We start from the raw sequence: 57,671 nt of genomic DNA, 5'->3' as shown, positions 1-57,671 counted from the left end.
ACGCCACTTGGGCGAGGAATTATACAATAAAGTCTATGGCGGCAAAAATGAATAATCCGCAGGATATCGCTGTTCTGGAGAAATTACTCAATGTTCTTGACAATATGAACATTGCTTATGTTATCGGCGGCTCTATGGCAAGCTCGACTTACGGCACTGCGAGGTTCACACAGGATGCCGATATTACAGTTGAGCCTTTTGGACCGATTTGCGACAAATTTATTGAGGCACTGAAAAATGATTTTTATGTCAGTAAGGAAGCAATGAATCAGGCCTTGCAGAGCAAGATCAGCTTTAATATCATACATTTGGCAACTGCCTTTAAAATAGATATTTTTGTTCGGCCGGAGAAGGAATTTTACAGGCAGATGTTTTCTCGCAGCAGAAAATTGAAATTAGGCAATATCGCCAAGGAAGTATCGTTTGTATCGCCAGAGGATATAATCCTGCTCAAGTTGGACTGGTATAGGCAATCGGGCTGTAATTCTGAACGTCAGTGGACAGATGTTTTAGGCGTTTTATCCATTCAGAAAAATTCCCTCGATTTCGATTACTTAAAGAATTGGGCAAAAAAGCTGGGCTTAAACGACCTGCTCCAAAAAGCAATTATGGAATCATAAATCTTTTGCCAAAGCTGCGGCACCGATAATGCCGGCGTCTTCGCCAATCGTCGCAAAGCAAATTTCAACTGTATCCTCTTTTTTGATTTTCCAGATGTGTTTATTAAAATAAAATTTAATCCTCTCCAGCAGCGGCTCCCCTGCCGCAATCATCCCACCGGCAAAAACGATTCTCTCCGGCTCGCTGCAGTGCAGGGCATTGACACAAAGCACGCCTAAAACTTCAGCAGTTTCTTCGGTTATTCGTTTAGCGAGTTTATCGCCTTTGGCGGAATATTCAAAGACATCCTTGCATGTGATTTTGCCGGTTTTTTTCAGTACATCTTTAAGACTTGATTCTTCGCCCGCCTTTATTGCCTCAGATGCTCTTAAAGCTGTATGCGAAGCGGACGCGTAAGCCTCCGCGCAGCCTTTTTGGCCGCAGTTACATTGTCTGCCATTAATATTAACTATAGTATGCCCCAACTCTGCGGCATTGTCTCCGCTGCCGTGGAGCAGTTTGCCGTCGGATATAATTCCGCTGCCTATACCAGTTCCGAGAGTGAAGAAAACCATATTTTTTATGTTTTTCCCGGCACCTGCGACGAATTCGCCCAGGCAGGCGACATTGGCGTCATTATCAAAAATAACCGGTTTGCCGAGCTTATCGCTTAACATTTTGCTTATCGGCACATTCGTAAATTTAGGCAGGTTAGCGCAGCGGATAATAATACCCTGTGTATATTTTGCAGGGCCGGGAGCGCCGATACCGATAGCCTTGATTGCTTCCAAAGGAGTATTTTTTTTGCCTGCTGTTTCTTTTATTGCCGCAACCATTCTGTCAATCACGACATCCGGTCCCATATCGGCATCGGTCGGTATGGATATTTTCCATAACATTTTCATATCATTGGAAAAGCATCCCATCTTGACGTTTGTGCCGCCGAAATCTATACCTATGTAGTCAGTCATATTTGTTATTTTTTATAACCTTCCGGATTTTTACTGTGCCATAACCATGCAGTTTCGACTATTTTTTCAAGCTGCGGATATTTTAACTTCCAGCCAAGCTCTTTTACGGCTTTTGCGGCGTTAGCAGTCAAAACAGGCGGGTCGCCGGCCCTGCGTGCGACTTCCGTAACTTTGAAATCTTTACCGGTAACTTTTTTAACCGTCTCGATGACCTCTCTGACGGAATATCCTTTGCCGTTGCCGAGATTGTAAACCAGCTCGGAATTTTTATCGAGCTTTTCAAGTGCGAGAAGATGAGCCGAACATAAATCCTCGATATGGATATAATCTCTTACGCAGGTTCCGTCCGGCGTAGGATAATCCGTGCCGAAAACTTTTATATCCGCTCTTTTGCCCATCGCCGCGGCAATTATCAGCGGGATAAGATGAGACTCCGGTTTATGGTCTTCGCCGATAGTGCCGTTTCCGCCTGCGCCGCAGGCGTTGAAATATCTCAGCGCCGCGTAATTCAATCTTCCCGTCAGGCTCTGGAAATGGCACATCCGTTCGACCGCCCATTTGCTTTCGCCGTAAGGATTGATAGGCTCTTTCGGCAGGTCTTCGGTGATTGGAACGGTTTTCGGCATTCCATAAGTCGCTGCTGTGCTGCTGAATACAAATTTCTGTACGCCGGCATTCTCCATTGCAGCCAAAAGCGCGCGCGTGTTGCTGAAATTATTTCGATAATATTCGAGCGGCTTTTCGCACGATTCGCCGACTTCGATAAACGCGGCAAAGTGCATCACCGCTTCGATTTTTTTCTCTTTAAGAACTTTTACGAGAAGGTCAAAATCGGCCAGGTCGCCTTCAATCAGTTCCTGCCCTTTTACAGCATCCCTGTGTCCCTTGCTTAGATTATCAAAGACAATCGGCTTATGCCCCTGTAACGCGAGCGTAGCCGTCATATTACTGCCGATATATCCTGCTCCTCCGCAAACCAGAACGTTCATTACTTTTTACCTTTCGTTGCAGCTTTTGAAATTTCCTTATCAATTTTATTCAGGATGACAGCTTCGAGCCGGTTATCTCTGCCGATATCAACCCAGTCCATATTTTTTTCCTGTTTGGCATTAAGAGACAGGCTTTGCCTTGTTCCGCTGCTTCTTGAGAACATACTGTATGCCCTTGCGGTGCTGTCGATTTCCTTTTCGGGGATTGAAAGTCTTTCAACTTTAACAGTACAGCCGATACAGACCTGTGCCTGCTTGCCATTAAAATCAAGCTCAACAGTCCGCTGAATGCTGTGAAGATTGGATACAGCATTGTTGTAGCCACCGACATTGTCCCTGCGCCAAAGCTCGAAAAATTGTCCACCTGTCAGCGGTTTTGTCGTCATTACAGCGAGGTTGGCATCGGCCTTATCTATAACAAAATTCATACCGATGAGAACACGCTCGGCCGCCTTCATAGCCGAATCCGTATTGATGCCGGACAAACATTTGGGCTCAGGTGCTATCGTCTGTTTTTCGGTACAGCCGCAAAATAAACAAATTACCGTAAATAGCGTCCAGATAATAACTTGCTTTACCATTGTCAATCCCTTTAAATATATAAGTTAGAAGATTATAAACTGTAAATTGCAGACTCTCAAGATGAATTTTTAACATAAACCACAGGCTTGTCCCGGGCGAGTCGTGGTAAGTATGACAAATTAAGTCGTGTAAAAATTACGGCAGGATATAATTTTAAACTTTATTTCCGCCATAAGACGAATAGTATAGCATATTCGCCCCTGCCTGGGCACCGTGGTTTGATCGGATGGCAGTGAGGTCTAACAAATGAGCATAAAAATCATGGGATAATTTATGTCGCAAAAAGAGGATTTTAGAATCGCCGGCACAACCGGGTTTACATTAGTTGAACTGCTTGTGGTTATGTCCATCATCTCAATGCTGATGTCGATACTGATGCCTTCCCTTACCCGGACAAGAGAGTCAGGCAGACGCGTTGTTTGCGCTTCAAATCTTAGACAACTGACACTTGCGTGGAATTTGTACGCTATGGACAATCGCGACAGGCTTTGTTCGCCCGATACAGGATGCCTGACAGCTTCATGCTGGGTTGTTGATGGTCCGGCTTTGCCCGATAATTGGATAGGCGGCACAGAGACAGCTATTAAAGACGGAGTTCTGTGGCATTATACGCAGTCTGTAAAACTTTATGAATGCCAAAGTTCCTGGAACTATCCAACAGCAAACCGCCGTCCGGGACGTTTGCGGGATTATGCGATACCCGCAACTATGGGCTACCCATATAAACGATGGATGGATGACGTAAATATTATCAGCACTTTTTCAAATCTTTCTGGAATTACAAGGCCATCAGAAAAAATGGTGTTTACTGATGCAGACGGCGGACTTCGAGGTGCCAGAGACGATTATTGGCTGTGTGGCCTTTTTTGGCCTTTGACGGAGAGCCCAACAGGTCTCCAGTGGAAATTCTACAGAAACGGCGACGGCGTACCATGTAATATTATTACGGCAAGACATAACAGCGGAAGCAATCTTTCTTTTGCCGATGGTCATTGCAGCTACTGGAGATATAAAGACCAGCGAACTGTTAAATTAGCTGATGACGAAACAACCCGACAGAACGAGATAGACGCATCGGCTGATAATCCTGATTTAGAATATATGATTGAACTATTAAAAGGTAAAAAGGGTTTTAACGAAGGCTATTAAGGAGCGACAATATGCCAAACTGGAAATACATCTGGTATGATATTGAAGAACGCCTCGAAAAACTGGGCATCAGAAAATGGATTAATAATAATCCGAAGATAATCATTGGCATAAGTATTGTCTCTGCTGTTATCTTTTTACTGATTGTGATAACACTGTTAATACCTTCCAGTCCGCCGATTATGCAATCTCATAAAGCATGGTTCTACGACCTGAATACGAATGAACTTTTTATAAGAAATGACGACAGGATTCCGCCTATCGATGCACCTTCCGGCAAACTTCCTGACGGCGAGCCGGCAGGCGTCAAGGCATACGTATTCACCTACTTCAGCGACCCGAATGATTCTGAGCTTTTTATCGGCTTTTTAGAAAAATACACGCCGCAAGGCAAAGAAATAATCTCACTTTTAAAAAATTCAAAAGACAATGTAACCAAAGAAATGATTCGACAGTTAAATAATAATAGATTTGTTCGCAGACTTGAGGATGACTCATGGTTTTTAGCCGATAGTAATGAGGGCCAGGCTATTTTAGAACAGGCTTCCCGCGCAAATGAAAAAGGAAAAATTCCTGATTATTATCCGCCAAAGTGATGCAGTTGTTTGATATATTCATTTCTCGGTCGCCCCAAAATTATTAAGGTAAAAGATATATTTTTGACGAAAAAACTAAAGGCAATGAAACGATATCTTGAAATTAAGCGAAAAAGCCGTTTTTTATCGGGCTATTGAGGCAAAATGTCGACACAGGTACAAAATTTGAACGCTAAACTGGAAACAGAATTGCTCGGCAAGGTAGTTCTGGCTTTTCTGAATTACCTGACCGTCGAAGCGGGCCTGAGCGATAACACCATCCTCGGCTACGGGCGGGATTTGAAAGATTTTACCGCTTTTTGCCTCTCAAAAGGTGTCGAACAGCCTGACAAAATTACCACCACTATATTTTACGATTACGCAAAAACTCTTGGCCGGCAGAGCAAAGCAGAGGCATCGATAAACCGTTCGGTAGTCGCGATAAAAATGTTTATGCGTTTTTGCAAAATGATGGGACACGTCAAAGACGATTTAACAATTTTTCTTGAAAGCCCAAAACTATGGCAGAAACTTCCTGTCATCTGCAGTAAAAACCAGGTTACAAAACTGATGGACTGTCCCGATGAAAAAGAGCCTTATTATCACCGGGACCGTGCCCTGCTCGAAGTGCTTTACGCTACCGGCACAAGAGCCAGCGAAGTGGCCGGGCTTAAGGTCAGTGATGCTAATTTAAAAATCGGCTATATAAGATGCCTTGGCAAAGGCCATAAAGAAAGAGTCGTTCCTCTTAATAAAGCCGCGACAGCCGCGATTGAGCAATATCTTGAGCAATTAAGACCTAAACTAATAAAGCCTGTCAGCGGCGATTTTCTTTTTCTATCGCGAACAGGCAAAGCCTTAAGCAGGATTGAAATCTGGCGGATTGTAAAAAAATATGCCTGCCGGGCGGGCCTGTCGAGACAGATGACGACGCATACTTTACGTCATTGTTTCGCCACCCACCTGCTGAGCGGCGGAGCTGATTTGCGAAGCGTTCAGGAGATGCTCGGCCATGTCGATATAGCCACAACGCAGATTTATACGCACGTTGACCAGGAAAGGTTGCGGAGCATCCACAAAAAATTCCATCCGAGAGGATAAATGTTCACCGGCACCGCGAGAATTTGCATACATCTTCAGGGAGTAATGACCCTGAAGGACAAAAGAAGAATTGTAAAAAGTCTTATCGAAAGACTGAAAAGCCGGTTTAATGTTTCAGCCGCTGAGATTGACAGGCTCGACAACAGGCAAATGGCCATTATAGGTTTGGCCGTGGTGTCAAACGACAGGACTTTTACCGTCAGTCAGCTTGATACGATTTTGAATTTTATATATAACGACGGCAGATTTTATGTCGGCGACGTCAGGAAAGACGTTTCTGCTTTTGAAGAATTCCAATAGAAAACCACAGAATCACCTGAAAAATTCCAAACGCAGCCATAATCCCGCAGCCGAACCAGTAAGGAAAATGCCTGCCGAAACTGTCGCTAATCATTCCGCCCAGCAGCGAACCTGCGGCAAAGCCGGTGCCGAGAATTATCTCATGAATCGCCATTCTGCCTGCACGATTTTTGCCGCCTGAAACGCCGTAATATTGGTGAGAGCTGTAAGTTATGCCGTAAGTGATTCCGGTCATACCCGCCGCCAGAAGCTGTACGACAATATTGTGTGAAAAAATAATCGTCATCATACAAATCACTATTAAAAACTGCGATGCGACAAACATTCCCTTTTTATAATGCCACCAGTAACTTCTGCCCATCATATAAAAAACAACAACGTTAAAAAGGCACATCAGCGATATTGCCCAGCCGTAAACTGATTCGGTAAATCCGAGTTCAAATTTATAATATATGCCGAGCTGGCTTCTGAATATGCCTGCACATATAAAATTGGCGAACATCGCTACTCGCGATATCCAGAGAAATTGACTTTTCTCATTTTGATTTATATCGTTTATAAAAACCGGTAAATCCTCTGATTTCTTTATTGGAATTTCGCTGATGCAGGTAGTAGTGGAAACGGCCATTATACATAATATCGTAACGATAACTGCCGCGGTTACAGGAAGGATATAATTTATTTCCATCAGGTACCCGCCGACAATCGGCAGGAGCATATTTGCCGAGCCCCATGTCACATTGTAAAATCCCAGCCGTTTTGTGAGTTCCGCCCCTTCGTGTCCTGTCGAAATCCATCCCATCAGCACAGGCCAGTAAAACGCCGTCACAATGCCAATCATCGACATAAGAAAAACCAATTGCATTACAGGCGTTACGGCCAAAGGGGTATCTTTGCCCAGCCAGATGACCCCTAAAATTCCGCATACAATCACGGCCTGACCGGCTGCGCTAACCCACAACACTCTTCTCGGCTTAAATTTTTCAACGATAAAATAAGCCATTATGCAGAAAATTACATAAACGCCCATCTGCCCCATAAAACAAAGTCCGACTTCGGTATCGCTGCCGCCCAGTGACTTGGCGACAAAAGGCATAACAATCTGAACCAGTTGAAGGCAGGAACTCATAAAAAATGCCGCAAGGCATAATCGCAGAAAATTTTTATCTTTAAATAATTGATGCATGGAATTTATCTTCGCAGAAAACTAATCAGCTTTTTTTCAGGGAACATATATCGAAGCGTCAGGGTTAAACGGATTTGTCCGCATCGCAAGACTGAACAGATACGGATAATTCTTTTTCAGATGTTTTGTATATTCGATCCATTCGAAAATAATCGCCTTATACACCCTTTTCATATCGCCGAGCAGATGTTTTTTATCGTTTTCCGGCAAATCCTTCAGGCTCTGCCTGTGAACCAGCTCTTCGGTAAGGTGAAAAACCGCCCAGAGCATATTGCTGAACCTGTCATGTTCGAGCAGATTCTGATTTTCGAGCAGCCGCATTAAAAAACTTCTTTTGCCAAGCAGATATGTCCTGAACTCTTCGAGGTCCGCCCGGTCAATCTGCATATTATATTCGTGTTTTCGCAGATGGCTGACCGCCGAGGCGAATTTTTCACTCGTCCAGTCGTCTTTTATCACAAGCTGGCCGCGTATCTGTTCGGCGTCAGGGTCAAGCTCGAAAAACTTTTCGGCAAGTTTCGTGCCAGTATCGCTGAAAAAGGCGCCTATAACCATATTCAGTTTCGCCATCTTGTTTTTCTTTTCACGAATACTGAGCAGATTATGAATTATCAGGGTAACAAGCAGCACCTCCACCGGTATAAAAGCTATATCGCCCAGAAGATATATATAAATATGATGCGCATCGCGGAAAATAAGAAAATGAATATAGTACAAAATCGCCGAAAGCGCGACTAATGATATTCCCAAAACTATCTGCCATCTGTATTTTTTCATAATTTTACTCCGCCAGCCAGCTTTTACCGATTGTCGTATCGACTTTCATCGGTACGTTCAGTTTTATCGCACCTGTCATTTCCCTGCCGAAAATTTTCGCGAGATTTTCCGCTTCTTTGCCGTCCGCCTCGAAAACAAGCTCGTCGTGAATCTGCAGAATCATTTTCGCAGGCAGTTTTTCTTTTTCAATCCTTTTTTGAATTCGTATCATCGCTATTTTTATCAAATCTGCGGCAGAACCCTGAATCAGCGTATTTATAACCAGCCTTTCAGCCTGCGACCTCACATTGCCGTTTTTGCTTTCGAGGCCGGTAATGTTTCTCCTTCTGCCGCAGATGGTTTCAGCATAGCCGATTGTTTTTGCCGTCTCTATAGCTTCTTTTTTAAACTGCTGTATAGAATTATATTTGGTGAAATAGTCGTCAATGAATTTTTTAGCCTCCGCGACATTCATACCCGTTGTTTTACTCAGGCCGAAGGCGCCCTGGCCGTAAATAAGGCCGAAATTAACCGCCTTGCATCTCGACCGCATATCAGATGTTACTTCTTTAATATCGACATTATAAATCTGCGAAGCGACGAAGCTGTGAATGTCCTTATCCTCTTCAAATGCCTTTATCATGGCTTTATCATCTGAAAAATGCGCCAGCACACGAAGTTCAATTTGTGAATAATCGAGGCTGATAATTTTATCGTCCTTTTTCTCCGGCACAAACGCTGCGCGAATCTTTTTGCCTATTTCAGTTCTGATGGGAATATTTTGCAGATTCGGGTCGGATGAGCTCAATCGGCCGGTCGCGGTTATTGTCTGGTTGAAGCTTGCGTGCAGCCTGCCGGTTCGGCTGCTTATGAGCGAACCAAGTTTGTCGGTATAGGTGTTTTTAAGTTTGCTCAGTTGCCGATGCTGGAGTATCTGTTCGATAATCGGATGCTCGCCGGCCAATTCATCGAGAACATCGGCATCGGTGCTTGGGCCGGTTTTGCCGCTGCGGAGAGATTGCAGACCCAGCCGATTAAAAAGTATTTCGGCAAGCTGTTTCGGCGAATCGACATTGAACTTCCCGCCGGCAAGGCTGTAAATTTTCTTTGTCGTCTCGTCAAGCAGGTTGTCTATCTCAACCGACAGTTTTTTAAGAATCGGCACATCGAGTTTTACGCCGTTAAGTTCCATTTTTGTCAGAACATCGACAAGAGGCATTTCCATCTCTTCGAAGAGTTTTTTCAGTTTCGGCTCTTTTTCAAGTTTTTCGCTTAGATACTGGTAAAGCTGGAATGTTTCATCCGCGTCTTCGCCGGAATAATCGCAGGCAAGTGCCGTATCTACAATATCAAAACTTATTTGATTTTTGCCTTTGCCTATCAGGTCGGAAGTCGGAATTTTACGATAAGACAAAAAATCCATCGCCATATTATCGAGCGAATGGCTCCTTTCGGCATCGAGTACATAAGAAGCTATCATCGTATCGAAAACAAGACCCTTAACTGGCATACCGGCATTTGCCAGGACTATCATATCGTATTTTGCGTTCTGACAGACTTTTTTGGCCTCCTCATCAGCGAAAATATCTGCCAATTTTTCTCTGACAGCCTGCAGCCCCATAAATTTTGCACCCATCGGTCCCTTCACCGCAAGATAATACGCGTTATGCAGCTCCCAGCAGAAACTTATTCCCACAAGTTCGGCACGATGAGCCGATATCGAGGTAGTTTCGGTATCGAGTACAAAAAGTTTTTGTTTTTTAAGATCCAAAACAAAGCCGTCAAGTTTTTCAGGCGTATCTATTAATGTATATTTATGCTCTACGGTTTTTATCGTATCGAAACCGTCCGGGCTGGAAACTTTTACCGGCGGCTTTTCTTTATCCACTTTCACTTTTTGCTCGCCGGCGGACAGACCCATTTGGCTTAAAAGCCTGTTAAAGCCGAGTTCTGTAAAAACAGCGGCAAGTTTTCCCTTGTCGAATTCCTTAACTGCAAAAGTCTTTTCGTCAAGTTTTACCGGCATTTCGCAATTAATCGTAACAAGTTTTTTGCTCAGGTATGCGATGTCTTTCGAATTCCGCAGGTTGTCGCCCCGTTTGCCCTTAATTTCATCGGCGTGTTCGTACAGATTTTCGAGCGAACCATATTGTTTTATCCATTCAAGGGCGGTCTTCGGCCCGACATCCGGAACGCCCGGCACATTATCCGCCGCATCGCCCTGCAGAGCCAGAATGTCGATAAACTGCCTCGGCTCAAGGCCGGTTTCCTGTGTAAATGATTTCGCGTCGGTTACAGCATCTGTTTTGATATCGTATATACGAACGCCGATTTCAAGAAGCTGGAGCATATCCTTGTCTTTGGAGCAGATATAAGTATCGATACCGGCCTTTACCGCCTTTGCGGCAAGTGTACCGATTATATCGTCAGCCTCGAAGGTGCTTTCGCGGATGATGGGAATATTCATCGCTTCGAGTATCTGTTCGATTCGATTTATCTGCACCGGCATTTCGTCCGGCATAGGCGGCCTGTGCGCCTTGTATTCCCGATAGATTTCCCTCCGGAAGCTCGGCTCTTTGGAATCCATCGCGACGACGAGCATATCCGGCTTTTTACTTTCCAGAAGTCTCAAAATCATATTGGTAAAAATATAGGTCGCCTTGGTGGGTTCGCCGGTCGAGCTGACCAGTTGCTGGCTCATTGGCGCGTAAAACGCCGCATAGATATGAGCGTGGCCGTCGATTATATAGAGTGTTTTTGGTTTTTCAGACATTTAAAAGACTATATTTCCTTTTCAGCGGTTATGTCAAATGAATTATGGAATTGTTATTATTGTTTGCGTTCACATACTGCAAGCCAGGTATCAGTCGAAGGTCTATAATCGCGAGCCTGCACCTGCCACCGGTAAATAGACTGCTCATTAGGCAGCAATACTGTTACGCCGACAACATCGTAATATTCGCCGCTATACGACTCGAACCATTTTAAAATAGTCGTTATGGAATCCTTCTTGACAAGCCAGGACGCCTGAATATTGACAAAGACAAGGAATTTCGGTTTTGCTGATTCAATTTCTTTCATCATTTCCTTCTGCATTGAAGCGGCATAATCATGCGGTTCCATTAAAGGATATGTATAAATATATCGGGTTGCGGATTTACGGCGGGAGTAAAAATAAATCTGGGGCTCAGACCCGATAACGGCAATAGTATCGTTTGAGTCGGAATTGGCGGTAATGAATTCAGCAATTTTCTGCGATTCCAGGAATGGATTGGCTTTGTAAATCAATCGGCATACTTTAGCTGAATTACCGTCAAACAAATACATTCGCTGTTCAAATAACGCATATCCGATTAAGATAAACCCGGCAATAACAGCAATCAGACCATATAGCGGCCTGGGCAGACGACCTTTTATCCAAACACAAAATCCCAGGAACCCCAGGCTTGACAGGATTACTGTCACAGGTAAAAGAAAAATGAAATAATGAGAACGAAAATAGAAACCCGGGCAAATGGAAAGGAATGAAAAAAACAGTAAACCAGATATAAAAGGAATAAATTTACGCAGGCTGCTGTTATAAAAAATCCGAAACAACCCCGACAGGGCAAAAATCCATATGGGTATTGAAAATTTGAAAACATCTGAAAAATAATGAAAGAAAATCCCCGGAGCGAATTGCAATGGGGTTACACTTGCGTATTTACCGGCATAAATGAATGTCCAAAACAGGAACTTGTCAAAGACGCCCGCTCGCCAAAAAATAAAACAAGTTACAACAAAAGGTATTACTGCTCCGGCAGCAAAAACAATCTGACCGGCAATCAGGTTTTTCCATCGAAAAGGTTCGCAGTGGAAATCGGAATACAGCAAATAAAAAGCAGCGAAGATGCCGAAAAAAATCGCATGCTGTTTGATAATAAATGCCAGGCCGAACAGCAGCGCCGTGAAAAATAAAACCCATAATCGCCGTCGTTCGATAAATTGAAGCAACAGGATAAAACCTGTCAGAACAGGCAGCAGTACAAAATGCTCGGCATTGGCGGATAATCCAAGAACCGGTCTGGCCAGGGACACAACTGCATAAGAACAAGCCGCTATAAAAGCGGAGATATCATCGAATAACCGTCTTGTCAGTAAAAAGATTAAAATAATTGCCGCTATGTTGGCTATCAGCAGGCCGAAATGGATTGCCGAAGCCGACTGGCCGAAAACCAGAAAAATAAGTGCATAAACGGCGTAAATGCCGGGCAGTTTCATACTATAAGCTGAAATAAAAGGAGGCACACCTTTAAGCATCATTTGTGCGATATAGGCATACTCCCCTTCGTCGCGTTCCAAAGGGATACTTAAAAGCCGAATACGGATAGCAGCGATAAATAATACTATTACCAATAAGCCGACAGCTATAAGCCTATGATTATTGATAATATTTTTCATTGTTAACCTCTTTATTCAGCGTTTGTTTCGATAAAAGACTCGCCTGCTCTATATAAAACCAGCCGGCTTTCAATTTCCTTTTTAAATATGTCCTGCCGAGGCGATTTACATAGCTTCAGAGCATTCATAGAAGTTTCTATGGCCATACTAAAGTTGCCTGCAGAGGCATAAGCGGCCGCCAGAGTATCCAATATGCCGGGATTTTCGTAATTAGTAAGTTCGCAGGCTCGCCGCGCAAGCCCGACCGCCCTGACAGGATTACGAATCGCAGCGTCTTTATTGACAGACAGAATCCATGCCAAATCATTCATCGGTTCGAACCAGTAAGGTTTAAGCCGAATCGCCTTTTCGAAGTGTATGACAGCATCAGTGATTTTACCTCTTTGGGACAAAACCTGCCCGAGATGATAGTGCGGCAATGCGGCATCAGGGTCAAGCCGCAGCGACTCGGCAAAATGTACCGCAGCCTCGTCCAGGTTTCCCTGCAGGAGCAGAGCATGACCCATATTGTCGTGGGTAGCGGCAAAATCAGGTTTTATCTGGAGAGCCTTGGCAAAATATTCGATGGCCTCTTCTGATTTGCCCTGCTGACTGAGTATAACTCCAATAACATTAAGAGCCTCCGGCCCTTCCGGCTTTATCTCAAGAGATTTCCGACTTTCCATGATGGCGTCATCGAACATCTTCTGATTGAGAAAGTATTCGGCCATGCAGGAATGCGCCAAATAATTATTTTTGGTTACTTTTATTGCATGCTGACAAAGTACTGCGGTATTTTTCCAGTATTGCTGCTGAAAATACGCGCACACGGCCAATACGGATAAAATTATTAGTGATGAAATCCAAAGTACAATTTTTCGATGCGGCAATTTCCCCAGCAATTCAGGCAGACCGAATGCGATAATAATAAATAAACCTGTCAGAGGAATATAGCTGTAGCGGTCCGCCATCGCCTGGCCGCCGACCTGTACCAGCCCGATAACAGGAAAAAGCGTTCCAAGATACCATAACCAGCCTGTAACTATATAACGATGTTTTCCGGCGAATCTGATTATAAGAACTGTTACGGCCAGCAGGAGAACAGCCGATGTTGCGACATAAAAAAAAGATATCTTCAGGCCGGGATATGGATAAAAAAATGTCAGTCCGCAGGGCCAAATCATTTTCCCAATGTACCTGACATAGGAAATAAAGGCATTGGCGATGCGAAGATTAAAAGGCAGCCGGTCAACTGTAATTATTTTTTGAACAAAGACAGTAATAACACTCGATACCGCCGACAATACAAACAACGGTATTTTTTCCAAAATCAGGTTATAGACTGACCGTTTCCCGAAACGCTCCAAAGGCCAGTAATCAAGCAGCAGCAAAACGAACGGCAAAGTAACAAGCATCGGTTTGGACAGCAGCCCAAAAATAAAAAATACAATCGTTAATAAATAATAATGTTTAGCCCCCACACCTGTGGTGGGGGTTTGTTTAGCCGTTGCCGGTATGGCAACGCAGTGGCAATATCTAACATACGCCCACATTGTCAGCAGCCAAAACAAGGTACTGAGAAGATCCTTGCGTTCCGATATCCACGCCACAGATTCAACGTGCATCGGATGCAATACGAACAGTGCCGCGACGAAGGCGCTCTGCCAAAGCGTGCCGGTCATTGCACTGAAAACAGCAAATAACAAAAGGGTATTTGCAATATGCAGGAATAAATTAGTCAAATGCTGCCGGCCGGGGTCAACTCCGTAAAGCTGGCAGTCAAGTATATGACTAAGCCACGTCAGCGGGTGCCAGTTGCCTGCGTATCCAAAGTTCGTAAACGCCCATTTAATACCTTCCCGCGTAAATCCGTACCGGACATGGGGATTTTCTCCTACGTATTTATAATCGTCAAAGTTGACAAAATCGTATTGGCACATCTGCCAATAAACCGCCAGCGTGACCAATGTCATTGCCAGGCAGATGCAGACAAACCAATATTTGCTCGATGTTTTATCCATTGCTTTATCTATGGCCGGCAGTCTGTTTTTCTATATCTTCCAGTCCTTTTCGCGCCGTCACAGCGTCAGGCGCAAGACGCAGTGCTTCCTTAAAATGCCTGGCAGCCTCGGCGAGATTGCCCTGCCGAACTAATGCGTGTGCAAAATTTATATTCGCGCTCACATATAAATCTCTAAGTATCGGATAATCGTTCCGCGAAGTATCGACGCCTCTCGGTTCGTTCAAATCATCAGGCAAAGGAGGAAGCAATCGCCGATATAATTTCACAGCTTCGTTTACATCGCCTTTATCAAGATATGTTTTGGCCAAACCGTGATATACCGTAGCGTTTTCCGGGTCGATACGAAGAGTCTCCTTGAACTGTACGATAGCCTCTTCGAATTCCTTCTGCCTGGCAAGAGCCTTACCCAGAAAATGATGCGCCCACCAGTTATTCTCGACCGCTTTTATGGCGTGTGTATATAACGTCACATTATCATGCCAGTATATATTTTGAATATAAGTCTTAACGCAAAGAGCCGAAAGCAGAATACCTGCTGAAACTAACAGAATCATTTTTCGGTATCGCAATCTCGCGAAAATATCGCCAACGCCCCATGCGATTATAATAAAAAGCCCGATATAAGGAATATATGTATATCTGTCGGCACGGCTCTGCATTCCAACCTGAAATATCCCGATAACAGGCACAAGAGTGCCCAAAAACCACAGCCACCCCATCGCAATATAAGGCCGCTTACGCAATTTCCACAAAGCAGCCAATGTTATAATCACCAGAACGAATATCGCCCCTGTAATCTGCCACAAAGGAATATTGCCCTTCGGATGCGGATAGAATACCGCAAGGTTGACCGGCCAAATCATTTTCCAGATATACATGACATACGATACAAGAGCATTTTCAATCCGCCATTCCAGTGGATAATTCGAAACCGATTTTACTATTCCCATTTTCGACTGAACGTCGAGCGTAACAATACTCAATACCGCAGAAAGAATAAAAAATGGAATCTTCTCTAAAATCAATTTGCCTGTCCGCACTTTCCCAAACCGTTCCAGCGGCCAATAATCCAGCAATAACAATACAAACGGAAGTGTTACAAGCATCGGCTTGGACATCAGACCAAAAATAAAAAATACAATCGTTAATAAATAATAACGGTTAGCCCCCGGACCTGTGCCGGGGGTTAGGTTTGCAGCGCGGCAATAACGTACATACGCCCACATCGTAAGTAGCCAGAAAAAAGTGCTCAGCACATCTTTACGCTCCGATGCCCACGCCACAGACTCGACATGAAGCGGATGCAGCGCAAACAAAGCCGCGACAAACGCACTCGCCCATACCCTTTTTGTCATCTGGCTCAAAACATAAAACAGCAGCAGCGTATTGGCTATGTGAAACAGCAGATTGGTAAAATGATGACCTGCCGGATTCGTCCCGTAAAGCTCGCAATCCAGCATATGAGATAGCGACGTTACGGGATGATAATTATTGGCATGAATATTCTGAAATGCCCAGACGATATTTTCCATCGTCAGGCCGGAAGTTATATGACTATTCTCATAAATATATACGTCGTCGTCGAAACTTACGAACCCGTTATGAAGTATCGGCTCGAAGGCGGCAAAAGTTATCACCGCCAGTAATATATAAATCAAATGAATTTGATATTTGTTTGCGGTTTTATCCATCTGTTTTACGAAGCACCTTTATCTTATCGAATATCGCCCTGCCGATAGTTTTATCAGAAAAACAGTTTAACACTGCCGGCGCCGAAAATCAAAGCCCAAATGCCTCTACGACTTCGCCGGCTTATTTTCCCGCCTCAGCCAAAACGCCAGTACCGCCGTGGCAATACACGCCGCAGCGCTCATCCACAACGGAACATCGTAACTGCTGACTGTTACCTTCCATTGCAGAACCAGCCTTATCAAATGCGCGATAGAAACAACTAACAAAAATATCGATACGACATTCACCGATGGTTTCATAATTTTTCTCCTTAAAAATACTATTGTCCGGCAAATTCTCTTTTTTAACAACTATTAAAAATCGCAAGGCTTTTTGTTAATCCCGAAGCACGTTGCGGCAAGGTTCCTGCATTGCTGCGATAAAATTAATTGGTGCGGGGCCAATTTTTTGCTTGATTTTCATTAAAAATATGGTAAAATACCCATATTGTTTGATAAGCAAACAACAAAGAGAAGGCTTTTTACTTAAAACATTAAAATTAAATGTCTTACGGCCGATGCTCACCGCAGACCGTAAAAAACGAACAATTAAATCTTTTTAACCCCACAATTTTTCCCCATTATATTTATGTCATCGCAAAGCGCAATTGATTTTTTGACTTTTACTATCGCAGGCCAAACTGTGAAAGTTGACCCTGATATTTATTATCAGATATTCAATGTCAGCCCTGCCCGCGGTCGCAAAAAATACGTTGGCGATATCATTGGTTTGCGTATCTCAGGTGAAAACTACCCCCTTCTTCGCATCGGAAAAAATCCGACAAGACTCGTCCCGGTTTCACGTTTTATTATGAATCCGCCGGCCGGAATGGTCGTTGACCACATTAATAACGACAGGTACGACAATCGAAGAGAGAACCTGCGAATTGCCACTTACAGGCAAAACGCACTAAATAAGAAAATTGTCGGCAATACAGGTTTTTTTGGCGTAAATGTTCGCGTTAAGAATGGCAGAAGCTTCTGCAGAGCGGAATTTAAACTTGGCGATGGAGTTTCATTTAATTTCGAGGCTGCTGATTGTCCCGAGCATTGGATTTTGACCGCTTACGCCCACGACAAATTTGTTTTGCAGTCCGGCGACGAGGAATACGCGCCGCTGAATTTTGATAGTTTTAAATACGAACCCTTTCGCACGTTTCTATTAGAAACAGATTTAAACAAATTCAAAATTGTTTAGCCCCCATCGGAGCGAAGCGTCGGAACGAAGTGTAGACCCCCGAGTTATTTCCAAAGTTTTTTCCTCGAAAAAACTTTGGAAGGGGCTGGGGGGCCGTCGTTCCGCCATAGGCGGAATAAGTAATTTATTTCATTGTTTCATTATGCCGAAGAATATATGTAATTCTGTTTTTTAATTCCTGTTCATTGAAACAGAATCTTTTGTCAAATCCTTTTGACCATATTTTCCCTTCAAGGCCTGTCTGATACAGGGCCTTTCTTGCTGCCGTTTTGTATATCGCCACTGTTGCTTCTATTGATTTTTGATTTTTCTCGACAAGCAGGTGTATATGGTTTGAATATACGATTAATGCGAATATTTTTTGATTGATTCTTTTCGCTTCCTGAATGATTGCTTCTTTAACGATTTCTTTCTGTTTGGCATTAAACTTGACAGGTTGTTTTTTAAGATTTGATTTATTTATTTCTTCAAGCGTTTCGTTTTTGTCCAAAATCTGGCCATCTTTAGCATATCCTCTTTCGTCTCCCTGCAGCCAGGTGCCATAAGTCGTCCATGTAAGCATATATCCTATCATTTGTTCTATTATTAAAAAACCGCGCAACAAATGTAAAATGAAATAAAACGAACCCCCACTAAAAGTGAGAGGGCTAAACAATGAAAAACAATCCGGAATTTCCGTAATAATTAGGAACAGCCACCTATTTTTATGAGGTATTATAAGTTAAAAAAGCGTTCCTTAAGTTCCTCACAAGCACCATCCAACCCAGGAAATAGAGATCCTGCCGTAATGCCCATAAAACTAAGTTCTCGCATCACCTTTGTTCTCTCTGTGACAGGCAAATCAATAACTTTTAAATAACTTTTCCCTTTTTCTTTCTCTATTAATTGAATATACGATTCTATGTCATCTATATTGGTAATCGTGGACACTGATTGCTGAGGTATCATTCTTTCATTCTCAATCGCAATAAACTCACATGTAGACAAGTGTAGAGCCGCTGTATTCAGACTAAGAATTTGGTTTAAATCTGCGGCCCATTGCTTATAATCAAAAACTAATATTCTTACTTTTTCATCATCCCTAGCCAAGCTTGCTTTGTTCTTATCAATGCTTCGATAGGCAAAAAAAGCTGCAACGTAAGGTGAGCACGTCCAATCCAACAAAGGTGTAGGATATCCATGATGTTGTAACAAATTGTAAAAAGCTCCATTTTCATCTGGCACAGACAAATTGAATAGATGTTTTGTCCTCGCGCTTAGATTTTTGTATAACGCTGAAATATCCTCTGTTACAAATCTAGCTAAATTTGCCCTCTCTGTCCTATGAAACGCTGTTCGCAACCTCCACGGTTTATTCTGACCTCTGAATAACAATCTCCTTCCCTCTAATGTTGAAACGAATTCTTTAAAGCCAATCCAATCTGTATTGATTGGGTTGTATTCTGATGGTTTATCTGCATTAGTTTTAGGCAATTTGCTAAAACCGCCTGTTCCTATATCTGTTGTCCACTCTAAGGTTAAACTTTCACTATCCCAACATCCTTTGACATCAGCATATTTTGGAAGAATTGTATCATCTGCATATAATTTCTTACAATTTTCCCAACTATCTACCCCCCCTGTTAATCTATTAATCGGCATAATAACTTGCGTTCGAAACTTAAAATCATTATCTCGATTATTAGTTTTAAAAACAGCAGCAAGGCTGGGCAAGCTATATATAGAATCACCTATATATGCGACCCCTTCATAATAATCTCCTCTGTCATCACAATTTACAATTATTGAGCCACTATTAGTGCCTCCATGCTTCCCTATCCATTGACCATTCATTTAACATATTCCTTTAGATAATAAAAATGACGCACTTTTTGTTTTTTAATTTTCCTCTGCTTTCTGTTTTTCCCGTATTCTGTCTCCTGTGTTCTGATTTCTGTATTCTTCCCCAAATTATACCCCCGCTTTCTAAATCTGCAATCTATAATTCCCCCATAAAAAAACTCCATGCATCTATGCTCGTATGCAGTATACTGCATACGAGCATAGTGAGAAAAATAAGAACTTCAAAGCAGTTGATATTGTTGCTTTAAGGCGAAAGCCGCACAGTGGCAAAAATTCAAAGCGATATGCCGACGTCAAGCTTGCTTGTAAGTAAGGCATAAGCTTTGAATTTACAGTCCCGACACATCGGGACGCCTTAAAGCAATATCTGACAGCGTAAATCCCGCGTTCCGCCGCTGCGGAATCCGTGTCATCCGTGCAATCCGTGGTTACGTTCCTTCGTGTCCCTTCCGTTCTTCGTGGTGAAAAACAGTGTAATCAGCGTCTAAATTTATTTGTGCCTTTGTGTATTAGTGGCTAATTAAGCATCCCTTGACTTTTGCCGAAATAACTGGTATAAGGATTTTCAAATGACTAATGTTTCAAAACAATCTGTTTATAGCTTTCTTGCCCTGAGCTTGCCGAATGGGTCAAACAGCCCAATCTTCCGCATCGCTATTATTATCGCCATTATCATAGGTGCTGCGCCCTGAAAGGCTCTTTTAAACTACTATTTAAAAGCCTTCCGGGGTCAAAAAATCCGGAAGGCTTTTTTGTTATATAAACTGATTATCAACCTGTTGACGAAGTTTTATTGCTTTAAGGCTAAGCCCCTTAGGGGCCGAAAATCAAACGCCAACCCCGGCTAAAGCTTGCTTTAAAGAGGGGTTTGTTTGATTTTGATAGTCCCGATAGGGACGCCTTAAAGCAATAGCGTCTCTGTCGAAGCGGAGCGGAGACCCCCGCGATTAGATTCGTCGAGAATCTGCGGGGGTGTTCTCTGTGTTCTCTGTGGTGAAATACAGTGTTAATTCGTGTCTTGGTGACTTTGTGGCTATTTTCCATAACCACTTGACAGGCAATAAAATAGAAACTATTATGTTTTGCTTTATCAGGGACTTAAAATAATGACTGAAGACAAGAAAAACTACAGTAAGACGTTAAATCTGCCTAAGACGAACTTTGCGATGAAGGCCAATCTGACCCAGCGCGAGCCGGCCCAGCGAAAAGCATGGGACAAGATGGAAATCTACAAAAAGATTCTCGATTCAAAGGCCGATTCGCCTCAATATACTCTCCACGATGGACCCCCTTACGCCAACGGCGATATTCACATGGGCCACGTTATAAACAAGGTCTTAAAAGACATCGTTATCAAATACAAAACGATGTCCGGCTTCAAGGCTCCTTACGTGCCCGGCTGGGACTGTCACGGCCTGCCTATCGAGGCGAAGGTTTTTACCGAGCTTGGCGAAAAAGCCAAAACGATGAGCAAGCTCGAAATCAGAAAGCTCTGCAAGCAATACGCGAGCAAATATGTAAAACTGCAATCGAAGCAGTTTAAGGACCTCGGCATATTCGGCGATTTTGAAAATCCGTATCTGACTCTCAAGCCGCAATACGAAGCGGGCATCTGCGAAGTCTTTGCCGAGCTTGTGGGCAAAGGCCTCGTCTATAAACAGCTCAAGCCGATTCATTGGAGTGTCGGCTGTCAGACGGCGCTTGCCGATGCAGAGCTGGAGTATGAGGATATTACCTCGCCGAGCATCTTTGTTAATTTCCCTGCGACGAAAGATTCTATAGATAAATTGAAATCTCTCGGCCTTGCCGGAGGAGATGGCGGCGATGTTTGTTTTATGATATGGACGACTACGCCGTGGACATTGGCCGCTAATCTTGCGATTGCTGCCAATCCTGACCTTGACTATAAGGCGGTTAGTTATTTTCAGAATGGCAGGAAATTTACGTCGATTATTGCGCAGGCTCGGCTTGAGGCGGTTGTCGCGGTCGGTAAACTTGAAAATTACACTGCCAGCGAGAAGACGGTAAAGGGCAGTGATTTGGTTGGTTTGAGGTATCAGCATCCTTTTGTCGAGAAGAACCCGACAGATAAGGACGCTTATCTTGTAATCAGCGCCAATTTCGTAACGACAGAGGACGGTACAGGTCTTGTTCATACCGCTCCCGGCCATGGTGTTGAAGATTATGTCGCCGGCCAACAGAATAAACTGGCGGTTTATTCGCCGGTTATGGATGACGGCTGTTATGATGATACGGTTCCGGCCTGGCTCTGTGGAAAGAATGTCTTAAAGGTTGACAAGGAAGTAAATGAGTGCCTGAAAACCAAAGGCCTGCTTTTCTCCGAGGGCCAAATCACCCATTCATATCCGCACTGCTGGCGCAGCAGAATGCCAGTCATTTTTCGGGCTACGGATCAATGGTTTATTTCGGTGGATAGGCCGATGCCGGATGGGAAAAATCTGAGGCAGCTGGCACTGGAGAGAATTCCAAAAGTAAAATGGATACCGAGCTGGGGCGAAAAACGGATTACCGGAATGCTCGAATCCAGGCCTGATTGGTGTATTTCACGGCAAAGATGCTGGGGAATGCCGATACCGGTATTTTATAATTCAGAGGGAAAAACTCTTTTAACAAAAGAATCCGTACTGGCAGTTTCTGCACATATCCGACAAAAAGGCTCCGATAGCTGGTTCATAGATTCGCCAAAGGAAATACTCGGCGAAGACTTTAAACTGCCGGCAGGCTTTGGCTTCGAGGACCTGCAAAAAGAAGAAAATATCTTCGACGTCTGGTTCGAATCAGGCTGTTCGTGGTTCAGTGTAGCAAAACAGGCGGGCTGGCCGGTGCCGGTCGATTTATATCTGGAAGGCTCAGACCAACACAGAGGCTGGTTCCAGCTTTCACTCCTGCCTGCCCTGGGCGTGACAGGTATGGAACCTTTCAAAACGGTACTGACGCACGGATTTACTGTCGATGCGGAAGGCAGGAAACAATCCAAGTCGCTGGGCAACTACGTCAACGCTCAGGAAGAAATCACAAAATACGGCTCAGATATTCTCAGGCTCTGGGTCTCAAGTGTAAATTATCAGGAAGATATGCGATGCAGCGATACGCTTATCGCAAGACTGCAGGACGCATACCGGAAAATCAGAAATACCATACGCTATCTGCTGGGCAATATCTCCGATTTCGACCCCGCGACAAACAGCGTTTCTTACGATAAAATGTTCGAGATTGACCGATGGGCCGTGCAGCAGTTACAAAAACTTATCGGCGAAGTTACATCGGCTTATGAAAATTTCCTGTTCCATAAAGTCTATACGCTCGTTTACAATTTCTGCTCAATCGAAATGAGCAGTATTTATATGGATTTGCTTAAAGACAGACTTTACTGCGACGGGAAAGATTCACCTTCACGCCGAAGCGCTCAAACAGCGATGTATTCCATACTCGACGCCCTCGCGAGACTGCTTGCTCCGGTTCTGGCTCATACGGCTGAAGAGATATATGAGTCTATAGGCGTGAAAAGCGAAAAGGCAGAAAGCGTTCATCTTTTGAGTATGCCGAAAGTCGATAAGTCAATCGACTGGCAGAAAGAAGAACATAAATGGGAAAAACTGATGTCTCTGCGCGATGAAGTATTAAAAGAACTTGAGGGACTTCGCCAGAAACAGGCCATCGCAAGTAACCAGGAATCGTCTGTAATAATATCCACAGACGACGGCGAGTTAATCGGTATAGTCGAACAGTTCGGCGTTAAAAACTTTGCGGCCCTTTGCATCGTCAGCGAGATAAAACTTAATAAAGAAAAGAGTGAAAAGCCCATTAGTGCCGAGAAGAGCCCGCATCAAAAATGCGCAAGATGCTGGAACTATTGGCCAAGCGTTGGCAAAGACGCGGAACAGCCGGAGCTGTGCAGTCGCTGTGGCGAGGTCGTGAAGCAAATATAGCCACAAAGGCACTAAGGCACGAATTTAAACCACTAATAAACACGAATACGCACGAATCATTTTAGCCACCCGCCTTCGCTTCCTCCTTCGTTAACCCTACGTCGCACTACATGCTATGCAGGGCAAGGGACGGAAGGACGAGAAAGTTCGGCTGGGCAGGTAGAGCTCAGGCTTTAAAGCAATAATATCAACTTCTTTGAAGTTCTTATTTTTTCCCACTATACTCGTATGCAGTATACTGCATACGAGTATAGACACTTAAGATTTTTGCATTGGGAGTTTTAGAGAGTGGGGAATTGGTCAAGGAAATCACGCCCCCCGCATTCGCGAGGGTAAACTCCAAGTTGGGGGTAAATAAGATTGCTTCGTCGTTTCACTCCTCGCAACGAACCCTGCCATCGTGATGGCAGGGCTAACCAATTATGAATTACCCCGCGCTAACGCTTGGGGCTCTGATACGTTGTGAATGATTATTGGTGGAATATTTTTATAATAGAGGTATAATTTAACAGTATGGACGACAAGATAATAAAAATTGCGAGGTATGACGATTATCTGCAGGCGGAAATCGCAAAGATAGCTCTCGAATCGGAAGAGATTAAATGCTTTCTCGGCGGCGATAATTTTGTCGCCACTTACGGCTTATATTCACCCGCGGTAGGCGGAGTGGAGCTGTGCATAAAAGAATCCGATAAAGAAAAGGCAATGGAAATTCTTGCGAATATACACAAGCCGGAAATATCAAACGAAGACAAGGAATACGATATAATCTGCCCGATATGCAAAAGTACCAATGTCAGTTATGAACATTATTCCCGCTGGGCGTTTTTACTGTCGTTCCTGGTGCTTTTCCGGGTGCCGTTAAGTTTTCCTGTTAAAAAATATACCTGCAAAAACTGCGGGCATAAATGGAAACAGGAAAAAAAGTTTTGAATTTTTAGTTTTTAATTTTTAATTGAGCCCCGATGCATCGGGATATACGCTTCGCTTCGAGGCGGACTAATCGGCGTTGCCGCTTAATAATGTCTGTATCTTCGATGGGGGCTTTTTGCGCGATGACTCATGATAAGTTTATAGCAGATTATATAAGAGATAACAGCGGTCATACCACCGACAAGGAAACAGCCAATCCATAATTCCGGTCCAATTTTTTTAAGAAGAACCCAAAATTGCAACCAGTACGCTTTTGTGTAAAAACCAGAAATCATATTCATCGGAGCAAAGAGCTGATTAAAAGATGTCGAAACCTGCTGACCGCCCGACTGCCTGTAATTAGGGAAAATGCCGCATACGGCCCTGCCGACGAGATAGGCGGGATAATAGATAATCGCAAAAGTAAAGACATTGGAAACCCAGACACTCGTGATGGCCACGAATTTATTGGCGCGGAAAAGGATTGCCAAAGCGATAACTATCAGAATATGCAATCCGAGCAGAGGCGTCCATGCGACAAACAAACCAAGGGCAAGACCGAGAGCGATTTTGGCGGGCGAATCGTCTATGTGCAAAATCTTATACTCAAGATAACGCAGCATCGGATGTTTTCTTTTTTTTGCCACAGAGATATTTTTATTTTTAGCCACAGAGTTCACAGAGGACACAGAGATATAAATATTTAATGGACATTAATATGATTACCCCAATTGTCCGCAGATTAGTTCGAAAACAGTTTCGACCGTTACATTTTTTATATCGTGAGCCGGATTGGTACTTTCGACATCACTGCCTCTTTTGTCGGGGTCAATCGCGGCGACGGTTTGCGGCCGGCCGTAAGGGCCGACTCTGGCTGGATTGGTAAAGCCGAAAATCAAAACCATAGGCACGCCCAATGCCGCGGCTATATGCGCAGGGCCGGTATCATTGCTGACAACTATTTTGGCACCGGCCAGAAGAGCAATAAGCCGGCTTATATTCGTTTTGCCGGCAAGATTGACCACAGAAACATCTGTCAGTTCCTGAAGTTTTTCGGCGGTTTGGCGTTCGGCCTCAACGCCAACGGCGGCAATGCCACACTGATATTTTTTATGAACATTATCGGCAAGAGCGGCGAAGTTCTCTATCGGCCATTTTTTCGTTTCAACCGTAGCTCCGGGCACAAATATAACATAATTATCTTTATTGACCCGATGCTCGGCCATGATTTTTTGTATTTCAGCTATTGCCTGCGGCTGGGGTTTTAAGTCAAAATGAACTTTGCTTTTTTTCACGCCCACACTGAAGACCATATCGAGAAAATAATCGACAACGTGAGGCGAACTTTGTGGCTGTGCTATTCGGCTGGTATAAAACAGACCGGTGATTTCCTGCGTCGGGGTCATACCGATTCTTTTTTTACAGCCGCTGAACCACGCGAAAATCGCGCTTCTGAACCTGCCCTGAAAATCGAAAACAATATCGTATTTTTCTTTTCTTAACTGCCTTATCAGCCTGACAAGTTCGGCAAAAGCGGCCGGTTTGTACCACCATTTGCCTAATTTTTTGCGGTCGAAAATTACAGTTTTATGGACACACGGATGATTTTCAAGGATTGACGAATATTCCGGCCTGACAAACCAATGTATCTGCGCATCAGGGAAATTTTCGGCCAGGCAGCAGGCCGCGGGCATCGCCATAACAATATCGCCCAGCGCGCTTGGTTTTATTATGAGTATTTTTTTAATCTGTTCAGTCATTTAATTTTGCCACAGAGTTCACAGAGGACACAGAGATATATAAGAATCTTAAGTTTATATGAATCTGAAATTATCGTTAAAAGCCTTGCGGCGACAGTTATTTTTGCCACTTTACGGAAAAGTTCTCTTGTCTCTGTATCATCTATACCCATCGTATTACAGTAAATCAAAAAGCCCCTGTACAAGTCAGCAAAATTGACCGCTTTGAAACGAATCAGGCTCTCGGCAAGTTTAGAAATGGTTTTTATATGATTTTCTCGGCGGCCGGCGGAGTCCTGTTTTATGCCGTCAAGGTCGATAAGCTTAACCCTGTAAATACCGCCGTCTTTATATATGATAAAATTACCGGCTTTCGGGTCCCTGTGCCAGAAATTAGATTTATTCAGTTTCGCAAGTACCTGGGCGACCTGCCTTATAACAGTTTTTCTCGCGGAGAAGTTTTTAATAATTTCCTTATCTTTGCCAAACGCAATATCATAAAGATTCAAACTGTTTTGAATATATTCGGTTATATAAATGCTTCCATATTTTCGATGCCATAAAGCGGCCACCGGTTCGGCGACCTCGATGTTCTTTTGTTTCAGTATCACGGCAAGATAGAAATTTCTTAACGATTTCGGCGCCCTGAGTAAATCGCCGAGAGCCCTTATGCCGGTGCGCCTGACGTTTTTTTTGACGACGAAGAAAATCTTTTTGCCTTTGATTTCGATTTGCTTTAAGGCGGTAACATTGCCGTTTTCCGATTTGAATATCGTGTCTGGCTTTTGAGTTAATTTCTCCGGGTCGAAGGCAAAGTCGGACCATTGCTCAAGGGCAACGCCCTTCCAGCCGGCGGCCAGTTTCAATTTTACGATTATCGGTATCATACAAGGATTCATTGAGCGGTATTTTAATCGAATATCGATTATTATCAAAGGGCTTTTTGTTTGTATTTTTTCCGTCCGGTTTGTTAATATTCGAATATGGCTGAAAAGGGAAAATATATTTACGACTGGCCCAGACCGATGGTTACGGTCGATGCCATAGTCTTCGACGTAAGCGGCAGCAAACCCAAAGTACTGCTGATAAAACGGGGCAATGAGCCGTTTAAGGGTCAGTGGGCATTTCCGGGCGGCTTTGTGGAGATGGACGAGGAGCTTGAAATCGCTGTCGCAAGAGAGCTTGCCGAGGAAACAGGGCTAACGGGAGTCAAACTTGAGCAGTTTTACACTTTCGGCAGATGCGGCAGAGACCCGCGAGGCAGAAATATTACTGTCGCGTTTATCGGCACAACTAAAAAGACGGAAATCAAAGGCGGAGATGACGCTGCCGAAGCGAAATGGTTCGAGATTGACGCCCTGCCGGAAAATATGGCATTCGACCATAAGGATGTTGCTGCTTTAGCGATAAAAAAGCTTAAAGACTTAGTGAATAATTCTTAACGCCCTTGCGGGGAGCGAAGTCAAAACTTCGTGACATATCGTATCTGCCATTTCAGCTAATCTATATACGCTGCACATACTCTTGGGGTCGTTGTCGATGACGGTTACATATTGACCGACCGCGACATTGGGAATATCGGTAACATCAATTATGGTTTTATCCATACTTACCCTGCCGATGACCTGAGCAAAATTATCGCCGACCTTCATAACGGCATTGTTCGAATACAGCCGCCAGTAATTATCGGCGTAGCCTATCGGCACAATCGCCCCGATTGTATCCCGCCAGGCGGTGAACGTTCTGCCGTAGCCGACGGTCTGGTCTTTTTTGTAATGGTTAAGCTGGACTATCGGTATCTCAAATTTCATCGCGGGGGTAAGTTTTATTTTGAGCAGATCCGGATGTTCCACCCAGCCGAAAATCGCTATTCCGCAGCGGACCATATCGAAATGCGCCTCGGGCATATTTAGCATGGCGGCACTGTTGGCGGCGTGAATAATAACATCTTTACAGGCAAGCAGGGATTGGCCGGACAGAAATTTCCTGAATTTTTCAAGCTGCTGCTCGGCATAAGAAAGATTTTTCTCTGCGGCCGTGGAAAAATGAGTATATACGCCTGCAAGTTTAACATTCGGAAAAGACCTGATTTGCTTAATCAATTCATCCGCTTTTTCGGCATCTATTCCGCAGCGTCCCATGCCGGTTTCGACTTTTATATGAACGTTCAATACATCCGACGTGGTTTTCAGGCAATCCTGAACGAATCGCAGCGTTTCAGTATCGACAACGGCACAGTGGAATCCCTTCCTGGCGCATAGCTGAATGGCCTCGCTGCTGTAGGCGGTATGAACAGGCTCAAGTATGAGAATTTTTATCTGTTCGACAGTATCGGCGATAAAAGCCGCTTCGTAAACATTGGCGACCGCAAAGAAATCGACATTCCCCTTTTTAAGGATATTCACAATATCCCTGATGCCGTGTCCGTATCCGTTGGCCTTGATGACGGCGCATAATTTCGTTTCGGGCCTGCACGCGCCCCTGACGGCTTTAAGGTTATTCAATAACGCCTGTGAATAGATATGGACTTTCTGGTCGTATCTGACGAACTGGCTGCTTGTTTGAAATTGCATTATTTATCTTCTTTAATCTGCTTGTAGAGAACGAAAAGTTCCCTGAATGCTCTTAGTATAACACTTAGTTTCGCACCGGTTTGCGTTCCGGCAGTTCTCGGATAATGGTGCACGCCGATCTGGGTTATTTTATATCCTTTGTTTTTCGCCCGGGCGAAAATTTCCGTATTTATCAGTGCGCCGGTGCTTTTCATTTTTATATCGTCGAATATACTGCGTTTGTAAAGCTTGAAAGCGCCGTCTATGTCTTTTATTTTCATTTTAAATAATATACAGACAAGCGTCGTCCAGCAAAAAGCGTTTATTTTCCTTATCAGGTTGTCCTGCCTCCTGATACGGTAACCGCTTACGATATCGTAATCAGCGGTATATTTGAATAACGAAGGCAGTTCTTTGATATCGAATTGCCCGTCGCCGTCCGTATAAAAGACATATTCTTTGGCCGCGGCCTTAAAACCGCTCTGAAGCGCTGCGCCGTAACCGAGATTTGTCTGATGATGAACAACTTTTACGTTTTTATTTTCCGCCGCCAGCCTGTCGGCGATTTGACCGGTTTTATCCCTGCTGCCGTCATTTACAATAATAATCTCATAATCTATTTTTAAAGGCGACAGGACATCCGATGCGGACTTTACAGTCTTTTCAACATTCTCCTGTTCGTTGAAACACGGGAAAAAAACAGATAACGACGTAACGCGACTTGCATCCATGTAAGTTCCTGAAAATTACCAGCGAGAGGTCTTGCCAATACGTATCTGCTCGTTAACAAATTCCGCATAATATTTCTCATATTTTTCGGTCGATGCCGGATTTATCCTCTTAAGATAATCGCCGATCATCATCATCGTTACGAGCCTGTCCCGGAAGCCATCCTGTTTCATATATGTTTGTTTCTTTTCGATGAAATCCTCGAAGTACCGGTTAAAGACTTCTGTTGTCCTGCTGCGAAGCTGGGGATATCTGGCAGCAGCCTGCAACAGTTCAATAACAGCGGCCGGAGAAGGTCTATCCATAAGAGCCTGTATAATAAGCTCACAGGTATTATTAACATCATTTTCGCCCTGTAATCGCAGTAAATTGTATCCAACCGTAAAAAGTCTGGAGAACTTGTCAGGAAATTTCGTATTGCCGTTGAAAATGCCGGTGTAAAGCTTAAGTCCCTGTTCTGTTTTTATGTCGACATAGAGGCGTTGTTCATCATCCATAAACACCGGCCGCCATGACGGATTAACAGCAAGACCTCTGATGAAAACAGAATCAAACTGGGCAGAAGGCATAAAGACAACCCATACATTTTCCTTTTGAAACTGTTTATCAATCCAGTCTCCGATAGCTTCGTAGTCCGATTGGGTAAAATTTCTGCCTGCCCTTTCCACAGCTCTTACCGGGTCTCCGCCGCCCATTATATACATCCAGCGATGATAAGTGGCAGTGTTATACGCAGCCTGAGCGCGGCCGTCCATATAAAGCCGGAGAGGCGTTTTACCTGTGTTGGGGTCTGGAATCTGACCATAGGCGATAAAACCGCCTTCGGTCCAGTAGTTAAAAACGGTTCCCTTAAGTTTGTTGTCCCTTACGAACTGACAGGCTCTGAAAGGCTTTGCATAAGAAGCGCTCATCCTCATAAAAACACTGGTCAGGTAATGACTGTCCGGCCAGGGGTCAAGATAAATAGTCTTGTACCAATATCCCCACCATACAGTAAGAAATAAAACTACCGCAAAGGCGGCAGCGGCAAAATATCTCTGCATCGCCATTGGAAAAGGACTCAATACCGCCCTGCCAGTTTTCCTTAAATTCACCGTCGCCGCAATCATTTTAATTCCGGCATCGATAAACATCGCAATAAACGGACAAGCCGCAATTGCCGCGACCGGAATAAACCGGCGGGAACCTATGGCCATATATATCGTAAGAGATGCGATAAACATCATAGGCAAATCTATCATTGGCCAGTCATATTGCTGATTGTCGGGCAATTCAGCCGCCGGAGCTTTGCCTTTTTTAATAATGACACGGGGTTTCAGCAGCAGACAAACCATCCAGAACGCAAGCAGCACCCAGGCAATTATATACATAACGAGAAACGGTATCTCATCGCCTACCGGGTTGCCCCATTCAAAAGCAGGATGCCATTCGTTGACAGTCTTCCATGTTTTAGCATTGTCGCCTACGGTAGCGACAAAAGTATGCGTCAGGTTCGTCAGATGAAAAGGATTGAAAATTATCATCGCAACAAAGGCGACAACCGCCGCTGCAACAGTATGCCACCATCCCCTGACAGTTATATTTTTTAATCTTTCCTTAAAAGCGCCCAGCAGCATCGCTATAACCGCAAAGCCGATAAAGACCACAAAAAATGTCTGCCTGCCGTCCCTGATATATTCCCTGAAAACAGGGTCGTATCTTACAAAGCGTTCTATGCCCTGCGGGAAAAACCTTCCGCATAAGGCGATAAAAATAAGTAATGATGTAAGAATGTAAAAAATAATTGGCTTGTTTTTTGAAAATATCAATACTATGCTTAGCAAACTTATCCCAGAAATGAATAAAAGCACTTCTCCTGCTGAGCTGAAAAAATCAGCATGTTCATACCCGAGAAATGCTAAAGTAAGATCATGTACACTTATAAAAACAGTCAAAGGTATTATTGCATAAAAGATAAATAGTTTAATATCTTTTATAAATGTCGATAATATGCTTAACACAATCATCTCCAGGATGAAAAATAACAATACATCGTTAAGTGGAGAGATTTTTATCGTCAAATAAGTTTTGATAGTTTCGTGTCCAAGAAATTTTAATGCAAGGGCATATAAAAACAGCCAGCCGAGTGAGTAATATACGCATAAAGATATTTTTTTCGGCAGCAATGTCAGCAGATGAAGACCAATAAACGGCACAAGTACGACAAAGACATATACAAACCCGCCGTGCAGATTACACCACAGAACCGTCAGCGGTACAATCAGCCAGATATAGAGATAACTTTTATATACAGCCAAAACAAATATGAACAGCAGAACAGCGGTAAGCATATTCGAGAACCCCGCCGGCCGAATATCAAAAAATGTTCTTCCGATAAATAATGCAAAACAGGCAAAGGTCGCCGAAAGAGCCGGATTTACACCCAACGCCCTGCCGGTATAGTAAACCACTATGACTGTTATGATATACAGCGCATATTTCCAGTAAACCAGACTGTCATAGGTGATTTTCTGACCTTCGATGGGCTTGTCAAATGTTTCAGCATCGGCAACAGGCGAATCGTGCGTCACCCAGTAAAAGAAAACATGGGTCAGCCAGTTTTGATTTACCCATCCTGTCGGATGCCAGTATTTTACGGTATCGAGTCCGACTTTATCGGTAATCCACTGTGCCCATTTCGGCCATGTTTTTACTTCCTCTGCTGTCGGGCCGGGCTTGTGCGAATTGGCGCTGAAAGGTTCAACGGTATTAACGCCGTGATTTATGAAGTGCCTTCCGCAGGCCATAGCGACCCAGGTATCGCCCGCACCAACCATGTGAGTCGAAGCCTGAAGAGCGAAAAGAACCATCGCCCACCAGAAAATTAGCATCATCAGTCCGCTTAACGCCGGTTTTTTATCCGTTATTAACTCTTGAGCCATTTTTCCAGCCTGTCAACTCCCTTTGTTATCAGTTCCATAGACGTTGCGAAACTCAGCCGGACATTATTATTACATCCGAACGGCCCGCCCGGTACAAGTGCGACATTGGCCTGCTCGAGAAGTGCAGCGGCAAAGTCCATACTGTTTTGTATCTTTACTCCGCCGATTGTCCTGCCGAAATGAGCAGAAACGTCCGGGAAGCAGTAAAACGCACCTGTCGGCTGAGGACATTTAACGCCCTCGATGGCGTTTAGTCTGTCAGCCATATATTTAGCCCGTTTTTCAAATTCGAGCCTCATCTTCTCAACATCATTATTAGGATCGCTAAAAGCGACCAGACCGCCTGCCTGCACAAAACTTACAGGATTTTGTGTCATATGCCCCTGAAGTCTGCTCATTGCCTTTACCACTTCAAGAGGTCCGGCTACATATCCGAGCCGCCAGCCGGTCATCGCGTAAGCCTTGCTGAAACCGTTTATCGTGATTGTCCGTTTATAGGCGTCATCGCTCAATGCCGCGAAGCTGATAAATTTTGTACTGCCGTAAACCAGATGCTCATAAATCTCATCGCTAAGCACCATAATATTTGTGCCTTCGAGGACTTTGGCTATGGCCTTTAACTCGTCGGGGGTATAAGTAAAGCCGCCGGGATTGTTCGGACTGTTCATAAGCAGCATCGCGGTTTTCGGCGTTATCGCATTTTTTACCTGCTGCGGTGTAATCTTATAATCGTTTTTCGGGTCCGTCTGAACAACCTTCATTACCGCCCCTGCGAGCTTTATTGTTTCCGGGTATGTAACCCAGTATGGAGTCGGCACAATAACCTCATCGCCGTCATCGAGTACCGCCTGCATAGATTCGTAAACTGAATGCTTCGCTCCGATGTTTACGATAATCTGTTCGGGCGTATATTTAAGGTTATTTTCCTTAAGAAGTTTTTCAGCTATTGCTTTTCGCAGTTCCGGAATGCCGGGCGTAGCCGTGTATTTTGTCTTGCCCGCCTTAATAGCAGCGATTGCGGCGTCCTTGATATACTGCGGCGTGTCAAAGTCCGGCTCGCCGGCGCCAAAGCCCACTACGTCAACGCCTTTGGCTTTGAGTTCTTTTGCTTTTGTGTCCACCGCCATAGTTGCTGAAGGCGGTACGGACTGTGCCCTTTTACTGACTTTCATCCCGTTAGACCTCCTTTCATAGAGTAAAACGGTATAAAACATATGTCATCTTTATATTTTAAAGTGCATATACGAGACCAACAAGGTCTAACGGGATTCATTTTATATCCCATTTCATTAAAATCTTATCTGACCAGACATTAAAACAGAAAAGAGCTTAACGGTCAAGAATTTTAACACCCCTTAAATTAAAGATAAATACTTGTTTACGGGGGGATTTTTATTACAATATGTCTTTAATCTTGAGGGACTTAAACATGGAAATAAATTGGCTTGACGTTGTTCCGCTTTTGACTGCGGTCATTCTCGGAGGAGCGGTAGGACTCGAAAGACAGTTACGCGACAAACCAGCCGGGCTTCGTACAAATATCCTTATATGTCTTGGTTCCTGTGTTTTTACGATTATCTCTACAAAGCTTGCTGGCTCTGAGCCGGGCAGAATAGCGGCGCAAATCGTAACAGGTATCGGCTTTTTAGGCGCCGGCGCGATAATTCAGAGCGGCGCCAGCATTCACGGCCTTACAACCGCCGCCGGGATATGGATTGTCGCAAGTATCGGAATGGCCTGCGGTGCGAAAATGTATCCCCTGGCGTTTGCCGCTACGATTTTGACCCTGATTGCACTGATGCTGCTTTCGCCTGTCGAAAAGAAAATAGGCAAATGACTTGCACAAAAACAATCATTGTTTTTTACTTTAATAAATTCCATTTGCTGTTAGAATTTTGGATCTATGGCAAAAGAAATTCTTGATTTAACAGGCACATGGCAATTTAAACAGTACCCGGTTTCCGCCCGCAGGATGAGAGACCTTGACGAGGGCAACTGGCTCAATTGTACGGTTCCATCTTCCATATATACCAATCTGGTCGAAGCGAAAGTTATCGATGGCAACAGGCTGACCCGCAACCCCGAAGAATTCTTCCCGATGAGTCTCGAATCGTGGATATATAGAAAAAATTTCAGTCTGCCGGCGAATTTTCAGAAAAACGAGAAAATCGAACTGGTCTTCGACGGACTCGATACGTTCGGACAGATATGGATGAATGGAAAAATTATCGGCAAAACCGATAATATGTTCTGTAAATGGCGATTCGATGTTACTTCACTGATTAAAGAAAAAAATAACGAGCTACTGGTTAAATTTGACTCGGCGGCAGAAGAAGGCAACCGGCTGATGAACCGTTTCGGACTTTTGAGCAGGGATTCGTGCTCTTTGCCTCAGAGAACCTATGCAAGAAAGGCTCAGTGCCAGTTCGGCTGGGACTGGGCGCCGCGAATGCCCGGCTGTGGAATCTGGCAGCCTGTCCGGCTCGAAGCCTTCAAAGCAGGCAGCATCGGCGATGTGCATGTTACAACCATCGACTGCGACAAATCCAATGCCGATATTAAAATCTCCGTACAGGTAGAGAATTTTTCACAGCAGACGATGACTTGCAATCTTTCAATTACCAACCCTGCCGGCAAAACCGCCGCGACGGCAAGCCTTAATTTCAGCAAGAACCATCTGCAGGCCTCGGCGGTGATAAAAATCGTACAGCCGCAGCTCTGGTGGCCGAGGCCTTATGGCTCGCAGCCTTTATATAAGCTGAATGCGGAACTGCATAGCGGCAACGAGCGGGTCGATTCGGCATCGAAAAATTTTGGTATAAGGATGGTGAAATTAAATCAAACTCCGGACGAGCATGGGCAGAGTTTTCAGTTTGAAGTCAATAATCAGCCTGTTTATGCAAAAGGCGCCGACTGGATACCGCCTTCGCTTTACATAGGCTCTGCGAAAGCGGAAGATTACGAGAAACTTCTTACCGCTGTCGTCGACGCCAATATAAATATGCTTCGCGTCTGGGGAGGCGGAGTATACGAAACAGAAACTTTTTACAATCTCTGCGACAGACTCGGAATACTCGTCTGGCAGGATTTTATGTTTGCCTGCGCCTACTATCCGGACAGAACATGGTTTACAGAGATGATAAAAAAAGAGGCAACGCAGAATATTGTCCGGCTGCGGAACCATCCATCACTGGCGCTATGGTGCGGCAACAACGAAATCGACTGGATACATTCCTTTGGCGGTATGGGTAAAAGCAAGAAATTCTACGGCAAAAATATTTATCATAAAATTCTGCCGCCTCTTGTTCATGAACTCGACCCTGACCGCGATTATATTTCCTCAACGCCGCTGGGGCCGGCTAAAAATCCGAACGATCCGTCTGTCGGCACCGTCCATCAGTGGAATATCTGGTCGGGACTTAAACCTACGGATGATTATTTGACTCAAATACCCAGTTTTGTGTCCGAGTTTGGTTTTCAATCACTTCCCTGTAAAAAAATGATATGGAGTCTGCTTGGCAGCAAAAAGACGCATACAGCGGATTGGCATCTTGAAAAGCACGATTATCAGCCAAACGGGGCCGGACGGCTGCATTATTATATCAACGAACTTTTCCGTGCTCCGGCAAATATTGATGAATTTATTTATCTGTCGCAGATCACTCAGGCCCGTGCAATTCGTAAAAACGTCGAACATCTGCGGACAAACTCAGACATCAATTCAGGAGTCATATTCTGGCAGTTCAACGACAGTTGCCCCGCCATAAGCTGGTCGTGTCTCGACTATGCCGGCGGGAAAAAGGCTCTCTATTATTATACCCGCAGATTTCATACCCCTGTCATTGTTACGGCATCGGCTCAGCGGCAGGAGTCTTCCGGAACTATCGATTCGATAACCGCTTCAGTTGTCAATCATTCGGTTTCGCCGATTACCGCCCTGCTTTTGTGCAGGATTGTTGATACGAATTTCGAGATAATTGATGAATTCAAAAGGCCGGTGTCTGTCGGGCCCGGCAGTGTCGAGAAAGTTTTATTGCCGCAGTCTTTTGCAACGCCCAAAAACAATAAAAATTCTTTTTTGCATATCCTGCTGCAAAATGATACAGAGGTTATTTCTGAAAACAGTTTCTTTTATGTGCCTGACAAGTATTTCGATTTTCCTGCCTGTAATGTCGAGACAAAAGCAGAAAGGCTCGACGAACTTAACTGGAAACTTACACTAAAGAGCGGTAAATTAGCCAAAGACCTTTATATAGATTGCGATTTTGACGCGGATTTAAACGATAACTATTTCGATTTGTTAAATAATAAACCGAAAAGCATAATAATAAAAACTAATACGCCTGTTAATGATATTGGCGGCAAAATAAAGGTTATTTCTGTAAACTCAATTTTCACAAAGGTGCGATAATTATGTTCCGGAGGCAAATGCTCCGGACTTTACGTAATTAAGAGGCAAAATCCTTCTATTAACCTTTGGAAAGGAACCAAATGAGCACGGAAATTGATTCCGCAAAAAAATTCGAGGATTTGCTGAACATCAAAAAGCACAACACGCCATACTTTTATGATAAATTATTTTCCGCTGACGGCTGGAAGGCAAAATCATTATCGAAGAAAAAATTCAAACTGCTGAAAAAAATACACAACCAGATTGAGGCTATGTTATACGAGGACGAAACGGTCTGTTTTTTGACTTCCGGCGTCGAGTCGTCGTTTGTCGAATCCTTTTTTCTGGGCAATTTGATGTACTACATCAACCGCAGGGCCTTTATCTGCACGACGCAGCGTATAATCATAATGCAAATAAGTTCACGCAACGAACCTAAATCGCTAAGGGCGCAAATCGAATATTCAGCCATAGAAGAAGTCAGGAGCACGCTTGCAGGAAACTGTAAGATAAAATTCAAAAACGGTAAAACAAGCGTTTTTTCTCATATACCGAAAGACGACAGAAAAGTTGTAAAAGGCGTAATAGATTTTCTTCGGACAAGTCCCGATGCCGTCGGGGCAAACAGCGCAATGGTAGAAAATCTCTGCCCGCACTGCTTTGTAAAAGTAGAAGGATTTCCTGAAAAATGCCAGGCCTGCGATAAAAACTTTAAATCGCCAGCCAAGGCTATATGGCTGTCGTTTATATTTCCGGGACTGGGTGATTTTTATCTCGGCCAGCATAAAACAATCGCTGCATTCGAGATATTATTTATGTTGTTCGTTTGGATTAGTTTTTTTGCGCCACGAGCGGGAGAGGAACCGGCAACACTGGCTGGTTATATAATCGGCGCATTGATTATCATATTTACCCTGCATGGTTTTGACGCGTTAGCAACGAGGCACATAGCCAGGAAAGGCATTTATCCTGCAAAATAAGAGTTCTTTTACAGAGATGTTTAATGTTTAACTGTCCAAATTGTAAAACAGTTTTAAAAAGGGTACGAAGCAGATTTGGCATTTTTTGGATTTGTCCGTCCTGCAGGGGCCGGGCAATTACAGTCGAGGTTATTCGCAAGATAATCCCCAGACCGGTAGTCAACAAATTATGGCAAAGAACTTTGTCCGGCGATTTTATGCAAAAGCGAAATTGCCCTTCCTGTGTTTCGCCGATGAGCGAAATTCCTCTTTCGACCGGTGAAAACACCGCGTATCTCGATGTTTGTCCGAAATGTCATATTGTCTGGTTCGACGACAGCGAATATCAGCATCTTCCCAAAATTCCTGTTGAAGTAAAATTTGAAGAAAAACTCACCCCGCAGCAGCGGGAGAAACTGGCTATTGCGCAGATTGAATTATATAAAGAAAGACAGGAACTTGAAGATAAAATCAATAAAACTTCTGACGAGTTTATAGAACTTTTATTCCCATGGTTTGGATTGCTGAAACATTTCATTTAGCCAAATTACCAAACTTCTTGACGCCAAAAACCGTTCGGTTATAATAAGACAAAATATATACAGGGGTGAAAAATATGGATTTATACGAAGCGATAAAAAAGAGATTTTCGTGCCGAAGTTACAGTTCAAAGCCCGTCGAGAAGGAAAAGCTCGACAGAATCCTTGAGGCCGCAAGGCTCGCACCATCGGCGAAGAACCTGCAGGACTGGCGATTCATTATTGTAACCGACGAAAAGAAACGCAAAGAAATTGCCGTTGCCGCCAACGAACAGATGTTCATCTCGACAGCACCGGCGATAATCATAGGATGCAGCAACAGCGAGCATGTTATGCGATGCGGCGAAAAAATAGCGCCGATAGATATAGCTATCGCGATGGAACATATAGCGCTGGCGGCGACAGCCGAAGGACTGGCTACCTGCTGGATTGGATCGTTTTATCCGGAAAAGATAAGGAAAATTCTCGATATTCCCCGGAACATCGAAATTGTAGAGCTTATGCCGATAGGCTATTCCGCTGAAAAAGAGGCACGCAGGCCGAGAGAAAATATCGAAAAGATGGTCTGCTATGAAAAATGGCAGTTATAAAAAATAGAATACAGAATTCAGAACACAGGAAACAGAATAAAAAATTTAAGCAATAGATTTTTTATCCCCCCTATGGCCTTGTTTTTCGACCTGCCACGAGCGAGCCATTCGCTTTGCGAATGGCGAGTCGAATGGAGATGAAGGGAATCGAACCCTTATTTCCGCGATGCGACCGCGGTGTGCTCCCGTTACACCACATCCCCGGGACAAAACAATTTTCAGAGGATACTTATTCTCACATCGAAAGTCAATAATATTATAATCAAGATAACTTCTTTGTAGTCAACATCTTAAGTTTTGTTGCAAACTGTCCCCTCTTGTGGTAATGTAGATTTGAATTTCAGGCAGTAAAAAATATATGGCTAAAAAAGCACAGATAAATCCGGAAAAATGCAAGGGCTGCGATATGTGTATCGCAATGTGCCCTGTCGGGGCGATACGAAAAAGCGGAATAAGCAATAAAAAAGGCTACAATTACGTCGAAGTTAACCTCGAACTGTGCAACGGATGCGGGGCATGCTATATCATTTGTCCCGACTGCTGCTTTACCATAGTTGAGACCACAGGTTCTGCAAGATAGGCTGAAATGGCTGAAGATAAAAATACAGGGTTGGAAACCAAACGAGTATTGATGAAAGGCAATGAGGCCGTAGGCGAAGCCGCAATCAAAGCTGGCTGCCTCTGCTATTTCGCGTACCCAATCACTCCACAGACCGAAACGCCGGAATATCTCTCGAGAAGAATGGAAGAGGAAAATCTAATCTTTCTCCAGGCCGAAAGCGAAGTCGCGGCGATAAATATGGTCTTCGGCGCCTCTGCCGCCGGGGCAAGAGTTATGACTTCATCCTCGTCGCCGGGAATCAGTCTCAAACAGGAAGGCATAAGTTATATCGCAGGAGCCGAACTGCCCTGCGTAATCGTAAACGTTGTTCGCGGCGGGCCGGGCCTGGGCAATATCGAAGCGTCGCAGGCCGATTATTTCCAATCCACCCGCGGCGGCGGACACGGCGATTATCGATGTATCGTGCTGGCGCCGAATTGCCTGCAGGAATGTTACGATATGACAATGAACGCATTCGATCTTGCCGACTATTACAGGATGCCGGTATTCATACAGAGCGACGGCATTATCGGTCAGCTCGTCGAACCGTTCGATATGCATCCTTATAAGCCGATGTTCGACAAACTGCCGACTAAAAACTGGGCACTTACCGGCTGCGCGGGCAGAAAGCCGAATGTCGTCAGGACGCTGTATCTCAATCCGCCGAACGGTCTGGAAATGCACAATAGAAATCTGGAAAAAAAGTATAACAAAATCAAATCCGAACTCCGCTGGTGCGAAACATATAATTGCGACAACGCCGACATTATCGTTATAGCTTACGGAGCTACCAGCCGAATCGCTAAATCCGCCATAAAAAAACATAACGATAACGGTTTGAAAATCGGATTGTTCAGGCCGAAAACACTTTGGCCGTGGCCGGAAGCGGAGCTTGTTGAGGTCGCACAGAAAAATAAAGGCGTTAAATTCCTCGTTATCGAAATGAGTATGGGCCAGATGCTCGAAGATGTGCTGCTTACGCTTATGGATGTCGTGACGAAAAAGGACATCCTGTTTTACGGCATGGGCGGCGGATGGAATCCAACGCCTGACGGAGTTTACGCAGAAATCAGCGAGATAGCCAAAAAATTATGAATATAATAAAAGCACAGCCAAAATCGATTACGACGGAGTCCACCAAGTACTGCCCCGGATGCGGACACGGAATTATACTTCGGCTCATCGGCGAAGCTATCGACGAACTCGGCATAAGAGAAAAGATGATTCTCACCGCCCCTGTCGGCTGCGCGGTTGTGCTGTACGATTATATTTTCTGCGATGTTGTAGAATGTGCGCACGGCAGAGCCCCTGCCGTCGGAACAGCTATAAAACGTGTGCATCCCGATAAATTCGTTCTGATTTATCAGGGAGACGGCGATTTGGCCGCTATCGGCATGGCAGAGATAATACACGCGGCCAACCGCGGCGAAAATATGTCGGTTATATTCGTTAATAACGCCACCTATGGAATGACAGGCGGACAAATGGCGCCGACGACGCTCATCGGGCAAAAAACCACTACCAGCCCTTCCGGCAGAACGATTAAGGGAATGGGCAAACCGATAAGAGTATGCGAACTGCTCGCGACGCTCGAAGAGACCAAGTATCTCGAACGAACAAGCATAAATTCCGTTAGAAATATAAACAAGACAAAGGCCGCGATAAGAAAAGTATTTCAGAACCAGCTCAACGGCATAGGTTTTTCAATGGTCGAAATACTTTCGATGTGCCCTGTCGGCTGGAAAGTTTCGCCGGTCGAGGCCATCCAGTTTATCGAAGAGCAAATGATCAACTACTTCCCGCTGGGAGTTTATAAGAACGTGGAATAGCATGGCAAATACCGAAATTAATATGTTAATAGCGGGATTTGGCGGTCAGGGTGTTATTCTGGTCGGTAATGTACTTGCTTACGCCTGTATCGATGCCGGCAAAAATGTCTGCGCGATGGCTTCTTACGGCGCCGAAGTTCGCGGCGGAACGGCCAAAGCTCTTATCTCCATTTCAGACCATGAGATTGATTCGCCCATTATCGAAAATCCTAATCTCGCGATAATTATGAACGCCCCATCGTTCATAAAATATATAGATACTATCCAGCCGGGCTCGCCGGTGATTGTAAATTCATCGCTGATTGATATGGGCAAGGTTGCGAAAACCAGCCATGAGATTGTCGGCGTTGACGCGACCAATTTCGCGATAAGAATGGGCAATATCAAGGTGGCCAACATTATATTGCTCGGAGCGATGATAAAAAAGACCCACATTCTCGAGCCGGCCTCGGTTGTAAACGGGATGAAACGTGCGTTTTACAAGGGCAAAAAGGGGCTGTATTACATCAACGAAAGCGCCTTCCACGCAGGCTATGAATTGGTATAGGGATTTTGTTCGGATGAATCGCCAGTTCTATGAGCCAAATCGGCAAAATACAAAATTCCATTTTCCTGTCTATGCTTGTATAATACCTGTTAATCTGCTAAAATAAGGCAGTTTATAGAAAGTATGGTGATTTGATGGCAAAAGGAACAGATACTCCAAAAAACAAGGAAACGTGCAGTTTTTGCGGCAGAAGCAAAAAACAGGTTGACGCCTTCGTGGAAGGACCCGGCGGCGTCTATATATGCCCGGAATGCGTTGAGCTTTGTTATAACATCGTCAGGCAGGAAAAAAGGCGTCTGAGGCCGTCCGGTTTTCTGCTCGAAGAGGTGCCGAAACCAAGGCAGATAAAAGAATTTCTCGACCAGTATGTCATCGGTCAGGAAAAAACGAAAAAAATTCTATCCGTCGCCGTCCATAACCATTACAAAAGGCTCGTTCATACCGACAGAGAATCAAACGAAGTCGAAATCGACAAATCGAATGTCCTGCTGGTCGGTCCGACAGGTTCGGGAAAGACCCTGCTTGCAAAGACTCTGGCAAGAGAGCTTAATGTGCCCTTCGCAATCTGCGACGCTACAACGGTTACCGAAGCCGGATATGTCGGCGAGGACGTGGAGAATTTTCTGCTGAGACTGCTGCAGAGCGCCGATTACGACCTCGAATCCGCTCAGCGCGGCATAGTTTATATCGACGAAATAGACAAAATCGGAAAGACCAGCCAGAATGTTTCCATCACCCGCGACGTATCGGGCGAAGGCGTTCAGCAGGCCCTTTTAAAGATGCTCGAAGGCACCATCGCAAATATTCCGCCCCAGGGCGGCAGAAAGCATCCCGAACAGCAATATATCCAGCTTGATACGACACACATTCTTTTTATATGCGGCGGAACGTTTACAGGACTGGAAAATATTATCAAAAAACGGCTCGGCAGAAAAATGATAGGCTTTGGTTCCGAAAAACAAAAGACACAGGACTCCAGGGCCGAATACTCCAATATACTCGAACAGGTCGTGCCGGAAGATATTATCGAGTACGGAATGATTCCCGAGTTCGTAGGCAGAGTGCCGGTAATTACCGCTCTCGAATCGCTCAATGAGGCTGCGCTTGTCGATATTCTGACAAAGCCTAAAAACGCCCTCATAAAACAGTACAAGGAATTTTTTAAACTCGAACAGGCTGAACTTGAGTTTACAGACGACGCTTTACGGATGATGGCCCGCAAAGCAATGAAACGTGATACCGGCGCAAGGGCGCTGAGAGCATTGACAGAGGAGCTGATGATAGACCTGATGTACCGGCTGCCGGAAGAACCAAAGCCGGGAAAATACGTTGTTACAAAGGATGTTGTTGACGGCAAAGCCGACCTGTTCGACTCTGCAAAAACGGCGAGAAAGGAATCGGCGTAAGTACTTGCACAATACAGGGCAACCTGTGTCTTTTTCTCGTAACCGTTCTAATAACATACTTGCATATGTAACCTTATTATGTCATTATAGTTAGCGAAATTTCTGCATTATTTTTATAAAAAGAAGGAACTTTTCGGGTCTGCGATGGTCAAATTTATACAGGAACAACTAAAGGTTACCGGCGGCAATATAAGCATTGATGAGGCATCTCTTGTTTCTCAGGCCAGGGCCGGAAATATGGCTTCTGTCGAGAAACTGATACTTAAGTATCAGGACAGGATTTACAACACCATATTGAAGATGTGCGGAAATGACGCCGATGCCGCGGAGCTTGCACAGGATACTTTCGTAAAGGCTATCGGTGGCCTGAAGGATTTCAAGGGTGAAAGCAGTTTTTACACCTGGCTCTTCAGGATAGCGGTAAATTTGACGCTGAACTTCTGCAAAAAAAACTCAAGAGTGAGTTTTCAGTCGCTTAGCAATGAAACAGATGAAGACAGCAACCGGCAGATGAAGGATTATCTGCTGGATAAAAAAACCGTGGAACCTTCGGAACTGGCGTCGAAAAAAGAAGTGAGCGGCCTGATTTTAAAGGCTCTTGAAAAACTTGAGCCGCAGCAGAGAGCCGTGGTTGTGCTGCGGGATATCGAACAGATGAGTTATAATGAAATTGCCGAAACACTGGAAATAGAAATTGGAACAGTAAAAAGCAGAATTGCCAGAGGCAGAAAAAACCTCAGGGAAATTCTCGAGGCGGCAGTACAATGAAAGATATTGAATTAGTCGAAGAACTTCTTAACAGTTATATCGACGGCGAACTCGACGAGCGGAAGAGCAACGAGGTCAGACGGCTCATTGACAATGACCCCAAGGCCCGTCAGCTTTTCGACTCGCTGAATCGTTATAAAAAACTGATGGGTTCTATGCTTCCGGCGGCAGCACCGGAAGGGTTTAGCGAAAGCGTCTCCCGACGCCTCGAAAGAGAGGCACTGCTTGCCGACACAGGCGTGTATCACCATAAAGCAGGCCTGCGTCACCTGATTTTAAGACGATTCGTAACCGCCGCAGCGATAATTGTGCTTATGGCGGTGCTTTCTGTTATCGTATTCGATATCTTCGTGCCAAAGTCCAGCAGAGATAAACTTGTCAGCAGCGCCATGGGCAGAAAACAAAAGCCGCAGGTACTGTATGAAAGACCGTTTCCCGATGTGAAATCGCCGCAGGATGAGGCCGTTCCTGTGCCGCTGCCGAAAACATCGACTATTCCTATGGTCGCAAAGCTTACGCTTTTTACAGACAGCCCTGTCGAAACCGACTGGCTTATCGGTAAGGCACTGATGAATACCGGACTTTTCGAAAAAACTACGGCGGTTGACAGAAAGACAGATTCCGTAAGATATGTTTTGAACTGCAGTATGGATTCGCTTGCGAACCTGGCCCAGGAATTAAGTTTTATCTGGCCCAAATGTACCGAGACCAAATTTGAAATAGGCACCGAACAGGCGGGAAAATATATTACCGTAAAAAATATAACCGCTCAGCAGACCATGGAAATCTGCAAAGCCGACAATTACAACCAGAGAATACGCATGGCAAACGATATGGCCATGATAAACAACGTTATGGCGCCGGATGTTTTACAGAAATATTTTGCTCAGCAGGATGCCGATTCAGACCTTTTAGTGCCGGATAAACCTGTGCTTACTTCCACTGAAAAAGCTGAGCAGCCAAAATCCGACAGCTCATCGGGCAAGGCAACTTTGACAATATTAGTTATAGGAAAATAACAGCCTCTGTGCCCTTTCAGGCATAAAACAATCAGGCGGGTTTTTTGTCTTTTTTCTTTGGGGTTGATTTTTCAGGAGAAGGCGGAGTTTTCACTTCCGGTTTTGAATCCTTTTTTTCCTCTTTTTTACTTCCGGAGTCGGATTCTTTTTTAACAGATTGTTTGTAAGAATCGCTTGGGTAATCGGTCTGATAGAATCCTGAGCCTTTGAAAATCACACCGGCACCTGCGCCTATGAGCCTTTTCAGCGATGATTTGCCGCATTTGGGGCATTTTCGCAAAACAGGAGCGGTCATCGACTGAAATTTTTCAAGCTTGTGGCCGCATTTTTCACACTGGTATTCGTAGGTCGGCACAGCTCAATCTCCGTTTTCATTGCCCGCATCATCAACTGGCGGCTCTTGCGTTTGGGGCTGGTCGGGAGATGGATTTTTGTTTACTATCACAACTGCGGGACGAATAATTTTATCAGCCAGCCTGTAGCCTTTTCTGAATTCTTCGAGAACAATCGCATCTTCCTTGTCCGGCTCCGTTCTCTGCGTAAGGGCCTGATGGCACACCGGGTCGAATTTTTCTCCGACCGCATTTATCTGTTCGATACCGTGAGCTTTCAGTATCGCAAGAAACTGGTCGTAAACGATTTTCACGCCTTTAAGTAAATCGGCGCTATCCTGAAGTTTTTCCGTATTGGCCAGTGTATGGTCAAGATTATCAAGCACCGGCAGCAGGGATTTTATTATCATTTCTTTTTCGTAGCCTATCGATTCGGCAATTTGTCTTGCCGAGCGTTTCTGATAGTTCAGATAATCGGCGCTGAGCCGCTGAAGACGCGCAAAAATCTCATCCTTCTCCGCCTGCAGTTTGTCTATCTGCTCATGGAGATGATGTTTGTCCTTTTTGTGACCTTTATGTTCGGCACTATCGGCAGGATGCTTTTCCTGCTCTTGATTTTGCTGTTCAACAGGTTCTTTTGGCGTATCTTCACTCATAATTTTTACTTATTATTGAAATGCTGTTTGAGTTTTTCGAAGAAACCCTTCGATTTCGGCATTACGGTTTTATCTTCCGTCTCTGCGAATTTTCTTAGCAGTTCTTCCTGCGAGCTGTTCAGTTTTTTTGGTATTTCGACGATTATCTGAACGAGTTCATCGCCGCTGCGTCTTGTTCTTATATCCGGCAGTCCCTGGCCTCTGATTCTGAATATATCGCCGCCCTGAGAGCCAGGCGGGATTTTCAATTCTTTTGTTCCGTTAAGGCTCGGCACTTCCACTATTCCGCCAAGAGCGGCCTGCGTGAAGCTTATCGGCACAATGGAAATAAGGTCGATTCCGTCCCGCTGCAAAAACGGGTGCTCTTTTAACCTTACATAGCAATATAAATCGCCGCGAGGTCCGCCGTTGAAGCCGGGTTCGCCTTCACCTGCAACCCTTACGCTCTGACCTTCGTGAACGCCTGCGGGAATCTTAACCATAACAAGTCGTTTTTTGGGTATTTTTCCGCCGCCCCTGCATTTTTTGCAGGGATTGGTAATCATCGTACCGTTTCCCTTGCACTTGGGGCAGGTTGAAACCATCTGGAAGAAACCGCCAAGACCGGCCTGAGCGACCTGTCCTGTACCGCCGCAGACCGAACATTTCGAAGGACTGCTGCCTTTGGCAGAACCGGAGCCGTCGCACTCTTCGCAATTATCCTGCCGTGTAAACTCGATGCTTTTCTCGACGCCGCTTGCGACATCATTTAGCGTAAGTTCTACAACGGTTTCAAGGTCATAGCCTCTGTGCGGCCCTCTTGCCGCAGCAGTTCTTCGGCTCCTGCCGCTTCTGCCGCCGCCGAATAAATCGCCGAAAATATCTTCGAGATTAAGCGCACCAAAAATATCCTCGACATTCATTCTCGAAAAATCGTGAACGCCTGAACCCTGAAGACCGGCATGGCCGTACTGGTCATATCTTGCCCGTTTATCAGTGTCGCTTAAAACTTCGTAAGCCTCGGCGCATTCCTTAAACTTGGCCTCGGCGTCTTTATCGCCGGGATTTTTATCAGGGTGATATTTTATCGCCAGCCTGCGATACGCACGTTTGATATCGTCGGCGCCGGCGGTTTTATCAATCCCTAACACTTCGTAGTAGTCTCTTTTAGCCATCTTTATAAATCGTTAATTGAAGATTAAAGCTTTCGTCAAATCTTCAATTATCTTACCGAACCTTCTATTTGAGGTTTATCCTTGTCATCGTCTTTCAGGTCAGTAATCAGCACGTTGGTAGTCAGCATCAAACCGGCAACTGAAGCCGCATTCTGCAGAGCACATCTTGCCACTTTAGCCGGGTCGATAATGCCTGCTTCGACCATATCGACAAACCCGCCTGTATTGGCATCATAGCCTGTATTGCCGGTCTTTTCGAGCAGTTTTTCGACAATCACATCGCCGTCGTCATCGCCGTTATCGACTATTTGTTTTGTCGGCGATTTCAGGGCATTAGCGATAATATCGAATCCGATTTTTTCATCGCCCGATGCTTTTGTTCCGGCCTGACGAACCTTTTCAATGGCCCGCAGATAAATAATACCGCCGCCAGGGATAACGCCTTCCTGGGCAGCAGCTTTTGTCGCGTGCAGTGCGTCATCGAGAAGGTCTTTTCTTTCCTTCATTTCGGCTTCGGTCGGGGCACCGGCTTTAATTACCGCTACGCCGCCGGTCAGTTTCGCAAGTCTTTCCTGAAGTTTCTCACGGTCGTAATCGCTTGTTGTCGCTTCAGCCTGTTTGCGTATCTGCTCGCAGCGTGCAGTAATGTCCTTCTTTGTGCCTGCGCCTTCGATTATCGTGGTGTTTTCCTTTGCGATAACAATCTTCTTGGCGTTGCCGAGCTGGGTCAGTTCGACTTTCTCAAGTTTTATGCCGAGGTCTTCGGTGAGTACCTGGCCGCCGGTAAGAACGCTGATATCGCCCAGCATAGCTTTCCTTCTGTCGCCAAAGCCCGGAGCCTTTACCGCGCAAACCTTCAAAACGCCCTGAAGTTTATTTATAACCAAAGCTGCCAATGCTTCGCCTTCAACTTCTTCGGCGATTATCAGCAATTGAGCGCCGACCTGCGCGATTTTTTCAAGAAGCGGGACGATTTCCGCAATGCTCGAAAGTTTCTTTTCATACAGCAGTATGTAAGCATCCTCCAAAACAGCTTCCATCGTTGAGGTATTTGTTATGAAGTAAGGCGATATAAAGCCGCGGTCGAACTGCATACCTTCGACGACATCAAGCTCTGTTTCGAGCCCTTTGCCGTCCTCGATTTCGATAACGCCCTCTTTGCCGACTTTGTCCATTGCTTTTGCAAGAATTTCGCCGACTTCCTTATTGTTATTCGCGCTTATCGAGGCGACCTTGGCGATATCGTCATGACCTTTGACTTTTTTGCTCTGCGAAGCGATAAAATCCACGACGACCTGTACGGCTTTATCGATGCCGCGCTTGATAGCCATAGGATTTGCGCCGGCTGTTACATTTTTCAGCCCTTCGTTATAAATCGCTTCAGCCAGAACTGTTGCGGTTGTGGTGCCGTCGCCGACAACATCGCTTGTCTTGCTTGCGGCCTGGTTGACCATTTTTGCGCCCATATTCTGAAACGGTTCGGGCAGTTCTATTTCTTTGCTTACGGACACGCCGTCTTTGGTAATCTTCGGCGAGCCATAACTTTTATGCAGCAGGACGTTTTTACCTGTCGGGCCGAGAGTTACCTTAACCGCCTTTGCCAGACTGGCAAGTCCCTGTTTCAACTGTGCCCTTGCCGCATCATCAAACATCATTTGTTTTGCCATTTTTTATTTACCTCCGTTAGCCGCCTTCGGCGGAAATTATTATTTTTCCACGATGCCGAGAATATCGCTCTCGTGCAGGATTTTGTATTCGACGCCGTCAATCTTGATATCGTTTCCGCCGTATTTTCCGAAAAGCACGGTATCATTTTTCTTAACAGCCACTTCCGCGCGTTTGCCGCTGTCCAGAAGTTTGCCGGGACCTACGGCTATAACTTTGCCCATCAGGGGTTTTTCTTTTGCGTTGTCCGGCAGAACGATTCCGCCTGCTGTTTTTTCTTCTGCCTGTTCCGGCTTTACTACTATCCTGTCATCCAAAGGTCTAAGTTTCATTTTTTTATCTCCATATTTTTTTAGTCACTATTAACTTTTAACTATCAACTAAATTACATTCCCATACCATCCATACCCATACCGCCCATTCCTCCCATGCCCATGCCACCCATTCCGCCGCCCATACCTCCCGGCGGCATTCCGGCACCGGCTTTTGCATTATCCGGATTTTCAGTAACAACACAATCGCAGGTGAGTAATAATCCCGCAACTGAAGCTGCGTTCTGCAACGCTATTCTCGTTACCTTTACAGGGTCGATAACGCCGGCCTTGATAAGGTCTTCGTATTTATCCGTATCGGCATTATAACCGAATCCGTCCTGGCCTTCGGAAACCTTGTTTACAACTAAATTACCGACAGCGCCTGCGTTTTCAGCTATATAGAAACACGGCATCTTAAGGGCGTGTGCAATGATATCGGCGCCGGTTTTTTCGTCGCCGCTGAGTTTAAGTTTCTTAACCGTGTCGATGCAGCGAATAAGTGCGACTCCGCCGCCGGGCACGATACCTTCTTCGATTGCCGCTCTTGTGGCGTGAAGCGCATCTTCGATTCGCGATTTCTTTTCCTTCATTTCGGATTCAGTCGCGGCTCCAACGTTAACCTGCGCCACTCCGCCGGTCAGTTTCGCCAGACGCTCCTGAAGTTTCTCACGGTCGTAATCGCTGGTTGTCGAGTCAATCTCGCTGCGGATTGCTTTTATTCTTCCGCTGATGGCTTCTCTTGAGCCGGCTCCTTCGACGATAATCGTATTATCGTTATCAATGGTAACTTTTTTGGCTCTTCCGAGCTGTGTGAGCTTTACATTGTTAAGTTCGATGCCGAGGTCCTTGAAGATTGGTTCGGCGCCTGTGAGAACCGCAACGTCCTCGAGCATGGCTTTTCTTCTGTCGCCGTAACCGGGGGCCTTAACAGCAGAAACCTGCAAAACGCCGCGAAGTTTGTTGACAACGAGAGTAGCCAGCGCTTCGCCTTCGATATCCTCAGCGATAATAAGCAGAGGTTTTTTGCTCTTTGCCACCGCTTCGAGCAGAGGTACGAGTTTCTGTACGCTGCTTATCTTGTCTTCATAAACCAGTATATATGGTTTCTCAAGTTCGCAGGTCATATTATCCGCATCCGTTACAAAATTGGGAGACAGATAACCCCTGTCGAACTGCATACCTTCGACAAATTCGAGCGTCGTATCAAGGCTCTTGCCTTCCTCAACGGTGATAACGCCGTCTTTGCCGAGTTTTGTAAATGCGTCAGCCATAATCTTGCCGATTTCATGGTCGTTGTTTGCCGAGATTGACGCGATATTTTCGATATCGTCTCTCCGGGCAACGTCAACCGGCTTGGCAAGTTTGACAAGCGTTTTTGTCGCGGCTTCGACAGCCTGACCAATACCCCTGTTAATTGACATTGCATCGGCCCCTGCCGTGATATTGCGATAGGCCTCTTTGAAGATTGCTTCGGTAAGAACCGTAGCTGTTGTAGTGCCGTCGCCTGCGATTTTGCTGGTCTTGCTGGCGGCTTCTTTTACGAGCTTTGCGCCCATATTTTCAGTCTTGTCGGAAAGATCTATTTCCTCGGCTACAGTAACGCCGTCCTTGGTAACTGTCGGGCTGCCCCAGCCTTTGTCAATGATTGCATTTCTGCCGCGTGGACCCAAAGTTGACCTGACCGCTCTGGCCAGCTTTTCTACTCCGGTAAGCAAGGCCGCCCTTGCGTCAGTATTAAACGATAACTTTTTAGCTGCCATAATCCTTTTACTCCTATATAAAAGTCAAAAAATGGAAACAATATCTAAGCCTTTAATTCTATGGTTTATATGCAAAAAAAGTACCAGTTTTTCGCAACTAAAGACACTAAAAGATTATATTAAACATAACGTATTTAAGGGCAATAGGTTATGAAATATATTATAAACCAGAAATGATTTTTTGTCTAATTTTTTCACTGCCAGTTTTGGTATTATGCACCCCTGAAAATGTCAAGTTGACAGTAAAACCCAAATCACTAAGGCACAAAGACACAAAGGAAAATAACAAGTTACAACAAAAACAGGGGCAAAAATAAAAGACTTATGAAAAAAAGTTCGTCACAAACGCACAAGTTTCTTTGATTTTTGCGCAAGTTGACCTAAAAAAGTACCAATTTTTTATCATAGATTACGCTGATTTCACTGAAAAACACAAAAAAGTAAGGGGGTTTTTACAGTTTTTCAACGATTTTTGACAAAATCACATACTCGTATTTGCGTGCTTTTGACCAAGTAAATAATCAAGATTTAGAAATATGTAAAATTTATTGACCTTTAAAATAAACAAAGATACAATTACCATAAATCAATACTGGACGGAGAAAATTAAAATGGCATTGAGTTTTTAGGAGATTAAAGTTTTAGAGGATATGTTTAAGAAGCGAGAGTAAAAGTTTTTACCTAAAGTCAAATAAGCACAGAGAAATACAGAGAAATTGTGTCAACATTTTTTGAAGGGAGACAAAGATGGGAGCACGTAAAGGGATCGTCGGAGTTATTTTTTCAGTTCTGGTTTTAATGTCCTCTATAACTTGGGCCATGAATAATTCCCCAAGAACAGGTTTGTGCAAAACAGATATCTCCGAAAATAGATTAGTTTTCGAATATGAGTTTGAAAAACCCATCTTTTCAAAAAAGAGTGGATATGATACATCTAAAATAAAAGGATTGGAACTATATGAGAGGCCAGGTGAGCCAATGATTCCAACACAAAATATAAGAGTTCTAATTCCATATGGCAAAGAAGTTCTTAAGATACATTCGGAGATATTGCAGAGTAAGCAAATATCGGGGATATATAAGTTAGAGCCTGGTCAAGAGTCATATCCTTTGAACTATAAAGGCAAGATTAAAAAGACTAAACCTAAAGAATCCATTTATAGCAGTTCCGAACGTTGGCCAGGAATTTATTGCAAAAATTTAGGTACTCAGTCAAAACGCGGCTATAAAATGTGTTTAATTAAAGTATTTCCATTGCAGTATATTCCTTCAAAAGGAACCGTCTCTTATGTGAAAAAAATGCGTATAATAGTTGATTTGATGGATTCTTCTGAAAAATCTGCAATAAGACCCACGGACAGTCTCAAAAGAATGCTCAAGAATGATGCAGAAAATCCAACTATAATTAATACTTATGAGTCGTCTTTAAGTTTATCGAGCAAAAAAAAGAAATCTAACATACAAAGCGACAAAGAAACGGAGAGTATGTTTTCAGATGCAGGCATAGACATGATGAGCTTGAACTGGGACAGTGGCGATTCAAATTCTCCGCTAAATGACAGCAATTGTCCTTATTACGGCCTGACAAACAACAATAAATATAAATATATTATAATCACAAGTGATTATATTGCAGAAGAAGCAAACTGTATAGACCCAAACTATAGTTTTCAATCGTTATGTAAATCCAAATGGTCTCAAAATATTTCAGCTTGCATAGTTACAACAGATTGGATTTATGCAAATTATGACCCAAACGATTATGACCCAGACAATTATAACTCAAACGATCCCAACGATCTTAATAATCGTGCAACAAGTATTAGGATGTTTTTGATAGATGCGTATAATAGATGGGAGGCTGAATATACGCTATTAGGCGGTACCGGCAGTCAAAATAATCCAATTATTCCGGTAAGGTGGTTTTATGTCGAAAGCGGCGAAACTGATCCTTGTAATTGTAATTATATACCTTGTGATATGTATTATGGCTGCGTTGAACCAAGCGGATGTACCTTTAATTATGACGGAGATAATAAATACGGCGAGTCTAATGATGGAGTTAATGGAGGTGAAGTCGACTTGTTGGCAGAAATATATGTAGGCCGTGCTGCTGTCGAAACTCCTAATGAAGTTATTAATTTTGTCAGAAAGACATTAGCTGACGATCACAATACTTTGGATTTAACATATATATCTATGCTCGGAGAAGAAGTATGGCAAGCGAATGATGGAAAGGAGTGGATGGAAGAAGTCCGTGAAATGTTTATTTATAGTGATTGGACAGATTTCATAGATACCTCACGTAATCTTTATGATGATGAAAACGGAGAATGGTATCGAGATGATTTGCTAGATTTGATCAATACTAATGATGTAAACATTCCGTACACACCAAGCGTATTTAGTCATATCGGACATGGTAATTGGGATGCTATGAGTTCACGCATAAATAGAGGCTCAGAAGCAGACCCATTTGATGTTAATTACATAACAGACCCTTGTACCAGATTAACAAATACAAATTATTTTTTTGTATATACTCAATCATGTTATCCCGGAGCTATGGATTACAATGATTGTTTTGCCGAAGAGATTACCACGATGGCAAATGGAGCTTTTGCAGTTGTGATGAATTCGCGTTTTGGCTGGGCCTATTCAATTTCAAAGTTTAACCATGAATTCTGGGATGCCGTGCTTAACGAGAGCGTAAATAACTATAAAATGAAAGAACTGGGGCGAGCTAATCAGGACAGCAAAGAGGACAATCTCTACGATATAGGTTCGTCATATACACGATTTACCTATTATTCTCAAAATTTGTTTGGTGATCCAGAAAAAAATGTTTTAGAGTTACCCGCAGTTCACAATATCACCCAGGACAAACTATATTCTACAATTCAAGAAAGCATTAACGATGCTAACGAAGGTGATGAAATAGTGGTAATGCCGGGTATTTATCAAGGCTCCATAGATTTTGGTGATGTTAATATAATGATTAGAAGCATAGAGCCTAATGATTGGAATGTAGTTGAGCGTACTGTAATAGACGGCACTTCTAATGGGGTTCTCATAAGTTCAAATCAGGATACAAACTCTGTATTGAAAGGATTTACTATAAGGTCGGACGGATATGGTGTTTGGTGTTACGACGCGAGTCCGATTATATGTAATTGTATAATAGAAAACAATGATGATTATGGTGTATATTGCACTAATTCAGCAGCTCCGACGATTTTAAATAATGTGATAAGAAGCAACAAATGTGGAGTGCTCAGCACAGGTTCTACATCCTCAAAAATCAAAAACAATCTAATCTATGATAATGAGCAGGGGTTGAGATTTATGTTTGTCACTTCTGCTGAGGTGCGAAATAATACGATAGTTAATAATGCAGTTGCCGGTATATATAAAGCAATGGGCACATCACCTGTCATAAGCAACTGTATTATTTGGGATTGTAATGATGATTTGTATAACTGCAGTGCAACATATAGCTGTATTCAGGACGGTGACGGCAACGGTGTTAATGGCAATATCAGTTCCGACCCGTGTTTTGTAAACACGGGCGCTAATGATTTCCATATTTTATCAACTTCACCGTGTATTAATAAAGGCGACCCAAATAATTTTTATACAGGGGAATTGGACATAGATGGCCAGCCAAGAGTCATAAGACAATTAGCTGATATTGGTGCAGATGAAATCGCATGGGTACATAACCTTAGCAAGGATACATGGTACGGATATATTCAAGAAGGAATTAATGGGGCAAATAATGGTGATGAAATTGTTGTTAACCCCGGTACTTATGTTGAGGCTATTGACTTCAATGTTAACTGTAAAGTGAGATGTACCGATCCTAATAATTGGGACATCGTAAGCAATACGGTTATTGATTGCAATGGGCTATATGTGCTTTTTGGCTCCGGTGAAGATTCTAATGCTATGATAAAAGGGTTTACAATAACAGGCGGGGATTATGGTATATATTTGGGGAATGCAAGCCGTCCTGTTATAAGTAATTGTATAATAAGAGATAATATTTTTGCAGGGATAAAGTGTACAGACAGCCAAACTGAACCTGCCATTGTCAATAATATAATTAGAAATAATGGTCAGGGTGTATTTTGTCGGAGTTCCGCAGTGCCGGTTATAAAGAATAATTTAATATATGATAATGGTACAGGCATAATAACTCAAAACAGCGGCTCAGCTGTAGTGAGAAATAATACGATAGTACACAATACCGATTATGGCATAAGAACATGGTGGCTTGGCGTAGCACCAGTTATAAGCAACTGCATAATCTGGGACTGTAACGATGGTTTAAACGGATGTACTGCAACATATAGCTGTATACAAGATTCTTTTGATCCCAATGATCCGAACTTTATCGGCAGTATTAGTTCCGACCCATGTTTTGTGAATGCGGATAGTAATAATTTTGATTTGCGATTTGGCTCTCCTTGTGCTAATGGCGGAGACCCCAATGGGGATTATACGGCAGAGTTAGACTTAAATGGCAATGCTCGCGTTGTGGCAAACGGGATAGTAGACATGGGCGCATATGAAACGTTCAGAGTGTATAATTCTACGCAATTGAAGGCCTATAATTATATTCAAGATGCAATTGATGAAGCTGATCCCGAAGATGAAATTATAGCTTATAAAAATATATTTTATGAGAAAATAAATTTTAAAGGGAAAGCTGTGACACTGCGGTGTTCTGATCCGAACAATTGGAGTACAGTAGCAGCAACTGTTATCGATGCTAACGGAGTTGGTAATAGCGTCGAATTTTCTTCTGGTGAGAATAATGATTCTGTATTGAAGGGTTTTACTGTAAGAAATAGTGGTGGAACTGTATATATGGCGGGAATATATTGTAATGGTTCCGGTCCAACGGTAAGTAATTGTATAATTACAGATAACTGGGTTTTGGGGATATATTGTAAAAATAATGCATCCCCTAATATTATCAATAATATAATTAGAAATACAAGTGAACCTTTCACTCCATACTCGGGGATAGGGATTCTTTGCTATATGTCTTCATTAACAGCTAAAAACAATTTGATATATAACAATGCTCATGCGGGAATTCAGATTGTGAATAGTAGTTCATTTGAAGCAAATTTACAGGGAAACACAATAGTAAATAATACAAGTTATGGGATACTCAATACCTTTAATAATTACAACAATTTGGTTATCCGTAACAATATTTTATGGGATAATAATGATGATCTATATCAGTGTACTGCAACATATAGCTGTATTCAGGACGGTGGCAGCGGCACCGGCAATATCAGTTCCGACCCGTGTTTTGCAGATGCGGATGCTAATGACTTCCATCTCTTATCAACCTCACCTTGCATAGACACCGGCGATCCAAATGGCACATATACTGGTGAATTTGATATTGATTTGGAAGATAGGCTCATTGACGGCGATGAAGATTCAAATAGCATCGTTGATATGGGAGCAGACGAATATAAACCTTGATTTTATTAAGATAAGGCCGATTGTTTTTTAACAGTCGGCCTTTTTTGTTGCTATGCCCGATTTCACAGAGTAGACAGAATTAGTCTGGTTTTCTGCTCATTTCCCCAGTTAGATAAGTCTCGCCTGCGGGCGGGCATCTAACGGGGCAAGCCTTAATCTGGCTTCCGAGTCATTTCGGAGTCTGACCATTCTTTATGCAGTTTAACATGGCCGTCAGCGAATAAAATATCATAGCCTCCAGTATGCGGGCCGACAGCTTTCAAAACTTTGTAATGCCATAAATTGCCTTCTTTGTTAGGATCGCTTTCGCTGCTGTCGTAATCATCTGGGTCTATATTCTGGTAGAGGTTTGGATTGCCTGTACTCGTTAAAGGTTCTGGAATTAACGGCAGGTCATAAAGAATGACAAAAGTTTTGGGCGATTTTACTCTGTCGGGGGTTAAAAAATAAAAATCAGTTTTCTTTTCTTCCGGCGGAACCGGCGGAATATAAGAAGGTGTAATAGAAGCAAAAGCCGGCTCGCCTGCGGCCAGCTCCCTGCCAGCCAGCCAGTTATAGCAGTAACTTATTTCGGCGCCTTTTCTGGTGAGTATTGGACAATCGTAAAGCTTTTTCTCTTTATGGAAAGGCCAGAGCGAGACGGGAACGCCGAGCATTGCGTCTTTGGCAATGTCCGGGTTTGCTATGAACTTTGCCCATGTTACATTCGAGTCATTGGGAACGCAGACGGGATAAACCTTGTATTGCTGGGTATAGACCTGCACGGCTATTCCGAGCTGTTTAAGATTGTTGAGACATGTGATTTTATAGGCGATTTGGCGGGCTGTCCCCATCGCAGGTATAAGGATAGCGATTAAAGCCGTCATTACCGCGATAACGACAAGTAATTCAACAAGGGTAAATGCGTATAATTTTTTCATATATTTTCTTAGTGTCTTTGTGCCTTAGTGGCCATCAAAAAAGCGGGCGAAGAGATTCGAACTCTCGACTTTCAGCTTGGGAAGCTGTCGAATTATAAATATAACCCTTTTAATCATAAAAACTTGTGACTTTCCTACTTTGCGCTTGCAGTAATCCTTGCAGTTGAAAATCGAAAAAGAAATTTGTACCCGCGTCTTTCAGTTTATATGCATTTTATGCTTATTTGTCAATATACAATATAAGAACTTAGCCGAAGTCCGAAGGCAAAAGTCGGCTAAAGGCACACCAATGGGCGGAGCAACGCCGGAGGTCCATTTTACTCCGGCGTTTACAAAAATGTCGCTGTTATATTTTTCTAACCTCCTTCAATCTGTTTTTTCAATCTGCGGCAGGTATTATATAATTCATCGGCTGTCATCGACTTCAAAAACACAAGTCCCCTTGTCGCTCTTATTAAGGGACTATCATGATTATTGAACCACTGCCTGC

At 44.0% G+C, this 57,671-nt stretch carries 50 protein-coding genes and 1 tRNA gene (1 of these 51 running past the window's edge); 24 read left to right on the top strand and 27 right to left on the bottom strand.

What is annotated here, in order from left to right; genetic code table 11:
* Together WC496_10350 and WC496_10345 are read left to right on the top strand one after the other, a co-directional pair.
* On the top strand, nucleotides 1-55 hold the 3' end of the coding sequence (locus tag WC496_10350; GenBank protein MFA5293421.1) for a hypothetical protein. Its footprint begins 230 nt before the window's first position; 55 of the gene's 285 nt are visible here — the last part of the coding sequence; the start codon falls outside the window, past its left edge; the stop codon is at nucleotides 53-55.
* Complete coding sequence (locus WC496_10345; GenBank protein ID MFA5293420.1) at nucleotides 48-620, top strand: hypothetical protein; 573 nt, start codon at nucleotides 48-50, stop codon at nucleotides 618-620. Before WC496_10350 ends, WC496_10345 begins: the two co-directional genes overlap by 8 nt.
* On the opposite strand, the gene WC496_10340 is transcribed toward WC496_10345, so the two are convergent.
* Genes WC496_10340 through WC496_10330 form a run of 3 tightly spaced genes read right to left on the bottom strand, consistent with a single transcriptional unit; the run spans nucleotide 615 to nucleotide 3,141 of the window.
* Nucleotides 615-1,571: an ROK family protein gene (locus tag WC496_10340; GenBank protein ID MFA5293419.1), complete on the bottom strand. Its 957-nt coding sequence runs from the start codon at nucleotides 1,569-1,571 to the stop codon at nucleotides 615-617. The two genes, WC496_10345 and WC496_10340, sit on opposite strands and share 6 nt — an antisense overlap.
* Nucleotides 1,572-1,576: 5 nt before the next feature.
* Nucleotides 1,577-2,560 carry a UDP-glucose 4-epimerase GalE gene (galE, locus tag WC496_10335; protein MFA5293418.1) on the bottom strand — a complete coding sequence of 328 codons (984 nt, stop codon included), beginning with the start codon at nucleotides 2,558-2,560 and terminating at the stop codon, nucleotides 1,577-1,579.
* Nucleotides 2,560-3,141 (bottom strand): hypothetical protein, encoded by a 582-nt coding sequence (locus WC496_10330; protein ID MFA5293417.1) that lies wholly within the window; start codon nucleotides 3,139-3,141, stop codon nucleotides 2,560-2,562. Before WC496_10330 ends, galE begins: the two co-directional genes overlap by 1 nt.
* Nucleotides 3,142-3,415: 274 nt before the next feature.
* Here WC496_10330 and WC496_10325 point away from each other — a divergent pair, with 274 nt between their 5' ends.
* The 4 genes from WC496_10325 to WC496_10310 all read left to right on the top strand — a co-directional run bounded on the left by WC496_10325 (nucleotide 3,416) and on the right by WC496_10310 (nucleotide 6,267).
* On the top strand, nucleotides 3,416-4,291 hold the full coding sequence (locus tag WC496_10325; GenBank protein MFA5293416.1) for a type II secretion system protein: 876 nt from the start codon (nucleotides 3,416-3,418) through the stop codon (nucleotides 4,289-4,291).
* A gap of 11 nt (nucleotides 4,292-4,302) precedes the next feature.
* Entirely contained in the window at nucleotides 4,303-4,887 is a 585-nt protein-coding gene (locus tag WC496_10320) for a hypothetical protein (GenBank protein ID MFA5293415.1), read from the top strand.
* 144 nt (nucleotides 4,888-5,031) lie between these two features.
* Nucleotides 5,032-5,967: a site-specific tyrosine recombinase XerD gene (xerD, locus tag WC496_10315; GenBank protein ID MFA5293414.1), complete on the top strand. Its 936-nt coding sequence runs from the start codon at nucleotides 5,032-5,034 to the stop codon at nucleotides 5,965-5,967.
* The gene (locus tag WC496_10310; GenBank protein ID MFA5293413.1) at nucleotides 5,968-6,267 is read left to right on the top strand and encodes a DUF503 domain-containing protein; all 300 of its coding nucleotides are present in this window, start codon (nucleotides 5,968-5,970) and stop codon (nucleotides 6,265-6,267) included.
* Here the strand turns inward: WC496_10310 and WC496_10305 are convergent.
* The 7 genes from WC496_10305 to WC496_10275 form a co-directional block, all read right to left on the bottom strand.
* Entirely contained in the window at nucleotides 6,230-7,453 is a 1,224-nt protein-coding gene (locus WC496_10305) for an MFS transporter (protein MFA5293412.1), read from the bottom strand. The two genes, WC496_10310 and WC496_10305, sit on opposite strands and share 38 nt — an antisense overlap.
* Nucleotides 7,454-7,489: 36 nt before the next feature.
* On the bottom strand, nucleotides 7,490-8,230 hold the full coding sequence (locus WC496_10300) for a hypothetical protein (GenBank protein MFA5293411.1): 741 nt from the start codon (nucleotides 8,228-8,230) through the stop codon (nucleotides 7,490-7,492).
* 4 nt (nucleotides 8,231-8,234) lie between these two features.
* The gene (gene polA, locus WC496_10295) at nucleotides 8,235-10,982 is read right to left on the bottom strand and encodes a DNA polymerase I (protein MFA5293410.1); all 2,748 of its coding nucleotides are present in this window, start codon (nucleotides 10,980-10,982) and stop codon (nucleotides 8,235-8,237) included.
* Between the two features lie 56 nt (nucleotides 10,983-11,038).
* Entirely contained in the window at nucleotides 11,039-12,649 is a 1,611-nt protein-coding gene (locus tag WC496_10290; GenBank protein MFA5293409.1) for a glycosyltransferase family 39 protein, read from the bottom strand.
* Nucleotides 12,650-12,660: 11 nt separating this feature from the next.
* Nucleotides 12,661-14,649 carry a tetratricopeptide repeat protein gene (locus WC496_10285; GenBank protein MFA5293408.1) on the bottom strand — a complete coding sequence of 663 codons (1,989 nt, stop codon included), beginning with the start codon at nucleotides 14,647-14,649 and terminating at the stop codon, nucleotides 12,661-12,663.
* A 4-nt stretch (nucleotides 14,650-14,653) separates the two neighbouring features.
* Complete coding sequence (locus WC496_10280) at nucleotides 14,654-16,342, bottom strand: tetratricopeptide repeat protein (GenBank protein ID MFA5293407.1); 1,689 nt, start codon at nucleotides 16,340-16,342, stop codon at nucleotides 14,654-14,656.
* 105 nt (nucleotides 16,343-16,447) lie between these two features.
* Complete coding sequence (locus WC496_10275) at nucleotides 16,448-16,642, bottom strand: hypothetical protein (protein ID MFA5293406.1); 195 nt, start codon at nucleotides 16,640-16,642, stop codon at nucleotides 16,448-16,450.
* A gap of 382 nt (nucleotides 16,643-17,024) precedes the next feature.
* Here WC496_10275 and WC496_10270 point away from each other — a divergent pair, with 382 nt between their 5' ends.
* Entirely contained in the window at nucleotides 17,025-17,579 is a 555-nt protein-coding gene (locus tag WC496_10270; GenBank protein ID MFA5293405.1) for an HNH endonuclease signature motif containing protein, read from the top strand.
* Nucleotides 17,580-17,703: 124 nt separating this feature from the next.
* Here the strand turns inward: WC496_10270 and WC496_10265 are convergent, their stop codons facing one another.
* Nucleotides 17,704-18,141: a transposase gene (locus tag WC496_10265; protein ID MFA5293404.1), complete on the bottom strand. Its 438-nt coding sequence runs from the start codon at nucleotides 18,139-18,141 to the stop codon at nucleotides 17,704-17,706.
* A 152-nt stretch (nucleotides 18,142-18,293) separates the two neighbouring features.
* Complete coding sequence (locus tag WC496_10260; protein MFA5293403.1) at nucleotides 18,294-19,412, bottom strand: FRG domain-containing protein; 1,119 nt, start codon at nucleotides 19,410-19,412, stop codon at nucleotides 18,294-18,296.
* Between the two features lie 578 nt (nucleotides 19,413-19,990).
* Here WC496_10260 and WC496_10255 point away from each other — a divergent pair.
* From WC496_10255 to WC496_10245, 3 genes are all read left to right on the top strand, one after another.
* Nucleotides 19,991-20,113, top strand: a complete 123-nt coding sequence (locus WC496_10255; protein MFA5293402.1) for a hypothetical protein — start codon at nucleotides 19,991-19,993, stop codon at nucleotides 20,111-20,113.
* 414 nt (nucleotides 20,114-20,527) lie between these two features.
* Complete coding sequence (gene ileS / locus WC496_10250; GenBank protein MFA5293401.1) at nucleotides 20,528-23,371, top strand: isoleucine--tRNA ligase; 2,844 nt, start codon at nucleotides 20,528-20,530, stop codon at nucleotides 23,369-23,371.
* 513 nt (nucleotides 23,372-23,884) lie between these two features.
* Nucleotides 23,885-24,304 (top strand): DUF2007 domain-containing protein, encoded by a 420-nt coding sequence (locus tag WC496_10245; protein ID MFA5293400.1) that lies wholly within the window; start codon nucleotides 23,885-23,887, stop codon nucleotides 24,302-24,304.
* 83 nt (nucleotides 24,305-24,387) lie between these two features.
* On the opposite strand, the gene WC496_10240 is transcribed toward WC496_10245, so the two are convergent.
* The 3 genes from WC496_10240 to WC496_10230 form a co-directional block, all read right to left on the bottom strand.
* Nucleotides 24,388-24,930, bottom strand: a complete 543-nt coding sequence (locus WC496_10240) for a DUF2062 domain-containing protein (GenBank protein ID MFA5293399.1) — start codon at nucleotides 24,928-24,930, stop codon at nucleotides 24,388-24,390.
* Nucleotides 24,931-25,005: 75 nt separating this feature from the next.
* A complete protein-coding gene (gene waaF, locus WC496_10235) occupies nucleotides 25,006-26,043 on the bottom strand; it encodes a lipopolysaccharide heptosyltransferase II (protein ID MFA5293398.1) in 1,038 nt (345 codons plus the stop codon).
* On the bottom strand, nucleotides 26,040-26,909 hold the full coding sequence (locus WC496_10230; GenBank protein MFA5293397.1) for a lipopolysaccharide kinase InaA family protein: 870 nt from the start codon (nucleotides 26,907-26,909) through the stop codon (nucleotides 26,040-26,042). The genes waaF and WC496_10230 overlap by 4 nt, the downstream gene beginning before the upstream one ends.
* Nucleotides 26,910-27,005: 96 nt before the next feature.
* Between WC496_10230 and WC496_10225 the strand changes: the two genes are divergently transcribed.
* Complete coding sequence (locus WC496_10225; protein MFA5293396.1) at nucleotides 27,006-27,464, top strand: NUDIX hydrolase; 459 nt, start codon at nucleotides 27,006-27,008, stop codon at nucleotides 27,462-27,464.
* Here the strand turns inward: WC496_10225 and alr are convergent.
* The 4 genes from alr to WC496_10205 are packed head-to-tail and all read right to left on the bottom strand — an operon-like array spanning nucleotide 27,447 to nucleotide 33,396.
* Nucleotides 27,447-28,595, bottom strand: a complete 1,149-nt coding sequence (gene alr, locus WC496_10220) for an alanine racemase (GenBank protein ID MFA5293395.1) — start codon at nucleotides 28,593-28,595, stop codon at nucleotides 27,447-27,449. The two genes, WC496_10225 and alr, sit on opposite strands and share 18 nt — an antisense overlap.
* Complete coding sequence (locus WC496_10215; protein ID MFA5293394.1) at nucleotides 28,595-29,305, bottom strand: glycosyltransferase family 2 protein; 711 nt, start codon at nucleotides 29,303-29,305, stop codon at nucleotides 28,595-28,597. The genes alr and WC496_10215 overlap by 1 nt, the downstream gene beginning before the upstream one ends.
* Before the next feature lie 15 nt (nucleotides 29,306-29,320).
* The gene (locus WC496_10210; GenBank protein MFA5293393.1) at nucleotides 29,321-32,224 is read right to left on the bottom strand and encodes a hypothetical protein; all 2,904 of its coding nucleotides are present in this window, start codon (nucleotides 32,222-32,224) and stop codon (nucleotides 29,321-29,323) included.
* Complete coding sequence (locus WC496_10205; protein ID MFA5293392.1) at nucleotides 32,209-33,396, bottom strand: pyridoxal phosphate-dependent aminotransferase; 1,188 nt, start codon at nucleotides 33,394-33,396, stop codon at nucleotides 32,209-32,211. Before WC496_10205 ends, WC496_10210 begins: the two co-directional genes overlap by 16 nt.
* A 257-nt stretch (nucleotides 33,397-33,653) precedes the next feature.
* Between WC496_10205 and WC496_10200 the strand changes: the two genes are divergently transcribed.
* The 5 genes from WC496_10200 (at nucleotide 33,654) to WC496_10180 (ending at nucleotide 38,702) form a co-directional block, all read left to right on the top strand.
* Nucleotides 33,654-34,061, top strand: coding sequence for an MgtC/SapB family protein (locus tag WC496_10200; GenBank protein MFA5293391.1), 408 nt, complete (start codon nucleotides 33,654-33,656; stop codon nucleotides 34,059-34,061).
* Nucleotides 34,062-34,127: 66 nt separating this feature from the next.
* Nucleotides 34,128-36,635 (top strand): sugar-binding domain-containing protein, encoded by a 2,508-nt coding sequence (locus WC496_10195; protein MFA5293390.1) that lies wholly within the window; start codon nucleotides 34,128-34,130, stop codon nucleotides 36,633-36,635.
* Nucleotides 36,636-36,715: 80 nt separating this feature from the next.
* Nucleotides 36,716-37,594: a hypothetical protein gene (locus WC496_10190; GenBank protein MFA5293389.1), complete on the top strand. Its 879-nt coding sequence runs from the start codon at nucleotides 36,716-36,718 to the stop codon at nucleotides 37,592-37,594.
* Nucleotides 37,595-37,791: 197 nt separating this feature from the next.
* On the top strand, nucleotides 37,792-38,115 hold the full coding sequence (locus WC496_10185; GenBank protein ID MFA5293388.1) for a zf-TFIIB domain-containing protein: 324 nt from the start codon (nucleotides 37,792-37,794) through the stop codon (nucleotides 38,113-38,115).
* A 74-nt stretch (nucleotides 38,116-38,189) separates the two neighbouring features.
* On the top strand, nucleotides 38,190-38,702 hold the full coding sequence (locus WC496_10180) for a nitroreductase family protein (GenBank protein ID MFA5293387.1): 513 nt from the start codon (nucleotides 38,190-38,192) through the stop codon (nucleotides 38,700-38,702).
* A gap of 132 nt (nucleotides 38,703-38,834) precedes the next feature.
* Here the strand turns inward: WC496_10180 and WC496_10175 are convergent.
* Nucleotides 38,835-38,905: transfer RNA gene (locus WC496_10175), tRNA-Ala, on the bottom strand.
* A 155-nt stretch (nucleotides 38,906-39,060) separates the two neighbouring features.
* Between WC496_10175 and WC496_10170 the strand changes: the two genes are divergently transcribed.
* The 7 genes from WC496_10170 (at nucleotide 39,061) to WC496_10140 (ending at nucleotide 44,872) form a co-directional block, all read left to right on the top strand.
* The gene (locus tag WC496_10170) at nucleotides 39,061-39,282 is read left to right on the top strand and encodes a 4Fe-4S binding protein (GenBank protein MFA5293386.1); all 222 of its coding nucleotides are present in this window, start codon (nucleotides 39,061-39,063) and stop codon (nucleotides 39,280-39,282) included.
* A gap of 6 nt (nucleotides 39,283-39,288) precedes the next feature.
* Nucleotides 39,289-40,398 (top strand): 3-methyl-2-oxobutanoate dehydrogenase subunit VorB, encoded by a 1,110-nt coding sequence (gene vorB, locus WC496_10165; protein MFA5293385.1) that lies wholly within the window; start codon nucleotides 39,289-39,291, stop codon nucleotides 40,396-40,398.
* Nucleotides 40,395-41,132 (top strand): thiamine pyrophosphate-dependent enzyme, encoded by a 738-nt coding sequence (locus tag WC496_10160; protein MFA5293384.1) that lies wholly within the window; start codon nucleotides 40,395-40,397, stop codon nucleotides 41,130-41,132. Before vorB ends, WC496_10160 begins: the two co-directional genes overlap by 4 nt.
* A gap of 1 nt (nucleotide 41,133) precedes the next feature.
* Entirely contained in the window at nucleotides 41,134-41,679 is a 546-nt protein-coding gene (locus WC496_10155) for a 2-oxoacid:acceptor oxidoreductase family protein (protein MFA5293383.1), read from the top strand.
* A 134-nt stretch (nucleotides 41,680-41,813) separates the two neighbouring features.
* A complete protein-coding gene (clpX, locus tag WC496_10150; protein MFA5293382.1) occupies nucleotides 41,814-43,085 on the top strand; it encodes an ATP-dependent Clp protease ATP-binding subunit ClpX in 1,272 nt (423 codons plus the stop codon).
* A 144-nt stretch (nucleotides 43,086-43,229) separates the two neighbouring features.
* Nucleotides 43,230-43,853 carry a sigma-70 family RNA polymerase sigma factor gene (locus WC496_10145; protein MFA5293381.1) on the top strand — a complete coding sequence of 208 codons (624 nt, stop codon included), beginning with the start codon at nucleotides 43,230-43,232 and terminating at the stop codon, nucleotides 43,851-43,853.
* Nucleotides 43,850-44,872 (top strand): hypothetical protein, encoded by a 1,023-nt coding sequence (locus WC496_10140; protein MFA5293380.1) that lies wholly within the window; start codon nucleotides 43,850-43,852, stop codon nucleotides 44,870-44,872. Before WC496_10145 ends, WC496_10140 begins: the two co-directional genes overlap by 4 nt.
* Nucleotides 44,873-44,903: 31 nt before the next feature.
* On the opposite strand, the gene WC496_10135 is transcribed toward WC496_10140, so the two are convergent.
* The 6 genes from WC496_10135 to groL (WC496_10110) are packed head-to-tail and all read right to left on the bottom strand — an operon-like array spanning nucleotide 44,904 to nucleotide 50,753.
* Nucleotides 44,904-45,227: a zinc ribbon domain-containing protein gene (locus WC496_10135; protein MFA5293379.1), complete on the bottom strand. Its 324-nt coding sequence runs from the start codon at nucleotides 45,225-45,227 to the stop codon at nucleotides 44,904-44,906.
* Between the two features lie 3 nt (nucleotides 45,228-45,230).
* Entirely contained in the window at nucleotides 45,231-45,860 is a 630-nt protein-coding gene (grpE, locus tag WC496_10130) for a nucleotide exchange factor GrpE (protein ID MFA5293378.1), read from the bottom strand.
* Between the two features lie 5 nt (nucleotides 45,861-45,865).
* Entirely contained in the window at nucleotides 45,866-47,014 is a 1,149-nt protein-coding gene (dnaJ, locus tag WC496_10125; GenBank protein ID MFA5293377.1) for a molecular chaperone DnaJ, read from the bottom strand.
* Between the two features lie 47 nt (nucleotides 47,015-47,061).
* Nucleotides 47,062-48,681 (bottom strand): chaperonin GroEL, encoded by a 1,620-nt coding sequence (gene groL / locus WC496_10120; GenBank protein ID MFA5293376.1) that lies wholly within the window; start codon nucleotides 48,679-48,681, stop codon nucleotides 47,062-47,064.
* 39 nt (nucleotides 48,682-48,720) lie between these two features.
* Nucleotides 48,721-49,011 carry a co-chaperone GroES gene (groES, locus tag WC496_10115; GenBank protein MFA5293375.1) on the bottom strand — a complete coding sequence of 97 codons (291 nt, stop codon included), beginning with the start codon at nucleotides 49,009-49,011 and terminating at the stop codon, nucleotides 48,721-48,723.
* Between the two features lie 53 nt (nucleotides 49,012-49,064).
* Nucleotides 49,065-50,753, bottom strand: coding sequence for a chaperonin GroEL (gene groL, locus WC496_10110; protein ID MFA5293374.1), 1,689 nt, complete (start codon nucleotides 50,751-50,753; stop codon nucleotides 49,065-49,067).
* A gap of 747 nt (nucleotides 50,754-51,500) precedes the next feature.
* On the opposite strand from groL (WC496_10110), the gene WC496_10105 reads away from it, so the two are divergent.
* Complete coding sequence (locus WC496_10105) at nucleotides 51,501-56,261, top strand: right-handed parallel beta-helix repeat-containing protein (GenBank protein ID MFA5293373.1); 4,761 nt, start codon at nucleotides 51,501-51,503, stop codon at nucleotides 56,259-56,261.
* Nucleotides 56,262-56,413: 152 nt separating this feature from the next.
* On the opposite strand, the gene WC496_10100 is transcribed toward WC496_10105, so the two are convergent.
* Complete coding sequence (locus WC496_10100; GenBank protein ID MFA5293372.1) at nucleotides 56,414-57,181, bottom strand: type II secretion system protein; 768 nt, start codon at nucleotides 57,179-57,181, stop codon at nucleotides 56,414-56,416.
* Nucleotides 57,182-57,671: the final 490 nt, after the last annotated feature.

The organism is Phycisphaerae bacterium, from assembly GCA_041652575.1.
GTDB lineage: Bacteria > Planctomycetota > Phycisphaerae > Sedimentisphaerales > UBA12454 > UBA12454.
The sequence above is the reverse complement of the archived record's forward strand: the minus strand, read 5'-3'. Positions and strand labels throughout refer to the sequence as shown.

Coding starts and splice junctions, on each gene's coding strand:
- WC496_10345 (MFA5293420.1), top strand. CDS start 48: ATGAATAATCCGCAGGATATCGCTGTTCTGGAGAAATTACTCAATGTT.
- WC496_10340 (MFA5293419.1), bottom strand. CDS start 1,571: ATGACTGACTACATAGGTATAGATTTCGGCGGCACAAACGTCAAGATG.
- galE (MFA5293418.1), bottom strand. CDS start 2,560: ATGAACGTTCTGGTTTGCGGAGGAGCAGGATATATCGGCAGTAATATG.
- WC496_10330 (MFA5293417.1), bottom strand. CDS start 3,141: ATGGTAAAGCAAGTTATTATCTGGACGCTATTTACGGTAATTTGTTTA.
- WC496_10325 (MFA5293416.1), top strand. CDS start 3,416: ATGTCGCAAAAAGAGGATTTTAGAATCGCCGGCACAACCGGGTTTACA.
- WC496_10320 (MFA5293415.1), top strand. CDS start 4,303: ATGCCAAACTGGAAATACATCTGGTATGATATTGAAGAACGCCTCGAA.
- xerD (MFA5293414.1), top strand. CDS start 5,032: ATGTCGACACAGGTACAAAATTTGAACGCTAAACTGGAAACAGAATTG.
- WC496_10310 (MFA5293413.1), top strand. CDS start 5,968: ATGTTCACCGGCACCGCGAGAATTTGCATACATCTTCAGGGAGTAATG.
- WC496_10305 (MFA5293412.1), bottom strand. CDS start 7,453: ATGCATCAATTATTTAAAGATAAAAATTTTCTGCGATTATGCCTTGCG.
- WC496_10300 (MFA5293411.1), bottom strand. CDS start 8,230: ATGAAAAAATACAGATGGCAGATAGTTTTGGGAATATCATTAGTCGCG.
- polA (MFA5293410.1), bottom strand. CDS start 10,982: ATGTCTGAAAAACCAAAAACACTCTATATAATCGACGGCCACGCTCAT.
- WC496_10290 (MFA5293409.1), bottom strand. CDS start 12,649: ATGAAAAATATTATCAATAATCATAGGCTTATAGCTGTCGGCTTATTG.
- WC496_10285 (MFA5293408.1), bottom strand. CDS start 14,649: ATGGATAAAACATCGAGCAAATATTGGTTTGTCTGCATCTGCCTGGCA.
- WC496_10280 (MFA5293407.1), bottom strand. CDS start 16,342: ATGGATAAAACCGCAAACAAATATCAAATTCATTTGATTTATATATTA.
- WC496_10275 (MFA5293406.1), bottom strand. CDS start 16,642: ATGAAACCATCGGTGAATGTCGTATCGATATTTTTGTTAGTTGTTTCT.
- WC496_10265 (MFA5293404.1), bottom strand. CDS start 18,141: ATGCTTACATGGACGACTTATGGCACCTGGCTGCAGGGAGACGAAAGA.
- WC496_10260 (MFA5293403.1), bottom strand. CDS start 19,412: ATGAATGGTCAATGGATAGGGAAGCATGGAGGCACTAATAGTGGCTCA.
- WC496_10255 (MFA5293402.1), top strand. CDS start 19,991: ATGACTAATGTTTCAAAACAATCTGTTTATAGCTTTCTTGCCCTGAGC.
- ileS (MFA5293401.1), top strand. CDS start 20,528: ATGACTGAAGACAAGAAAAACTACAGTAAGACGTTAAATCTGCCTAAG.
- WC496_10245 (MFA5293400.1), top strand. CDS start 23,885: ATGGACGACAAGATAATAAAAATTGCGAGGTATGACGATTATCTGCAG.
- waaF (MFA5293398.1), bottom strand. CDS start 26,043: ATGACTGAACAGATTAAAAAAATACTCATAATAAAACCAAGCGCGCTG.
- WC496_10230 (MFA5293397.1), bottom strand. CDS start 26,909: ATGATACCGATAATCGTAAAATTGAAACTGGCCGCCGGCTGGAAGGGC.
- WC496_10225 (MFA5293396.1), top strand. CDS start 27,006: ATGGCTGAAAAGGGAAAATATATTTACGACTGGCCCAGACCGATGGTT.
- alr (MFA5293395.1), bottom strand. CDS start 28,595: ATGCAATTTCAAACAAGCAGCCAGTTCGTCAGATACGACCAGAAAGTC.
- WC496_10215 (MFA5293394.1), bottom strand. CDS start 29,305: ATGGATGCAAGTCGCGTTACGTCGTTATCTGTTTTTTTCCCGTGTTTC.
- WC496_10210 (MFA5293393.1), bottom strand. CDS start 32,224: ATGGCTCAAGAGTTAATAACGGATAAAAAACCGGCGTTAAGCGGACTG.
- WC496_10205 (MFA5293392.1), bottom strand. CDS start 33,396: ATGAAAGTCAGTAAAAGGGCACAGTCCGTACCGCCTTCAGCAACTATG.
- WC496_10200 (MFA5293391.1), top strand. CDS start 33,654: ATGGAAATAAATTGGCTTGACGTTGTTCCGCTTTTGACTGCGGTCATT.
- WC496_10195 (MFA5293390.1), top strand. CDS start 34,128: ATGGCAAAAGAAATTCTTGATTTAACAGGCACATGGCAATTTAAACAG.
- WC496_10190 (MFA5293389.1), top strand. CDS start 36,716: ATGAGCACGGAAATTGATTCCGCAAAAAAATTCGAGGATTTGCTGAAC.
- WC496_10185 (MFA5293388.1), top strand. CDS start 37,792: ATGCAAAAGCGAAATTGCCCTTCCTGTGTTTCGCCGATGAGCGAAATT.
- WC496_10180 (MFA5293387.1), top strand. CDS start 38,190: ATGGATTTATACGAAGCGATAAAAAAGAGATTTTCGTGCCGAAGTTAC.
- WC496_10170 (MFA5293386.1), top strand. CDS start 39,061: ATGGCTAAAAAAGCACAGATAAATCCGGAAAAATGCAAGGGCTGCGAT.
- vorB (MFA5293385.1), top strand. CDS start 39,289: ATGGCTGAAGATAAAAATACAGGGTTGGAAACCAAACGAGTATTGATG.
- WC496_10160 (MFA5293384.1), top strand. CDS start 40,395: ATGAATATAATAAAAGCACAGCCAAAATCGATTACGACGGAGTCCACC.
- WC496_10155 (MFA5293383.1), top strand. CDS start 41,134: ATGGCAAATACCGAAATTAATATGTTAATAGCGGGATTTGGCGGTCAG.
- clpX (MFA5293382.1), top strand. CDS start 41,814: ATGGCAAAAGGAACAGATACTCCAAAAAACAAGGAAACGTGCAGTTTT.
- WC496_10145 (MFA5293381.1), top strand. CDS start 43,230: ATGGTCAAATTTATACAGGAACAACTAAAGGTTACCGGCGGCAATATA.
- WC496_10140 (MFA5293380.1), top strand. CDS start 43,850: ATGAAAGATATTGAATTAGTCGAAGAACTTCTTAACAGTTATATCGAC.
- grpE (MFA5293378.1), bottom strand. CDS start 45,860: ATGAGTGAAGATACGCCAAAAGAACCTGTTGAACAGCAAAATCAAGAG.
- dnaJ (MFA5293377.1), bottom strand. CDS start 47,014: ATGGCTAAAAGAGACTACTACGAAGTGTTAGGGATTGATAAAACCGCC.
- groL (MFA5293376.1), bottom strand. CDS start 48,681: ATGGCAAAACAAATGATGTTTGATGATGCGGCAAGGGCACAGTTGAAA.
- groES (MFA5293375.1), bottom strand. CDS start 49,011: ATGAAACTTAGACCTTTGGATGACAGGATAGTAGTAAAGCCGGAACAG.
- groL (MFA5293374.1), bottom strand. CDS start 50,753: ATGGCAGCTAAAAAGTTATCGTTTAATACTGACGCAAGGGCGGCCTTG.
- WC496_10105 (MFA5293373.1), top strand. CDS start 51,501: ATGGGAGCACGTAAAGGGATCGTCGGAGTTATTTTTTCAGTTCTGGTT.
- WC496_10100 (MFA5293372.1), bottom strand. CDS start 57,181: ATGAAAAAATTATACGCATTTACCCTTGTTGAATTACTTGTCGTTATC.